The sequence below is a fragment of the Hydrogenophaga sp. genome (assembly GCF_018780385.1).
GTDB lineage: Bacteria > Pseudomonadota > Gammaproteobacteria > Burkholderiales > Burkholderiaceae_C > Hydrogenophaga.
Window position 1 is genome coordinate 56,190 of record NZ_JADMJO010000004.1, and the last position, 56,382, is coordinate 112,571.

Annotated in this window: 54 protein-coding genes (2 of these 54 running past the window's edge); 24 read left to right on the plus strand and 30 right to left on the minus strand. The window is 65.2% G+C overall.

What is annotated here, in order from left to right:
* From IV113_RS04555 to IV113_RS04585, 7 genes are all read left to right on the plus strand, one after another.
* Positions 1 to 896: the 3' portion of an SMP-30/gluconolactonase/LRE family protein gene (locus IV113_RS04555; protein WP_291081307.1), read on the plus strand. It extends 7 nt beyond the left edge of the window; 896 of the gene's 903 nt are visible here — the last part of the coding sequence; the start codon falls outside the window, past its left edge; it ends in the stop codon at positions 894 to 896.
* Positions 897 to 969: 73 nt separating this feature from the next.
* The gene (locus IV113_RS04560) at positions 970 to 1,932 is read left to right on the plus strand and encodes a TRAP transporter substrate-binding protein (RefSeq protein ID WP_291081309.1); all 963 of its coding nucleotides are present in this window, start codon (positions 970 to 972) and stop codon (positions 1,930 to 1,932) included.
* 66 nt (positions 1,933 to 1,998) lie between these two features.
* A complete protein-coding gene (locus tag IV113_RS04565; protein ID WP_291081311.1) occupies positions 1,999 to 2,487 on the plus strand; it encodes a TRAP transporter small permease in 489 nt (162 codons plus the stop codon).
* The gene (locus IV113_RS04570; protein WP_291081313.1) at positions 2,478 to 3,770 is read left to right on the plus strand and encodes a TRAP transporter large permease; all 1,293 of its coding nucleotides are present in this window, start codon (positions 2,478 to 2,480) and stop codon (positions 3,768 to 3,770) included. The genes IV113_RS04565 and IV113_RS04570 overlap by 10 nt, the downstream gene beginning before the upstream one ends.
* A gap of 18 nt (positions 3,771 to 3,788) precedes the next feature.
* Positions 3,789 to 4,766, plus strand: coding sequence for a tripartite tricarboxylate transporter substrate binding protein (locus IV113_RS04575; RefSeq protein WP_291081315.1), 978 nt, complete (start codon positions 3,789 to 3,791; stop codon positions 4,764 to 4,766).
* 36 nt (positions 4,767 to 4,802) lie between these two features.
* The gene (gene kdgD, locus IV113_RS04580) at positions 4,803 to 5,714 is read left to right on the plus strand and encodes a 5-dehydro-4-deoxyglucarate dehydratase (RefSeq protein WP_291081317.1); all 912 of its coding nucleotides are present in this window, start codon (positions 4,803 to 4,805) and stop codon (positions 5,712 to 5,714) included.
* Positions 5,715 to 5,719: 5 nt separating this feature from the next.
* Positions 5,720 to 6,796: an aldose epimerase family protein gene (locus IV113_RS04585; protein ID WP_291081319.1), complete on the plus strand. Its 1,077-nt coding sequence runs from the start codon at positions 5,720 to 5,722 to the stop codon at positions 6,794 to 6,796.
* Positions 6,797 to 6,815: 19 nt separating this feature from the next.
* Here IV113_RS04585 and IV113_RS04590 read toward each other — a convergent pair whose 3' ends face one another.
* From IV113_RS04590 to IV113_RS04605, 4 genes are all read right to left on the minus strand, one after another.
* On the minus strand, positions 6,816 to 7,304 hold the full coding sequence (locus IV113_RS04590) for a hypothetical protein (protein WP_291081321.1): 489 nt from the start codon (positions 7,302 to 7,304) through the stop codon (positions 6,816 to 6,818).
* A gap of 57 nt (positions 7,305 to 7,361) precedes the next feature.
* Entirely contained in the window at positions 7,362 to 8,618 is a 1,257-nt protein-coding gene (locus IV113_RS04595) for an Hsp70 family protein (protein WP_291081323.1), read from the minus strand.
* A gap of 105 nt (positions 8,619 to 8,723) precedes the next feature.
* A complete protein-coding gene (locus IV113_RS04600) occupies positions 8,724 to 8,990 on the minus strand; it encodes a hypothetical protein (RefSeq protein WP_291081325.1) in 267 nt (88 codons plus the stop codon).
* Entirely contained in the window at positions 8,987 to 9,514 is a 528-nt protein-coding gene (locus IV113_RS04605) for a pyridoxamine 5'-phosphate oxidase family protein (protein ID WP_291081327.1), read from the minus strand. The genes IV113_RS04600 and IV113_RS04605 overlap by 4 nt, the downstream gene beginning before the upstream one ends.
* Before the next feature lie 258 nt (positions 9,515 to 9,772).
* On the opposite strand from IV113_RS04605, the gene IV113_RS04610 reads away from it, so the two are divergent.
* The 4 genes from IV113_RS04610 (at position 9,773) to IV113_RS04625 (ending at position 13,485) form a co-directional block, all read left to right on the plus strand.
* Positions 9,773 to 10,333: an outer membrane beta-barrel protein gene (locus tag IV113_RS04610; RefSeq protein ID WP_291081329.1), complete on the plus strand. Its 561-nt coding sequence runs from the start codon at positions 9,773 to 9,775 to the stop codon at positions 10,331 to 10,333.
* 151 nt (positions 10,334 to 10,484) lie between these two features.
* On the plus strand, positions 10,485 to 11,705 hold the full coding sequence (locus tag IV113_RS04615) for a cation:proton antiporter (protein WP_291081331.1): 1,221 nt from the start codon (positions 10,485 to 10,487) through the stop codon (positions 11,703 to 11,705).
* A gap of 114 nt (positions 11,706 to 11,819) precedes the next feature.
* Entirely contained in the window at positions 11,820 to 13,097 is a 1,278-nt protein-coding gene (locus tag IV113_RS04620) for a PQQ-dependent sugar dehydrogenase (protein ID WP_291081333.1), read from the plus strand.
* A gap of 79 nt (positions 13,098 to 13,176) precedes the next feature.
* A complete protein-coding gene (locus IV113_RS04625) occupies positions 13,177 to 13,485 on the plus strand; it encodes a c-type cytochrome (RefSeq protein ID WP_291081335.1) in 309 nt (102 codons plus the stop codon).
* Between the two features lie 46 nt (positions 13,486 to 13,531).
* Here the strand turns inward: IV113_RS04625 and IV113_RS04630 are convergent, their stop codons facing one another.
* From IV113_RS04630 to IV113_RS04655, 6 genes are all read right to left on the minus strand, one after another.
* The gene (locus tag IV113_RS04630) at positions 13,532 to 13,774 is read right to left on the minus strand and encodes a DUF2789 domain-containing protein (RefSeq protein WP_291081337.1); all 243 of its coding nucleotides are present in this window, start codon (positions 13,772 to 13,774) and stop codon (positions 13,532 to 13,534) included.
* Positions 13,775 to 13,832: 58 nt separating this feature from the next.
* On the minus strand, positions 13,833 to 15,296 hold the full coding sequence (locus IV113_RS04635) for an efflux transporter outer membrane subunit (protein WP_291081339.1): 1,464 nt from the start codon (positions 15,294 to 15,296) through the stop codon (positions 13,833 to 13,835).
* Positions 15,289 to 18,531, minus strand: a complete 3,243-nt coding sequence (locus IV113_RS04640) for a multidrug efflux RND transporter permease subunit (protein ID WP_291081341.1) — start codon at positions 18,529 to 18,531, stop codon at positions 15,289 to 15,291. Before IV113_RS04640 ends, IV113_RS04635 begins: the two co-directional genes overlap by 8 nt.
* A 13-nt stretch (positions 18,532 to 18,544) precedes the next feature.
* Positions 18,545 to 19,792, minus strand: coding sequence for an efflux RND transporter periplasmic adaptor subunit (locus tag IV113_RS04645; RefSeq protein WP_291081343.1), 1,248 nt, complete (start codon positions 19,790 to 19,792; stop codon positions 18,545 to 18,547).
* A gap of 232 nt (positions 19,793 to 20,024) precedes the next feature.
* Positions 20,025 to 20,399 carry a hypothetical protein gene (locus tag IV113_RS04650; RefSeq protein ID WP_291081345.1) on the minus strand — a complete coding sequence of 125 codons (375 nt, stop codon included), beginning with the start codon at positions 20,397 to 20,399 and terminating at the stop codon, positions 20,025 to 20,027.
* On the minus strand, positions 20,396 to 20,764 hold the full coding sequence (locus IV113_RS04655) for a glutaredoxin domain-containing protein (RefSeq protein WP_291081347.1): 369 nt from the start codon (positions 20,762 to 20,764) through the stop codon (positions 20,396 to 20,398). Before IV113_RS04655 ends, IV113_RS04650 begins: the two co-directional genes overlap by 4 nt.
* A 241-nt stretch (positions 20,765 to 21,005) precedes the next feature.
* Between IV113_RS04655 and IV113_RS04660 the strand changes: the two genes are divergently transcribed.
* Entirely contained in the window at positions 21,006 to 21,974 is a 969-nt protein-coding gene (locus IV113_RS04660) for a tripartite tricarboxylate transporter substrate binding protein (RefSeq protein ID WP_291081349.1), read from the plus strand.
* Here the strand turns inward: IV113_RS04660 and IV113_RS04665 are convergent, their stop codons facing one another.
* From IV113_RS04665 to IV113_RS04700, 8 genes are all read right to left on the minus strand, one after another.
* A complete protein-coding gene (locus IV113_RS04665) occupies positions 21,975 to 23,027 on the minus strand; it encodes an AbrB family transcriptional regulator (protein ID WP_291081351.1) in 1,053 nt (350 codons plus the stop codon).
* A 12-nt stretch (positions 23,028 to 23,039) separates the two neighbouring features.
* The gene (locus IV113_RS04670) at positions 23,040 to 23,810 is read right to left on the minus strand and encodes an SDR family oxidoreductase (protein WP_291081352.1); all 771 of its coding nucleotides are present in this window, start codon (positions 23,808 to 23,810) and stop codon (positions 23,040 to 23,042) included.
* Positions 23,811 to 23,842: 32 nt separating this feature from the next.
* Positions 23,843 to 25,231, minus strand: a complete 1,389-nt coding sequence (locus tag IV113_RS04675) for an MmgE/PrpD family protein (protein WP_291081353.1) — start codon at positions 25,229 to 25,231, stop codon at positions 23,843 to 23,845.
* A complete protein-coding gene (locus IV113_RS04680; RefSeq protein WP_291081355.1) occupies positions 25,228 to 26,709 on the minus strand; it encodes a tripartite tricarboxylate transporter permease in 1,482 nt (493 codons plus the stop codon). Before IV113_RS04680 ends, IV113_RS04675 begins: the two co-directional genes overlap by 4 nt.
* Before the next feature lie 3 nt (positions 26,710 to 26,712).
* Complete coding sequence (locus IV113_RS04685) at positions 26,713 to 27,213, minus strand: tripartite tricarboxylate transporter TctB family protein (protein WP_291081357.1); 501 nt, start codon at positions 27,211 to 27,213, stop codon at positions 26,713 to 26,715.
* On the minus strand, positions 27,210 to 28,169 hold the full coding sequence (locus IV113_RS04690) for a tripartite tricarboxylate transporter substrate binding protein (protein ID WP_291081359.1): 960 nt from the start codon (positions 28,167 to 28,169) through the stop codon (positions 27,210 to 27,212). Before IV113_RS04690 ends, IV113_RS04685 begins: the two co-directional genes overlap by 4 nt.
* Before the next feature lie 30 nt (positions 28,170 to 28,199).
* The gene (locus IV113_RS04695) at positions 28,200 to 29,576 is read right to left on the minus strand and encodes an MmgE/PrpD family protein (RefSeq protein WP_291081361.1); all 1,377 of its coding nucleotides are present in this window, start codon (positions 29,574 to 29,576) and stop codon (positions 28,200 to 28,202) included.
* A 131-nt stretch (positions 29,577 to 29,707) separates the two neighbouring features.
* A complete protein-coding gene (locus IV113_RS04700; protein WP_291081363.1) occupies positions 29,708 to 30,400 on the minus strand; it encodes a GntR family transcriptional regulator in 693 nt (230 codons plus the stop codon).
* Between the two features lie 149 nt (positions 30,401 to 30,549).
* Here IV113_RS04700 and rpoH point away from each other — a divergent pair, with 149 nt between their 5' ends.
* A complete protein-coding gene (rpoH, locus tag IV113_RS04705) occupies positions 30,550 to 31,497 on the plus strand; it encodes an RNA polymerase sigma factor RpoH (protein ID WP_291081365.1) in 948 nt (315 codons plus the stop codon).
* A 165-nt stretch (positions 31,498 to 31,662) separates the two neighbouring features.
* Entirely contained in the window at positions 31,663 to 33,402 is a 1,740-nt protein-coding gene (locus IV113_RS04710) for a 7TM diverse intracellular signaling domain-containing protein (RefSeq protein ID WP_291081367.1), read from the plus strand.
* A gap of 89 nt (positions 33,403 to 33,491) precedes the next feature.
* On the opposite strand, the gene lysS is transcribed toward IV113_RS04710, so the two are convergent.
* The 9 genes from lysS to IV113_RS04755 form a co-directional block, all read right to left on the minus strand.
* Positions 33,492 to 35,045 (minus strand): lysine--tRNA ligase, encoded by a 1,554-nt coding sequence (lysS, locus tag IV113_RS04715; RefSeq protein ID WP_291081369.1) that lies wholly within the window; start codon positions 35,043 to 35,045, stop codon positions 33,492 to 33,494.
* 75 nt (positions 35,046 to 35,120) lie between these two features.
* Complete coding sequence (locus IV113_RS04720) at positions 35,121 to 35,837, minus strand: ABC transporter ATP-binding protein (protein WP_291081371.1); 717 nt, start codon at positions 35,835 to 35,837, stop codon at positions 35,121 to 35,123.
* A gap of 15 nt (positions 35,838 to 35,852) precedes the next feature.
* Positions 35,853 to 36,623 carry an ABC transporter ATP-binding protein gene (locus IV113_RS04725; protein ID WP_056269520.1) on the minus strand — a complete coding sequence of 257 codons (771 nt, stop codon included), beginning with the start codon at positions 36,621 to 36,623 and terminating at the stop codon, positions 35,853 to 35,855.
* Positions 36,624 to 36,636: 13 nt separating this feature from the next.
* Positions 36,637 to 37,722: an ABC transporter ATP-binding protein gene (locus IV113_RS04730; RefSeq protein ID WP_291081374.1), complete on the minus strand. Its 1,086-nt coding sequence runs from the start codon at positions 37,720 to 37,722 to the stop codon at positions 36,637 to 36,639.
* Between the two features lie 17 nt (positions 37,723 to 37,739).
* On the minus strand, positions 37,740 to 38,669 hold the full coding sequence (locus IV113_RS04735) for a branched-chain amino acid ABC transporter permease (RefSeq protein WP_056269525.1): 930 nt from the start codon (positions 38,667 to 38,669) through the stop codon (positions 37,740 to 37,742).
* Positions 38,670 to 38,901: 232 nt separating this feature from the next.
* Entirely contained in the window at positions 38,902 to 40,194 is a 1,293-nt protein-coding gene (locus tag IV113_RS04740) for a replication-associated recombination protein A (protein WP_291081377.1), read from the minus strand.
* A gap of 5 nt (positions 40,195 to 40,199) precedes the next feature.
* Positions 40,200 to 40,835, minus strand: coding sequence for an outer membrane lipoprotein chaperone LolA (gene lolA, locus IV113_RS04745; RefSeq protein ID WP_291081526.1), 636 nt, complete (start codon positions 40,833 to 40,835; stop codon positions 40,200 to 40,202).
* A 44-nt stretch (positions 40,836 to 40,879) separates the two neighbouring features.
* Positions 40,880 to 43,228, minus strand: a complete 2,349-nt coding sequence (locus tag IV113_RS04750) for a DNA translocase FtsK (protein ID WP_291081379.1) — start codon at positions 43,226 to 43,228, stop codon at positions 40,880 to 40,882.
* 80 nt (positions 43,229 to 43,308) lie between these two features.
* Complete coding sequence (locus tag IV113_RS04755; RefSeq protein WP_056269533.1) at positions 43,309 to 43,983, minus strand: Crp/Fnr family transcriptional regulator; 675 nt, start codon at positions 43,981 to 43,983, stop codon at positions 43,309 to 43,311.
* A 153-nt stretch (positions 43,984 to 44,136) separates the two neighbouring features.
* Between IV113_RS04755 and trxB the strand changes: the two genes are divergently transcribed.
* The 3 genes from trxB (at position 44,137) to rpmG (ending at position 45,693) form a co-directional block, all read left to right on the plus strand.
* Positions 44,137 to 45,084 carry a thioredoxin-disulfide reductase gene (gene trxB, locus IV113_RS04760; protein ID WP_291081382.1) on the plus strand — a complete coding sequence of 316 codons (948 nt, stop codon included), beginning with the start codon at positions 44,137 to 44,139 and terminating at the stop codon, positions 45,082 to 45,084.
* A gap of 192 nt (positions 45,085 to 45,276) precedes the next feature.
* A complete protein-coding gene (gene rpmB, locus IV113_RS04765; protein WP_066268082.1) occupies positions 45,277 to 45,510 on the plus strand; it encodes a 50S ribosomal protein L28 in 234 nt (77 codons plus the stop codon).
* Between the two features lie 12 nt (positions 45,511 to 45,522).
* A complete protein-coding gene (rpmG, locus tag IV113_RS04770; protein ID WP_056269543.1) occupies positions 45,523 to 45,693 on the plus strand; it encodes a 50S ribosomal protein L33 in 171 nt (56 codons plus the stop codon).
* 153 nt (positions 45,694 to 45,846) lie between these two features.
* Here the strand turns inward: rpmG and IV113_RS04775 are convergent, their stop codons facing one another.
* Positions 45,847 to 47,073: a fatty acid desaturase gene (locus IV113_RS04775; protein WP_291081388.1), complete on the minus strand. Its 1,227-nt coding sequence runs from the start codon at positions 47,071 to 47,073 to the stop codon at positions 45,847 to 45,849.
* A gap of 166 nt (positions 47,074 to 47,239) precedes the next feature.
* A complete protein-coding gene (locus tag IV113_RS04780) occupies positions 47,240 to 48,508 on the minus strand; it encodes an RsmB/NOP family class I SAM-dependent RNA methyltransferase (protein ID WP_291081390.1) in 1,269 nt (422 codons plus the stop codon).
* 34 nt (positions 48,509 to 48,542) lie between these two features.
* Here IV113_RS04780 and IV113_RS04785 point away from each other — a divergent pair, with 34 nt between their 5' ends.
* The 3 genes from IV113_RS04785 to IV113_RS04795 all read left to right on the plus strand — a co-directional run bounded on the left by IV113_RS04785 (position 48,543) and on the right by IV113_RS04795 (position 51,684).
* Positions 48,543 to 50,162: a peptide chain release factor 3 gene (locus tag IV113_RS04785; protein WP_291081392.1), complete on the plus strand. Its 1,620-nt coding sequence runs from the start codon at positions 48,543 to 48,545 to the stop codon at positions 50,160 to 50,162.
* The gene (locus IV113_RS04790; protein WP_291081394.1) at positions 50,159 to 50,983 is read left to right on the plus strand and encodes an AraC family transcriptional regulator; all 825 of its coding nucleotides are present in this window, start codon (positions 50,159 to 50,161) and stop codon (positions 50,981 to 50,983) included. The genes IV113_RS04785 and IV113_RS04790 overlap by 4 nt, the downstream gene beginning before the upstream one ends.
* Before the next feature lie 86 nt (positions 50,984 to 51,069).
* Positions 51,070 to 51,684, plus strand: coding sequence for a LysE family translocator (locus tag IV113_RS04795; protein WP_291081396.1), 615 nt, complete (start codon positions 51,070 to 51,072; stop codon positions 51,682 to 51,684).
* A gap of 8 nt (positions 51,685 to 51,692) precedes the next feature.
* Here IV113_RS04795 and purN read toward each other — a convergent pair whose 3' ends face one another.
* On the minus strand, positions 51,693 to 52,286 hold the full coding sequence (gene purN, locus IV113_RS04800) for a phosphoribosylglycinamide formyltransferase (RefSeq protein ID WP_291081398.1): 594 nt from the start codon (positions 52,284 to 52,286) through the stop codon (positions 51,693 to 51,695).
* A gap of 35 nt (positions 52,287 to 52,321) precedes the next feature.
* Here purN and IV113_RS04805 point away from each other — a divergent pair, with 35 nt between their 5' ends.
* The 4 genes from IV113_RS04805 to IV113_RS04820 all read left to right on the plus strand — a co-directional run.
* Positions 52,322 to 53,032, plus strand: coding sequence for a YceH family protein (locus tag IV113_RS04805; protein ID WP_291081400.1), 711 nt, complete (start codon positions 52,322 to 52,324; stop codon positions 53,030 to 53,032).
* A 79-nt stretch (positions 53,033 to 53,111) separates the two neighbouring features.
* Positions 53,112 to 54,293, plus strand: coding sequence for an acyl-CoA dehydrogenase family protein (locus IV113_RS04810; RefSeq protein WP_291081403.1), 1,182 nt, complete (start codon positions 53,112 to 53,114; stop codon positions 54,291 to 54,293).
* 11 nt (positions 54,294 to 54,304) lie between these two features.
* A complete protein-coding gene (locus tag IV113_RS04815; RefSeq protein WP_291081405.1) occupies positions 54,305 to 55,420 on the plus strand; it encodes an acyl-CoA dehydrogenase family protein in 1,116 nt (371 codons plus the stop codon).
* A 75-nt stretch (positions 55,421 to 55,495) separates the two neighbouring features.
* Positions 55,496 to 56,382 carry the 5' portion of an alpha/beta fold hydrolase gene (locus IV113_RS04820; RefSeq protein ID WP_291081407.1) on the plus strand. Its footprint extends 490 nt past the window's final position, so the window shows 887 of its 1,377 coding nt (coding positions 1–887); it begins with the start codon at positions 55,496 to 55,498; the stop codon falls past the right edge of the window.

The window sequence follows — 56,382 nt, forward strand, 5'->3', positions numbered from 1 at the left end:
CCACCGCTGAACTGCTGATCGACGCGCGCAACGGCGTGGGCGAAAGCCCCGTCTGGGACGTGCAGCGCCAGTGCCTGTTCTGGGTCGACATCCCGGGCCGTGCGCTCTGGTGCTGGAACGCCAGCACCGGCCAGTCGCGCCAGTGGCCCACACCCGAGATGACGGGCTGCGTCGCGCTCGCAGCGGGCAGCGAGGCCACACCCCACGGGCGCTGGGTCGCGGCGATGGAAACCGGCGTGGCCGTGTTGACACCGCATGAAGACGGCACGCTCGACCAAGAACCGCAGGCCACCGTGCAGCATCCCCAGAGCGGCATGCGCTTCAACGACGGCCGCTGCGACCGCCAGGGCCGTCTGCGCGCCGGCACCATGGTGTCCGACATGTCGCTCGCCGCGCCTGCGGGCAGCGTGTACGCCTTCGATGGCGGCTCGCTGCGCACGCTGCAGGGCGGCTTCATCACGCCCAACGGCATGGCCTTCAGCCCCGACGGCCAGACGATGTACCTCTCGGACTCGCACCCCGACGTGCAGACCGTGTGGGCCTTCGACTACGACAAGGACAGCGGCACGCCGAGCCAGCAGCGCGTGTTCATCGACATGAAGCCCCTGCCCGGCCGGCCCGATGGCGCGGCGGTGGACGAGGACGGCGGCTACTGGATCTGCGGCAACGACGCCGGCCTGGTGCACCGCTTCACACCCGATGGCCGACTCGACCGCTCACTCGCCGTGCCGGTGAAGAAGCCCGCGATGTGCGCCTTCGGCGGCAGCGGGCTCGACACCCTGTTCGTCACCTCCATCCGGCCCGGAGGCGATCTGTCCGACCAGCCCTTGGCTGGCGGCGTGTTTGCGCTGCACCCTGGCGTGCGCGGACTGCCCGAACCCCTTTGCAACACCTGATCCCCGAATTCCGACAAGAGGCCCCAGGCCCCCAACTTTTACCATCCAACCAACCGACGACACCGAGGACGACATGAACTTCAAACCCCTTCTGACCATCGTGGCCGCCTGCGCCGCCCTCACCGCGCAAGCCACCGAGTTCCGCTCGGCCGACATCCACAACGCCGACGACTACCCCACCGTGGCCGCCGTCAAGTACATGAGCGAGCTGCTCGACAAGAAGAGCGGCGGCAAACACAAGATCAAGGTCTTCAACAAAGGCGCACTGGGCACCGAGAAGGAAACCATCGACCAGGTGAAGATCGGCGCGCTGGAGATGACACGCGTGAACATCAGCCCGATGAACGCGATCTGCCAGAAGACGCAGGTGCCCACCATGCCGTTCCTGTTCGGCTCGGTCGAGCACATGCGCAAGTCGCTCGACGGCCCGGCCGGCGAGGAGATCCTGAAGTCGTGCGAAGAGCAGGGCTTCATCGGCCTGGCGTTCTACGACAGCGGCGCGCGTTCGCTGTACTCGAAGAAGCCGATCAAGACCGTGGCCGACGTCAAGGGCCTGAAGGTGCGCGTGCAGCAGTCCGAGCTGTGGGTCGCGCTGATCGGCGCCATGGGCGGCAACGCCACGCCCATGCCCTTCGGCGAGGTCTACACGGGCCTGAAGACCGGCCTGATCGACGCCGCGGAAAACAACATTCCCTCGTTCGAGTCCACCAAGCACTACGAGTCGGCCAAGTACTACTCGCGCACCGAACATTCGATGGCGCCCGAGATGCTGCTGATGTCCAAGATCGCCTGGGACAAGCTGCCCAAGGCCGAGCAGGACATGGTGCGCGCCGCGGCCAAGGAATCGGTGGCGTTCCAGCGCAAGAAGTGGGACGAGCAGGAAGCCAAGTCGCTCGCGGCGGTGAAGGCTGGCGGCGCCGAGATCGCCGAAGTGGACAAAAAGTCGTTCCAGGCGGTGATGGGCCCGGTCTACGACAAGTTCATGACCACCCCGGATCTGAAGCGCCTGGTCAAAGCGATTCAGGACACCAAGTAAACAACCCGCACCCGCCGGCCCCGTCCCACTGTGTGGACGGTGGCCGGGCACTGCCCAGGAGATTTCATGTACACCAAGCTCTGTGCCGGCCTCTCCCGGCTCAGCCTGATGCTCGCGGTGGTCGGACTGATCGCACTCGTGTTGTGCGTCCAGTACCAGGTCATCGGGCGCTACGTCTTCAACGACACCCCCACCTGGGCAGAGGCGCTCGCGCTGTTGCTGGTGTTGTACGTGACCGCGCTCGGCGTGGCCGTGGGCGTGCGCGACGCGGGGCACATCGGCCTGGAGTCCATGGTGGTGCTGCTGCCCGACCGTTGGCGCCTGCGGGTGGAACTGCTCATCCATGTGCTGGTCGGCGTGTTCGGCGCACTCATGGTCTACGGTGGCTGGATCTGGGCGAGCGCCAAGTGGGCCGAGACCAAGCCACTGCTGGGCGTGAGTGAAGCCATGGACTACATCCCGCTGATGGTCGCCGGCGTGCTGATCGTCATGTTCTCGATCGAACATTTCCTGGCCATGCTGCGCAGCGAGATCGTGGAGCCGTCATGGAACTGACCATCCTCGCCGTCAGCTTCACGCTGTTCCTGCTCATCGGCGTGCCGGTGGCCTTCGCCATCGGTCTGTCTTCGGTCGTCACCATCATCGCCGCCGGTCTGCCCGTGGCCCTGGTGTTCCAGAAGATGGTGGGAGGCATGCAGGTGTTCAGCTTCCTGGCCATCCCGTTCTTTGTGTTCGCCGGCGAGCTCATGCTGTACGGCGGCATCGCCGACCGCATCGTGCGCTTTGCCAACAGCCTGGTGGGCCACGTGCGCGGCGGCCTGGGCATGAGCAACGTGCTGGGTTGCACCATCTTCGGCGGTGTCGCCGGCTCGCCGCTGGCCGACGTATCCGCGATCGGCTCGGTGATGATTCCGCTGATGAAAAAAGAGGGTTACGACGCCGACTACGCGGTCAACGTCACCACCCACGCTTCGCTGGTCGGCGCCATCATGCCGACCTCACACAACCTGATCATCTTCACACTCGCCACCTCGGGCATCGCCTCGGTCAGCGTGCTCAGCCTGATGCTCGCCGGCCTGATGCCCGCCATCCTGTTGACGGTGTGCAACCTGGCCGCGGCCTACTGGGTGGCCGTCCGTCGGGGCTACCCGGTGCGCGCAGGTGGCTTCGTGGGCTGGACCGTGGTGCTCGCCGCCTTCCTGGCATCGCTGCCCGGCCTGATGGTGGTGGTGATCATCCTGGTGGGCATCCTCTCGGGCGCCTTCACCGCCACCGAGTCGGCTTCGATCGCCGTGGCCTGGGCGCTGCTCATCACCACCCTGGTGTACCGCTCGCTGTCATGGACCAACTTCATCAAGGCCTGCGCCAAAGCCTGCAAGACGACCGGCGTGGTGCTGCTGCTGATCGGCATCTCGGCCGCCTTCGGCTACTTCATGGCGCTGTACGAAGTCCCGCAGATCACGGGCGAGCTCATGAAGGCGGTGTCGGACAAGCCGTGGGTGATCTTCCTCATGATCAACCTGCTGCTGTTCGTGCTCGGCACCTTCCTCGACATGGCGGCCACCATCCTGATCTGCACGCCGATCTTCCTGCCGATCGCCATGCAATTCGGCATGGACCCGATCCAGTTCGGCATCGTGATCCTGATCAATTGCGCGCTCGGTCTCAACACCCCACCCGTGGGTTCGGTGCAGTTCGTGGGCTGCGCCATCGGTGGCATTTCGGTCGGCCAGGTGATGCGCACCATCGCACCGTTCTACGGCGCGTTGGGCGTGTGCCTGCTGCTGGTCACCTACATCCCCGCGTTCTCGCTCTGGCTGCCCAGCCTCGTCAAATAACCCCTCAAGGAGATCTCCATGTCATTGAACCGCAGGCAACTCATTGCCACGTCCGCTGCTTCTGCCGCCCTGGCCACCGTGGGCCTGCCAGCGTACGCGCAGAGCTTTCCCAACAAGCCGGTGCGCCTCATCGTGCCCTACCCACCCGGCGGCTCGTCCGACATCATCGCGCGCGCCATCAGCCAGCTGCTCTCGGAGAGTCTGGGTCAACCGGTGGTGGTGGAGAACCGCGCCGGTGCCAACGGCAACATCGGCGCCGACCTGGTGGCCAAGTCCGCACCCGACGGCCACACCATGCTGCTGTGCGACGTGGGCGCGCTGGCCATCAGCCCCTCGGTCTACACCAAGCTGGCGTTCAACCCCAGCAAAGACCTGCGCGGCGTGACCATGCTGGCCTACTCGCCGCACATGCTGGCCGTGCACCCCTCGGTCAAGGCGAACAACCTCAAAGAACTGGTCGAGCTGTCCAAGACCTCGGACCTGAACTTCGCCGTGACGGCCGTGGGCAGCGCTCCGCACGTGGCCGGTGTGGCCGTGCAGCGCGCCACCGGCGCGAAATGGATCTACGTGCCGTACAAGGGCGGCTCGCAGGCCGTGACCGACACCGTGGCGGGTCAGACCCAGGTCATCATGAACGGCATGCTGGCCACGCTGCCGCACGTGCAGAGCGGGCGCCTCAAGGTGCTGGGCATTTCCAAGAAAACACGCATGCCGCTGGTGGGCAACGTGCCCACGCTGGCCGAACAAGGCGTCACCGGTTTTGAGTCCGGCACCTGGCAAGGCGTGCTGGTGGCCAACGGCACACCGCCGGCCATCATCGCGCGCCTGAACAGCGAGCTGATCAAGATCATCCGCAGCCCCGATGTGCGCGCGCGCCTGACCGGTCAGGGTGCCGAGGTGGTGACCATGCAGCCCGCCGAGCAGGACGCCCTCTTCGAGCGTGAGCGCAAGCGCTGGGGTGAGGTGGTGGCCGAGGCCAACATCAAGCTTGACTGATTTTTTCAACACTATTTTCAAGAAGAGGACGCTTACGTGAATCCCCAGGATCTCAAATCCATCGTCAGCAGCGGACTGCTGTCGTTCCCCGTCACCGACTTCGACGCACAAGGTGAGTTCAACGCCAAGGGCTACGCCGCCCGGCTGGAATGGCTGGCGCCCTACGGGGCCAGCGCCCTGTTCGCGGCGGGTGGCACGGGCGAGTACTTCTCGCTCAGTGGCCCGGAATACGGCGCCGTGGTGAAGACCGCGGTGGACACCTGCCGCGGCAAGGTGCCCATCATTGCCGGAGCGGGTGGCCCCACCCGCACCGCCATTGCGCATGCACAGGAGGCCGAGCGCCTGGGCGCGCACGGCGTGCTGCTGCTGCCGCACTACCTCACCGAGGCTGGCCAGGAAGGCCTGATCGCCCACGTGGAGCAGGTCTGCAAGAGCGTGAAGTTCGGCGTGATCGTCTACAACCGCAACGTCTGCAAGCTCACACCGGAGTCGCTCGCGATCCTGGCCGACCGTTGCCCCAACCTCATCGGCTTCAAGGACGGCGTGGGCGACATCGAAATGATGATGTCGATCTACCTGAAGATGGGCGAGCGCTTCTCCTACCTGGGCGGTCTGCCCACGGCCGAGGTGTATGCCGCGGCCTACAAGGCACTGGGCACACCGGTGTATTCGTCGGCGGTGTTCAACTTCATTCCGAAGACCGCGATGGACTTTTATGAGGCCGTGCGCACCGACGACCACGCCACGCAGCACCGCTTGCTCAAGTCCTTCTTCATGCCCTACCTGGACATCCGCAACAGATGCCAGGGCTACGCGGTGAGCATCGTCAAGGCGGGTGCCCAATTGGTGGGCCACGGTGCCGGCCCGGTGCGCGCACCGTTGACCGACCTGAAGCCGGCCGAGATGGAACAGCTCGACCAGCTCATCCGCTCGCTCGGCCCACAATAAGGGCGATGAGCCAAGCACCCCAACCGTTCCCGCACCTGCTCGATCCGGCCCGTTTCACGGGCACCGTGGACGGCCGGCCCACCGCCCTCTTCCTGCTACGCAACGCGCGCGGCATGGTGGTAGCGATCACGAACCTCGGCGCCAAGGTGCTGCAGATCGTGGTGCCGGATCGGCAGGGGGTGCTGGACGATGTGGCGCTGGGCTACGACAGCCTGGATGCCGTGCTCACCGGCTCACCCTCCATGGGTGCGTTCGTGGGGCGCTACGCCGGACGCATCGGTGGCGCGCGTTTCACGCTCGCTGGCCAGGAACACCGCCTCGCGCCCAATGCCGGGGCCCACTGCATTCACGGCGGGCCGCGTGGCGCGCGGCACCGCGCCTTTGACGCCACGCAAACAGACGCGCAGACGCTGGAACTGCGCCACCGTTTTCTGACCGCGGAAGACGACTTCCCCGGCACGCTCGACCTGCAGCTCACCTACCGGCTGACCGACGACAACGCGCTGGTGATCGAGCACCTGGCCACCGCGCTGGACGATGCCGGCCCAGCCAGCTTCACCAGCCACATCTATTTCAACCTCGACGGGGTGACCGAAGGCCAGACCATCGACGGCCATGTGTTGCACGTGCCACATGCCAACGAGGTGCTGGCCACCGGGCTTGACGGCATTGCCACCGGCGAACGCGTGTCGTTGAACGGCCATGTGCACGACCTGCGCAGCGCAAAAATGCTGGGCGCGCTGCCCGACATCGACCTGAGCTATCCACTGGAGGCCCACCTGGGCAACGAAGCACGCCTGTGTGCGCAACTGCGCAGCGAAGCCAGCGGCCGCTCGCTCGATGTGTGGACCACGGAGCCCTTGCTGCAGGTGTACACCGCGGGCCAGCTGGGCGTGGCCGAGAAGCCCGATGTGGGCAAACGGGGCGTGCGGCACCGTCCGCGCTCGGCCGTGTGCCTGGAGCCGCAGTGGTTTCCCAATGCGCCCAACTGCCCGACGCTGCCGCAAAACGTGGTGGCACCGGGACGGCCTTACCGGGGCACCACGGTCTATCGCTTCGGCGTGACCTCAGCGTTGGCCTGACCGGGCCATGGCCGCTTGCTCAGGGGATGAAGACCCTGTTCCGTCGGTTGCATTCCGGTGGCTCCCCATGCCCGGCCGAACGCACCTTCCGCTCTTCGGAAATCTCGACCTGAAACCACAGGCAAAACGGATTCTCGTAGCGGTAGCTCCAGACCACGCCACGGGAACGCGCCAGCCCATGCACCTCACCCGGACGACCCAGCCTTTGGCGAACCTCGTCCTGATCCATGCCGGGGTTGATGTGCAGGAAGTTCTTTTCGGTCAGCACCTGCTCTGCGCGAATGGCACGCCCGGAGGCATCCAGGTCAACGAACCAGGTGTGGCGGCCATAGGGACCACGTGGAAACTCCAGCCGGGTGCCGCCGTCCACCTGCCGCCTCGTTTCCGGCGGCCCCATGACGGTCACGATTTGCTCGGCTGTGGCCCCGATCACGTCCTTGGGCGGCGCGTAGCCGCTGCAGGCTGACAAGAAGACGACACCGATCAGACTCCACGAGGACATGCGCATCACTCGACTCCCGCGTTCACGACGAAGCCAGGTTTGAGCGTGTTCCCGGGCGCAAGTTCACGAGCGGCTGTAGGCCAGGCCCGAGGCCACGCCCCCGAACAGATCACCCTCGACCATGGCCACGCCGGGGAACTCGGCCTGCAGCGCGCGCTGGAATGGCCGCAAGGCCGAGGAACCACCGGTGAGGTAGATCGCGTCCAGCGTGCTGTCGGTGAGGCCGGCACGTTGCACGCATTCGCGCGCGCAGGCCACGGTGCGCGCGAGCAGGTGCCCCAAGTGGTCGCGCATCGCGTCCGCGTCCATGGCCGCGCCGAGCCCGCGCTCCACTTCGGACAAATCCACCCGCGTGGCGCCGTCCTGCTCCGAGCAGCGGATCTTGGCCTGCTCCACCTCGTGCGCGATGCGGTGGCCGTCGCGGTGTTTGAGCACCTTCATCAGGCGCTCGTGCAGCGCCACGTTGGTGTAATTCACGCGCAATTGCTGCGCCTGACTCAAGGCGCGCGGCTGGTACAGCCACTGGATCAGGTGCCAGGTGGAGAGGTCAAAGAACACGCGGCTGGGCACCTCGCGCTGCTGCGGCCCCAGGTGCTTGTAGCCGAGCAGGGGCATGACCTGCTCCAGGCTGAGCTTGTGGTCGAAGTCGGTTCCGCCGATGTGCACACCGGTGGTGGCCAGCACATCGCCCGCGCGGTCAGCCAGTTTCATGCGCTGTGGGCCCAGCCGCACCACGGTGAAATCCGACGTGCCGCCACCAAGATCCACCACCAGCACCACGCTTTCGCGCTCCAGACGCCGCTCGTAGTCCAGCGCAGCGGCGATCGGCTCCAGTTGAAACGACACCTGCCTGAATCCCACGGCCTGCGCCGCCTGCAGCAGGGAGTCTTGCGCCAGCGCATCACGCTCCAGGTCGTCGTCGACAAAATGCACCGGCCGCCCCATGACCACCTTGGTGGGCGCCACGCCCAGCGACTGCGCCGCACGCTCGCGCAGCGCGGCGAGGAAGGTGGCCACGATGTCCTGGAAACTGATCTGCTGGTGGTTGACGACCGTGGTCTCCAGCAGCAGCGGGCTGCCCAGCAAGCTCTTGAGCGAGCGCATCAAACGGCCCTCGGTGCCGGCGAGGTACTGGGCCACCGCGTCGCGGCCGAAATGCGTGCTGCTGTCTTCCGAGTTGTAGAACACCGCCGTGGGCATGGAGACCAACGCCCCTTCCAGCGGAATCAAGCGCGCGGTGCCCCGCACATCGGCCCACGCCATGGCGGAGTTGGAAGTGCCGAAATCAATGCCGAGCGTGCCGTGGAGCGGAGGAGTCATGGGGGAGCGGGTGGGAAGTGACCCCCGAGACACGAACGGAAGCGCCGGCTCATGGGGAGCGCGGATTCTGCCACCGATGTGTGGCAGACCTTCTGCAAGCTCCCGCTACTTGCGCCGGACGCTCTTCTTGTCCTGGCGCGGCAGTTGCCCACCGGCACCCGGCACGTTGCGGGCGCGCTGTTCCGCGTCCTGTCCCGGCGTGGCCCGCATGTCGGTGTCGACCTGGCCTTGCTTCAGGTCTTTGTAGGCCTGCAGGATGACCGGGTCGGGCTTGTCGTCGGTCATGTCCGTGTGCTCGTCCCGCTCGTGCGGCAGCTTCAAGGGCGTCCCCTCCAGCGGTTGGGGCTCTTGGGGCTTGACGGTCTTTTTCACGGGCGACCTCCAGCGCGCATCGCACCACCCGATAGTCCCTCGTGCGAGCCGTGCTCGCCCATGCCGATGGGTTTGCCAGCCACGATGGACACGAGGTCGCTGACCGCGCGCACCATTTTGCTGTTGGGCGCGTCCCAGTAGTCGGCGGAATGCGGCACGAACTTCAGCAAAGCCAGCGAGGGCGAGTCCGGGCCCTCTGGAAACCAGGGCCGGGCAAACGGCGACCACAGGCGCTCGATATGTCCACGGTCGGTCACGATCTCGCCGTGCCCCGACAGCGATACATAGGTGCTGTCGTCCAGATCGGTGAAAGCCAGATTGGCCACACCCAGGTGCTCCACCTTGGAGGATCGCGTGTCGGTGAAAAACCAGATGGCGCCGCTGGCGTCCATCTCCAGTGCGTACATGGGCCGGCTGGCCAGTGAGCCGTCGGCCTCGATGGTGGTCAGCATCGAGGTGGCAATGTCCTTGATCAGCTCGGCGATGTGCTTGAGCTCGGCAGAGGTCTGGGTTTCGATGTTCATCGGTGCGCCTTGTCGTTGAGAGAACAGGCATACACCCTAAAAAAATGCAGTTCCCGGGTCTGTGCGCTATCGAACCCGCGAATGACAAGCCCGGATGAGCCCGAATCGCTGAGATCGGTTTTTTGAAGCAACACACATTTGGGGGACGTTTTCAGAAGATGCGTTGCTCACCCACAACTTATTGAAACGTATGGTCTTTTCATTGTTACGCTGGCCGCTCTCGCTAACTTTTTCCACCTATTTTTTACATATTTCTACATGAACCTCTCATACAAAGCCCTCGCCGCAGCCGTCCTCTCCGTCGCTGCCGCAGGTGCTCAGGCCCAAGTGCAGGCACCCACCAAGATGTACGCTGAAATTGGCTACGCCGCCATTGGCCTTGACGCCACCGATGGCACGGACACCCTGAAAGCCAGCCCCGGCGCCCTGACCGGCGTGTTCGGTTACCAGCTGCACCCCAACCTCGCCGTCGAAGGTTTCCTGGGCCTGGGCCTGACCAAGGACGAGATCGAACTCAACGGCGCTCCCTCGGGCGTCAACGCCAAGATCAACAACGCTTACGGCTTCTTCATCAAGCCGGGCTTCAAGGTGAGCGAAGGTGTTGAACTGTTTGCCCGCCTGGGCTATCTGCGCACCAAGCTCTCGGTGTCCGCTGGCGGCGTGAGCGTCAGCGATACCGACACGAGCGCGGCCTACGGCGTGGGTGTGAACTTGAATCTGACCAAGACCTCGTACCTGCAGGCCAACTGGACGAGCTACTACAAGGACGACGGCGCGAAGGCTCAGGGCGTTGCGCTCGCCTACGGCATGCGGTTCTAAGTTCCGTTGCGGGCCGTCGCAGCATCGGCCCCGTGACCGTTCAGCTGGTCGCTGGCGGTCATTCCCCCCAGGCTTTTGGCTTCTCCCCCTGAGGGCAAGGTGCGACTGAGCGACACTTGGCAGCAACCAAAACTGTCACTCAGGGACCACGATGCAGATATTGACGAGCTTGCTGACTCTGATCGTGCTCGCGCGCGTGCTTGGACATCTGTTCACACGCTGGGGCCAGCCAGCCATCGTCGGCGAAATGATGGCGGGCATACTGCTCGGGCCGGCGATTCTGGGGTTGGTCGAACCGAATCTGGCGCTGTCGGGCATCGCATCCCTGGCGATCTTCCTGGTCGTGCTCGACGCCGGCCTGGAGATGAGCTTTCAGGATGTGCAGGCTGCCATGCGCGGCCGTGGCTTCATCGTGGCGATGGTCGCATTCTTCCTGCCCTTCTGCGCGGGTGCGGCCGTGGCTTGGGCGTTCGACCAGGACCTGATGCGCATCATCTTTCTGGGTCTGTGCATTTCCATCACGGCGATGCCCGTGGCGGTGAAGATGCTCGACGAAATGGGCTTGCTGCAGACCGCCATCGGGCGCTATTCGGTGTCGACGGCGGTCATCAACGACATTCTGGCGCTGTTCATCCTTGGCGTGCTGCTGGCTCTGCCCGCCCAAACCAGCTGGGCCGCAATCCTGTCCACCGGTGGTGTGGTGACGCTCAAGCTGCTGGTGCTTGCGCTGGCTGTGCTCGGCCTGAATGCGCTGCTTGACCTGCTTCACCGGCGCGGTGTCGATGTGTCTGCAGGGCCGGAGAGGTTGGCCGCGTTGTTCGGTCCCGAGGCCGTGTTCGGCATCGTCATCGTGTTCGTGCTGGCCTTCGGTTCTCTCAGCGAGAGCCTGGGCTTCCATTTCGTCATCGGTGCGTTCTTCGGGGCCTTGCTGCTGGACAAACGCCAGTTCGTGCCTGCGCGTTACACCGACCTGCGCCGCACGCTCAGCTCGATCACCGGTGGTTTCCTCGCACCGGTGTTCTTTGCTTACCTGGGGCTGGAGTTCCAGATATCGGCGCTGGCCGATGTCGCCTTTGTCGCCGCGGTGTTGACCGCAGCCATCGCGTCGAAAGTGCTGGCCGGCTGGCTCGGCGGACGAGCCATAGGCATGTCCAACCGCGAGGCACTGGGCCTGGGTTTCATTCTCAACGGCAGAGGCGCGATGGAGTTGGTGGTCGCCAGCATCGCGCTGGAGCGCGGCTTCATCGGTCAGGGCATGTTTTCAGTGTTGGTTCTGATGGGCGTGGTGACAACGCTGCTGGCACCCATCTCGTTCAATGCCATCGTCGACCAAAAGATGCGGGAACGATACCGAGAGACCGGCCAGATGTGAACGAGGGCCTTGATGGTGCAGTGTCCCTTGACCGCCAGGATTCACACCCTTAGCATTTAATTCCTCTTTCTCCGGAGGCGGTGGAAGAGTAAATAACCACTAAGGAGACATCAGATGAATCGGCTATTGATCGCGGCGCTTCCCTGCGCACTCGCCGCTTGCGCCACCCCGTCCGGTGCCCCCCCCGCCGGCAGTCAAACCACTGCTCCCACGCTCTCGCACGCCGTTGTGCTGACCAAGCTCGACAGTCCGTGGGACATGGCATTCCTTCCCAATGGCACCATGTTCTTCACCGAGAAGTGCCTGGGTCTGTCGGTTCGCCAACCCAGTGGCACGGTGGTGAAGTTGCTCGGCATGAAAGACGCCACGGGTTACGCCTCGACTGCGAGCGATCTGTTCTGTGAAGGACAGGCCGGCATGGCCGGGGTGGCCGTTGATCCCGGCTTTGCCAGCAATCGCTTCATTTATGTCTACTCGACCTCAAGCCTGACCGCACCCGGAACCAACCGTGTGATGCGGCTCAAGGTCAACGACAACATGACCGCCGTGTCCGACCGCACGGATATCGTGGCCGACATTCAGTACAAGCCTCGTGCCAGCGACCATCCTTTTGGCGGGCCCGGTGCCCACAACGGTGGGCGGATTCGCTTCAACCCGGGTGACGGTTTTCTGTACGTGACCACCGGCGACACACACAACGGTGAGGTGCCTCAACACCCCACTCTCATTGGCGGCAAGGTCCTGCGCATTGATCGTGATGGCAAAGCCGCCCCGGGCAATGGCGCACCGGCGGGGTTTGATCCTCGGGTCTACACCTACGGCCATCGCAATCCTCAAGGGATCACATTCCGCCCGGGCACCAACCAGGCGTACACCGCGGAAAACGGACCCTGGCACACCGACGAAGTGACTGCCCTGGTGCCCGGCGGCAACGCCGGCTGGGATCCCCGCCCCAACAGGGCCGGCCGCGGCGCCTGCCCGGACAACTACTGTGGCTACAGCCCCAATCAGATGGGCGCCGTGGATCCGAAGCAAAGATCGGCATTCATGCCGATGACCGACACCAAGACCTACGCCAACGCCATGAAGCCGGCCTGGACGAACGACGGCCTGTCGCAGGGGATGTTCGGTGCCACCTTCTTGAGTGGTCCGCAATGGAAAGGGTGGAACGGCCGGATGATCGTCGGCTTCGGCGGCATCGGTATCCACGGAACGCCTGTCGGCAATCGCCTGGACGTGCTGGACATCTCGCGTGATGGTCTGACTGCAACCCGCACAACGGTGAACCTGCCCATGCCCGCGGTGCGTTTCCGTTCACTGGTGCAGGGGCCGGATGGCAACCTGTATGTGGCCAACGACGAGGGAACCATCGCGCGCCTGACGCCGAGTTGATGGCTCACCACGGGTGGTCTTTGAAATCATCGTTTGTGGGGGCCCGTTGGCCCTCACAAACTTTCAAACAATTTCCAAGATGAAACCGATCCTGCTTTTATCAGCGCTGGCCATGTGGTTGCCGGGAGGCACTGCGCACGCCGACGACGAGTTCTACAAGACCAAGAACTGTTTCGCCTGCCACAGGATAGACAGGAACACCTTGGGTCCTTCTTTCAAAAGCGTCGCAGCCAAATATGCGGATGCCCAAGGCGCCGACGTGGTGTTGGCCAGGAAGATCCGTGAAGGGGGTGTGGGCGTCTGGGGTCCGGTTCCGATGCCGCCGCAAACCCAGGTTTCGGAAGATGAATCAATGACACTGGCGCGGTGGATTCTGGGGCTCAAATGAGCCCTTCTTGACGGTCAACTCCCCACGCACGCAGGTCGCGGTCGAATCACACCACCGGCCCTCGCAGCGCCACATTCAACTGATCCACCACCTCCGCCCAATCCGCATCTTCCAGAATTTCTTCGCGCAGCAACGCGCTTTGCGCCGCTGACCAGAACGGCGCATCGGCCAGGCGCACATCGTCGGGCAGGGGCGAGTGATCGAGCAGGAAAGCTTCGATGGACTCGGGGTCGGAAGACAGGCCGAGTTGGGCGAACAGATCCGAGAAGCGGTGGAATGACTTTTCCATGGTGGGTACCTTGCAGACAGATGGATTGCGTCAAGGGTACTCCCCCGCCGCGCGACCACTACCGGTTCTGGCCCACGGTGGTGGCCGCTGCGGTGGTCGGTGTCCACCCGCCGCCCAGAGCCCGGTACACCGTCACCAGCGCAGTCGCCGTGCCCACGCGGGCCTGCACGAGTTGGTCACGCGTGTTGAGCACTTCGCGTTCGGCGTCGAGCACGGCCAGGAAGTCGGTCACGCCGGCGTCATAGCGCAGCCGGGCCAGTCCGGCGGCTTCTTCGGCGCTGCGCGCGGCCACGTCCAACCTGTCGGCGCGTTGTGCGCTGCGGCTGTAGCTGCTGAAGGCGCCTTCGGTTTCTTCCAGCGCCACGGCCACGGTCTGCTCGAAGCTGGCCAGGCTTTGCTGGGCGCGCGCTTCGGTGGCGCGAATGCGCGAGCGGATGGCGCCGAAGTCGAACGGGGTCCAGCTGATGCCCGCGCCCACCGCGTAGCGGGCCGACTGGCTGTCGTTCAAATCACCAATGCGCGCAGCGTTCAGACCCAGCAGACCCGAGAGTGAGAGGCGCGGGTACAGCGCAGCGGTGGCCACGCCGATGTTGGCAGTGGCGGCGGCCAGTTCGCGTTCGGCGGCCATCAGGTCGGGGCGGCGTTGCAGCCACTGTTCGGGGGTGCCCAGCGGCAGTGTGGCCAGGTCGGTCACGGGCAGGCCGGGCAGTGGCGCGGGTGCGCTGAGCTCGGCCAGCAGAGGGCGGGGTGCTTGCGCGGTGAGCGTGGCCAGGCGGAACACGCTTCGCTCGATGGCGGTCTGCAACGCCGGCAGCGCGGCTTCGGTGCTGGCCACCAAACCGCGGGCGCGCGCCAGATCGAGCTGGGTGCCGCGGCCGTTGTCCACGCGGGCGTTGGTGATGCCCAGCGCATCGCGCTGGTTCACCAGGCTGGCGTCGGTCACGCGCAGGCGCTCCTGCAGGCCGCGCAGTTCCAGGTAGTTGCGCGCCACCTCGGCCGCCACGGCGGTGTGGGCGGCGTTCAGGCCGGCTTCGTTGGCACTCACGAGGGCGGCCGCGGCCTCTCGGCCCCGGCGCACGCCGCCAAAGAGGTCGATCTCCCAGTTCGCCACAAAGCTGGCGTCGTACGCGGTGCCGGTGCGTGCGCTGCGGGTGGTGCCGGGCTGTTGCGTGATGGGCCGGATGGAGCGCTCGGCGCTGGCGTCCACGCCCACACCGGGCAGGCCTGCCGCGTCCGCCTCGCCCTGGTTGGCGCGCGCCTCTTGCAGACGGGCTTGCGCGATGCGCACGTCGCCGTTGGCTTGCAGGGCGCGTTCGATCAGGGCGTTCAGGCGTGCGTCGTTGAAGCCGCGCCAGAAGGTGGCAATGTCGGTCGCGGGTGCTTGTGCGTTGACGGCGGCGGCACCTGCGGCAATGAATCCGGCATCCACCGCGCTGGTGGGGCGCTGGTAGTCGGGGCCGACAGCGCTGCAACCGGCAAGCACGGCGGCGAACAGCACAGAGGGCACAAAACGCTTATTCATGGTTGGCTCCCTGTACCGCCACGTGGGGTGCGGTGGCCCTGTGGCGGGCCTGGCGGCGGCTGCGAAGCAGCGCATAAAACACCGGTGTCAGGAAGATGCCGAACAAGGTGACGCCCAACATGCCGGAGAACACGGCAATGCCCATGGCGCGGCGCATTTCGCTGCCCGCGCCGCTGCCCAGAATCAACGGAATCACGCCGGCGCAGAACGCGATGGAGGTCATCAAGATGGGGCGCAACCGCATGCGACAGGCGTGCACGATGGCGGCAAACAGCTCTTCGCCACGCTCTTCCAGCTCCTTCGCAAACTCCACGATCAGGATGGCGTTTTTGCAGGCCAGGCCGACCAGCACCACCAGCGCCACCTGCGTGAAGATGTTGAGATCACCCGGCTGCGAGAACGGTGGAAAGCTGGAGAGCCACACGCCGAACAGCGCCGAGAGAATGCCCATGGGCACGATCAGCACGATCACCATCGGCAGGCTCCAGCTTTCGTACTGCGCGGCCAGCACCAGAATCACCAGCAGCACCGAGATGGCGAGCACCGCCGCGAGGATGGGCACCTTGGTCTGTGTGCCCGGCAGGGTGATGTCGCGTGTGAGGCGGTCCTGGTAGCTCAACTCGGTCCACTCGTAGCTCATGCCGCGCGGCAGCGTGTTTTTGAGCAGGCCTTCAATCTCGGCCTCGGCCTGGCTGGACGAGAAGCCCGGGTTGGGCGCGCCGTTGATGTCGGCCGAGGGGAAGCCGTTGTAGCGCGTCACGCGCGTGGGGCCAAAGGTGGGCTCCACCGTCATGAGTGCGCCCAGTGGCACCATCTCGCCGGCGGCGTTGCGCGTCTTGAGGTTGGTGATGGCTTCGGCGTTGTTGCGGAACGGCGCGTCGGCCTGCACGACCACCTGGTAGGTCTTGCCGAACTGGGTGAAGTCGTTCACGTAGAGCGAGCCCAGGTTGACCTGCATGGTGTCGTAGATGTCGGCGAGGTTGATGCCCATCTGCTTGGCGCGTGTGCGGTCCACGTTGGCGTAGAGCTGCGGCACGTTGATGTCGTAGCCCGAGAACGGCGTGCCGATGCTCGACTTCGGGTTGCCGTACACCTGCCCCAGCGTGCCCCACACCGCGCCATACAGCGCCTGCTCACCGAGACCACCCCGGTCCTGCACCTGCAGCTTGAAGCCACCGGCGTTGCCCAGGCCGTCCACCGCGGGCGGCGGCACCACAAACATGCGTGCCCCTTGAATCTGCTGGATCGCACCGTTGACCTGCCCCAGGATCGCGCCCTTGCTGAGCTCGGGCGTGGTGCGCTCTTCAAACGGCGCCAGACCGAAGAAGACGATGCCTTCGTTGGGCGCGGCCGAGAAGCCGGCGATGGACAGGCCGGGGAAGGCCACCGAATCGATGATGCCGGGCACCTTCAAGGCGATGTCGCTCATCTCGCGGATCACCTTGTCGGTGCGGTCGATGGACGAGCCTGCTGGCAACTGCGCGATGCCGATCAGGTACTGCTTGTCGGGCGCGGGCACGAAGCCGGCGGGGATGCGCGTGAACAGCAGCGCCGTGGCGCCCAGCAGGATGGCGTAGACCGCGAGCGAGGCCGTCTTGTGCCTCACGATATAGCCCACGCGGCGGCCATAGCCTTCGCTGCCGCGGTGGAACACGCGGTCGAACCAGTGGAAGAAGGGGCCGAACACCTTGTCCATGGCGCGCGTGAGCCGGTCGGGCGACTGGTCGTGCGGGTGCAGCAGCAGCGCCGAGAGCGCCGGGCTGAGCGTGAGCGAGTTGAAGGCCGAGATCACCGTGCTGATGGCAATGGTGACGGCGAACTGTTTGTAGAACTGGCCGGTCAGGCCGGGCACAAACGCCAGCGGCACGAACACCGCGCACAGCACCAGCGCGATCGCGATGATGGGTCCCGAGACCTCGCGCATGGCCTGGATGGTGGCGTCACGCGGCGACAGGCCCTCCTCGATGTTGCGCTCCACGTTTTCCACCACCACGATGGCGTCGTCCACCACGATGCCGATGGCCAGCACCAGGCCAAACAGTGTGAGCGTGTTGATGGAATAACCGAGCAGCAACAGGAAGGCAAAGGTGCCGACGATGGACACGGGCACCGCCAGCAGCGGGATGAGCGAGGCGCGCCAGGTCTGCAGAAAGACGATGACCACCAGCACCACGAGCGCGATGGCCTCCAGCAGCGTGATCACCACCTTCTCGATGGAGGTCTGCACGAAACGCGTGGGGTCGTAGACGATGCTGTAGCTCATGCCGGGCGGGAAGTTCGCCTTCAGCCGTTCCATGGTCTCGCGCACGCTGTTGGAGAGCGCGAGTGCATTCGAGCCCGGTGCCTGGAACACCGCGATGGCCGCGGCTTCCTTGTTGTTGAGCAGGCTGCGCAGCGCATAACTGCCGGCCGACAGCTCGACCCGCCCAATGTCGCGGATGCGGATCATGCCTCCGGTGGCGGGCTCGGCGCGAATGATGATGTCGGCGAACTGCTCCTCGGTGGTCAGGCGGCCCTGCGTGTTGACGGCGAGCTGGAACTCGGTGCCGGTGGGTGCGGGCGGCGCGCCCACGGTGCCGGCGGCCACCTGTGCGTTTTGTTCGCGGATGGCGCCGATGACTTCGGCTGTGGTGAGGCCGCGCGCGGCGAGTTTGGTGGGGTCGAGCCAGACGCGCATGGCGTAGTCGCCCGCGCCAAACAGAATGACCGAGCCCATGCCCGGAATGCGCAGCAAATCGTCGCGCACATTCAGTTGGCCGTAGTTGCGCAGGTAGAGCGCGTCGCGGCTGTTGTCCGGGCTCACCAGGTGCACCACCATGGTCAGGTTGGGGCTGCTTTTTTCAGTGGTCACGCCGATCTGGCGCACGATCTCGGGCAGACGGGGCAGCGCGCGATTGATGCGGTTTTGCACCGCGGTTTCAGCGGCTTCGGGGCTGGTGCCGATCTTGAAGGTGACGGTGAGCGTCATGGCACCGTCGGCGGTGGCCTGCGAATCGAAGTACAGCAGGTTCTCGATGCCGCTGATCTGCTCCTCCAACGGCGTGGCCACGGTCTCGCTGATCACACGCGGGTTGGCGCCAGGAAACTGCGCGCGCACCACGATCTGCGGTGGCGCGACCTCGGGGTATTCGGAGAGCGGCAACTGGAAGATGGCCAGCGTGCCGATGAGGAAGATGAAGATCGACAACACGGCGGCAAAGCGCGGCCGGTCGATGAAAAAGTGTGAGATGTCCATGGTGGCGCTCCGCTCAGGCCGCGCGGGCGTCGGTGGCGCGCTGCGACGTCGGCGCAGGGCCACCGGCCGGCGCTGCGGGTGCGGCCGGAATCGGCATGCCCTGGGCATCCACCTGCAGCACCTGCGGCGCCACCGGCACACCCGGAATGATGCGCTGCAGGCCGTCCACCACCACGTTCTCGCCGGCCTTGATCTGACCGCCACCCACCACGCGCATGCCACCCTGCAATGCGCCGAGCTGCACACCTCTGAACTGCGGCTGGCCGTCGGCGCCCACCACCACCACGAACTTCTTGCTCTGATCGGTGCCGATGGCGCGCTCGGGCACCAGCACCGCCGCGTACGGCGCGCTGGTGGCCATGGTCAGGCGCGCGGCCAGACCGGGCACGAACTGGCCCTTGCTGTTGTCAAAGCTGGCGCGCAGGCGGATCGCACCCGTCTGCGAATTGAGGCGGTTGTCCACGAAATCGAGCGTGCCCACGTGAGGAAAGCCCTCTTCGTTGGCCAGACCCATGCGCACAGCGGGCTTCTTCTCGTTGGTCGCACGGATGCGCAGGAAAGTCTGCTCGCTGCCGTCAAAGTAGGCGTGCACCCGCAAGACGCCGGCGATCGAGGTGAGCACGCTCTGCTCGTTGACCAGGTTGCCGGCCGTGATATTGGCCCGCGAGGCGCGCCCGGCGATCGGTGAGCGCACGGTGGTGTAAGACAGGTTGAGTTGCGCCACCCGCAGCGCGGCCTGGGCGGCCTTGATGTCGGCGTCGGTGGTGCGCGAGCTGGAAGAGAGCTGGTCGAATTCCTGGCGCGAAACGGCCTTGGCATCGAGCAGTTTCTGCGCGCGGGCCACCTCGGTGGTGGCGAGTTCGGCGCGCGAGCGCGCGGCGGCCAGTTGCGACTCGGCACGGGCGACCTCGGCCTGGAAAGGGCGCGGATCGATGGTGAACAGTAACTGGCCTTTGGAGACCAGCGCGCCATCGGTGAAGTGGACTTTGTCCACGACCCCGCCCACCCGAGGCCGCAGTTCCACGAATTCAGCCGCCTCCAGCCGACCGCTGAAGGTCTCGCTGTCGGACACAGTGCGGGCCACCGCGGGGGCCACGCTCACCGGCGCGGCCTGGGGTGGACCGCCTTGCGCGTCGGCCGGTCCGCCGCAACCGCTCAGCCAGGACGTGGCCACCAGAAAAAGAGACCACAACGCCAGAGGGATGCCCCGGCGCGGAGCGCGCGACGAATTGTTCATGTGCAACTGCCTGAAAAGGTTCATGACCGTTCCCGAACCAGGAAGGCGCAACGGTGAAAGTGCGCCATCAAGTTCCGTGCAGCGCGTTGACGCTTCGAGAACTTTCCAATCGGGTCTCTATCGACCGCGCGAGCATACGACCACTCACCCGGTTTGGTCGACCCCCAAAAGAGGAGGCCTGCGTCGGGCAAAAGGTCTTTTAAACGGGGGCCCCGTTGCCGCCGTGTTTGTGAACAAACGTCACCAATGCCGGACGTCAGCCTCCCGGCAGTTCTTCCCGGGCTTCCACCGCCAGCTGGCGCACGACCGAGCCCGAAACCGCCGCCACCGCTCGGATGCGCAATGCCCGCCCGGGTGCCAGTTCCACGCGGCAGTGGTAGTCCAGCCCGTCGGTCTGGCCCGGGCTGTTGCTGGCAATGCGACGCGACCATTGACGCTTGCCGTCGAGTTCCACGACAAGTTCGTGCCAGGCGCCGTCCAGCGGCTGTGGCACGCGCACCACGAGTGTCGCGTCCACATCGAAGCTGCGATGCCGATCCAGCGAGCCGGGGATGTCGAGCACCGCCACCGACGCGCCGCCCACGTCGCAGCGCCAGACTTCGGGTTTCGTTGAGCGGGATCCTGGCTTCATGGGGCCAGAAGTTGTTTCAGTTCACCCGAGCTGGCGAGCCGCTGCACGTCTTGGGCGCCCCCCACCAGCACGCCGCGCACAAACACCATGGGAAAGGTGGGCCAGCCGGTCCACATCTTGAGCGCATTGCGCCGGCGCCACTGCGAGAAATAGCTGCCGATCTCCAGATAGCCATGCGCTACGTCGGCTGCAGCCAGCGTCTTGCGGACTTTGCCCACCCAGGGGTTGCCCGACATGCCGAACACCATCACGGCGTTGGAAGCCACGTCGGCCTGGACCTGGCGCAGCAAGTCGCTGTTGAGGTTGGCCACTTTCTGCTGGATGGCGGGGTGGATGGCGGCTTCGTCGAGAACGGGGCGGGGCATGGTGTGTCCTGAGGGTTGGAAGATGCGAACTGTAGTGGCATCCGCCGCTGTCGATTCGCCCTCGGCGCTGAACTGCCTACCGCAAAGCCGTCGAACCGAGATCCGTATGGGAGACGATCACTTCAATCCTGGTGGGCGGCGACACCGGACGAAAGGCGCTCAGGCTACAGAGTTTCCCTAAGACCCAAAAGAAGCCATACCGCGCAAAATTGTTAACAGTCAACATTTAAGCAAGGTTCCCATGAAACGTCGAATCCTCCTGCAGGCTGCTCCCGCTCTTCTGGCTGCTCCAGGCTTGGTGCTGGCCCAGTCGGCCTACCCGAGCCGGCCCATCCGTTACATCGTGCCGGTGTCGGCTGGCGGCGGCAGTGACATGGTGGGTCGCACCGTCACCGAGCGCTGGAGCAAGCTGCTCAACCAGAGTTTCGTGGTCGACAACCAGGGTGGTGGCGGAGGTGTGATTGCCTGCCAGGCCACGGCGCGCGCGCCGGCCGATGGCTACACCCTGCTGCAGGGCTACGTGGCCACCCACGGCACCAGCCCGGCCACCCGCAAACTGCCCTACGACGCCATCAAGGACTTCACGCCCATCGGCATGATCGGCGCCACGCCCAACGTGCTGGTGGTCAACTCGAACCTCCCGGTCAAAACGATGGAGGAGTTCAAGGCGTACATCGCCCAGAACCCCGGCAAGATCAGCTACGGCTCGGCGGGCGCAGGTTCGCTCACCCACCTCTCCATGGAGTTGCTCAAGCAGCAGGTCAATGCTTTCATGGTGCACATCCCCTACCGCGGCATCGCGCCCGCCTTCACCGACCTGATCGCTGCCCAGACGCAGGCCATGTTTCCAGGTCTGGCTGCGGCCATGCCGCACATCCGCTCGGGTCGCGTGCGCCCGCTCGCCGTCACCGGCAAGGGCCGCCACCCGCTGCTCAAGGACGTGCCCAACATGGACGAGGTGGGCTTCAAGGGTTTCGACGCCGTGCAGTGGTACGGCGTGGTGGGGCCGGCCGGCATGCCGCCGGCGGTGGTCAAGCAGCTCAACGACACGCTCAACCAGGTGCTCAACGCATCCGACATGCGCGAGAAGCTGGCGGTGGAAGCGGTGGAGCCGCAGCCCATGTCGCCCGAGCGTTTCGCTCAGTACATTCAGGCCGACATCGTGCGCTGGACCACGCTGGCGAAGGCGCGCAACATCGTCCTGGACTGATCAGGCGCGCACCCAGCCGGTGGCCAGCATCCAGCGGGCCATGGGTTGGGTGAGGAAGATCGTGGTGACGATCCGCACGATGTGAAAGGCCGTCACCGTGGGCGCGCCCAGCGCAAAGGCCTTTGCGATCAGACCCATTTCGGCCATGCCGCCGGGCACCAGCGCCACGAAGCCCGTCATGAGCGGCAGCCCGGCGCCCCGCGCGATGGCCCAGCCCAGGCCCAGGCACACCGCCAGGATGCCCAACGTCACCAGGGCTGCACTCAGCAGCACGCGCGGCGCGCGCGCGAAGAATGCGCGCGTGATGTTCAGTCCGAGTGCCCAGCCGATCAGCACCTGCGCCGCCACCAGCAGGCCATCGGGCAGGCGGGCGTTCCAGCCCTGCGCGGCACACACACCGCCCACCAACACCGGCCCGAGCAACCAGGGGTTGGGCAACCTGCATCGCTGCAACACAAGGGCGGCGGCTGCGGCGCCCGCCAGCAGCACCAGCAACTGTGGCCATGGCAGGACGCCCGCAGGCAGCACCGGGCCTGCGCTCGTCGGCACGCCCACCAGCCCCGCCAGCAGCGTGGCTGAAGTGGTCACCAGGATGATGCGTGTGGCGTGCGCCGAGGCGACCACGGCCGCATCGGCGCCGGCGCGCTGGGCCTGCAGCGCCATCTCGGCCGAGGCGCCCAGGGCCACGGCGTAGATGGCTGTGGACCCGTCGCAGTTCGCCAGCCGCTGAAACACCGGTGCCGCCAGCCATGACAGCACCAGCGCGCTCGCAGCGCCCAGCGCGATCCAGGGTGCAAGCGCGCCGGTCTGCGCCAGGATGGCTGGTGTGAAGTACAGCCCGAGCGAAGCGCCGATGGCGCCCTGGGCAAGTCGGCGAGCCAGCGGCGGCTGGCGCTGCGTGCGACCCGAGGCCAGGGCCATCAGGGCCACCGCCAGCATGGCACCCAGCACCCAAGGCAGCGGCATGCCGATCCCGCGCGCCAACCAACCGCCCAGGCCGGCCGTCAGCGCACTGATGGCCAACCACCCCAGGGATCCGACAGGGCCGGCCACGGGCGCTGAAACTCAGCTGCCCAGGTAGGTGCCGCCGTTGACGTGCAGCACCTGGCCGGTGACGAAGCGGGCTTGCGGGCCGGCCAGCCAGGCCACCGAGTCGGCCACTTCCTCGGCCGTACCGCGTCGACCCAGCAATGGTCTGTGCGTGGCGTGGTGTTGCGGCGTTGCCGCCGAACTGGTGCTGTTGCGCTGGGTCGAGATCATCCCGGGGGACACGCAATTGACGGTGATATTGGACGGCGCGAGGTCGTGCGCCAGCGCGCGCGTGAGACCCACGAGCCCGGCCTTGGCCGTGACTACGTGCACTCGCTGGGAGGCGCCGGTGTGGGCGGTGAGGCCGCCGATGTTGACAATGGCGCCTCTGCCAGAGCGCTCCAGCAGCGGCTGTGCCGCCTGGCTGCAGAAAAACGCACCGTCGAGAACGACTGACAAGGTGGCGCGCCAGTCATCGGCTGTGATCTCGGCCAACGGCGCTTCGCGGCGCACGGCGGCGTTGTTCACCAGCACATCGAGCCGTCGAAAATGCGCTCCGATCTCCGCCAGCATGCGCCGAGCGTCGGCAGGGTCGGTGATGTCGGCCACGCACAGCAGGGCTGGCACGCCCATGGCCTGCAGCTCGTGCACAACCGCCTGGCCTTCGTCCACCGACGTGCGCACATTGATCACCACGGCCATGCCGTCGCGGGCCAGTGCCAGCGCGATCGCGCGGCCGATGTTGCGGCCGGCGCCGGTCACCAGGGCCACGCGTTGGTCGGGTTGCAGGGTCGGGAGTTGCGTCATGCGGCGGGGCTTTCCATGAGGTCGCGCGCAACTCAGACGCGCAGCAGCTGGAGATCGACCACGCCACCGGTGAGCAGGTCGTCCAGCCAGGCCTGGATGGCCTCACCACGCTGCTGCGACACGCCGCCGTAGCGCAGGTTGGCCCAGAACTTGTGCGTGAGGTCGCTGTCACTCAGGGGGTGGTCGGCACCGCCCTTGAAATGGTCTTGGCGCTGCTCGATCATCGAGCCGTCTTTCAGGGTCACTCGCAGGTGGCCGGTGAACTGACGCGGATAGGGGTTTTGCAGATCGACCACGTAGTGCACGCGCGCGGCCAGGTCGCGCAGGTCGGCGCGTTGCACCATGGTTTCGGTGTAGGCCTCCAGCCCGGCGTCGTCGAGCACGAAGCCAGCGGCGATCGCGTAAGGGATGCTGAATTTGGCGGCGTAGGCGTTGGGTGGACTGGCCTTCTGCGCCAGCGGCTCCCACAGGCGGTGCACGATGCCCTCGGCGGTCTCGCACTCGATGCGTTCGATCGCGGCCGGGTCCACGCCCTGGCGGCGCAAGGCGCGCGCGCAATCGATGTATGGGTGAGCCATGGTGCCGCAGGCATAGGGCTTGAAGGCGATGGCAGGCCACAGCCAGTGTTTGCCGAAGTCTTTCAGCATGGCGGGGAAGTCGCCGCTGGTGGTGTTGGCAAAGCCGTGGAACAGGCCGTGCGTGCCCTCGAACACAGTGGCCGGCCCGACGAAGCCTGCTTGTGCCAAGCGCACCGCACGGTATCCCGATTGCGCGGCCCAGCCCGGGTGCAGGCGTTTGGTCCACGAGCCGTCTGCCAAGTATTCAATGATGCCGCCAGCCATGCTGCCGGACAGGCCGAAGGCGTTCACCAGCTCGTCTTCGCTCAGGCGCAGCGCAGCGCCGATACCGGCCACCGCGCCCACCACGCCGAAGATGGCCGTGGGGTGGAAACCTGCCTTGTGCACCTGCATGGGCGCCACCGCGCACAGGCGGCACATCACCTCCACGCCCACTGCAATCCCGCGCAACAGCGCGGCGCCGTCCAGCGCGTGGCGCTCGGCCGCGGCCAGCAAGGCCGGCACGATCACCACGCCGGCATGCACCGGGCCTCCCTCATAGGTGTCGTCGAAATCCTCACCGTGAGCGGCAATACCGTTGACGAAGGCTGCGGCTTCCACACCCATGCGCGCGGGCGAGCCGATCACGGTGCAGACCCCGCCCTGTTCCACCGCAGCCAGCGCGGCTTTCACATAGGGTTCGTGGCGCGCCGCCAGGCAGATGCCAGCCACGTCCATGAGCAGGCGGCGTGCGGTGACCAGGGCCCGGGGATCGCGCTCCGGATGGCAGTCCACGATGGCCCGCGCCAGTTGGCGCGAGACGGTGAGCGCCTGGGCAGGCGGTGTGTTCACAGCAGTCGTCATGCCTTGACCTTGGGGGTTTTCCATTCTTTCCAGCCGGTGTAGACCGTGAGCGCGGCGGCCACGGCCAGCAGGCCGGCCGACACCGGGTCGGTCACGAAGATGCTGTGCTCGCCGCTGGAGATCAGCAGGCTGCGCCGGTAGTTCGACTCCAGCAGGTAGCCGAGCACGAGGCCCAGCACCATGGGCAGCACAGGGATGCGCAGCATGCGCATGAAGTAGCCGAGCACGCCGATGGCCAGCACGAGCCCGAGTTCAAACACGCTCTGGTGGATGGCGTAGACGCCGGTCATGACCAGAGCCAGGATGGCTGCGATCAGGTAAGGCTTGGGACGGTTCACCAGCCAGATGCAGGGCGTAAGGATCACCAGGCCGATCAGCAGCATGGCGATGTTGGCGATGAAGAGGCCGCCGTACAGGCCGTACACAACCTCGGGCGCCTTCTCGAACAGCATCGGGCCGGGTTGCAGACCGTGGATCAGGAAGCCGCCCATCAGGATGGCTGCCGAGTTCGAGCCGGGAATGCCCAGGCTGAGCAGCGGCACCAGCGCGGTGGCGGTCACCACGTTGTTGGCGGCTTCGGGCGCGGCCACACCTTCGGGTGAACCCTTGCCGTATTCCTCGGGGTACTTCGACCAGCGCTTGGACTCGGAATAGGCCATGAAGGCCGCGACCGTGCCACCTGCACCAGGCGTGACACCTTCAAACGTACCCACCGCCGCGCCGATGGCCTGCGGGCGGAACAGCCGTTTCCACATCGCCCAGTTGGGCAGCTTCAGGCGCGAGGTGGCCTTGTCGGCCTTGGCCCATGCCGGCTCACCGATCTGCACCAGCATCTCGGTGACGGCAAACAGGCCCACCATCACCAGGATCGGCTTGACGCCATCCAGCAGGTCGGCCGAGCCGAAGTTGAAGCGGGCCACGCCCGAGACCGGGTCGCTGCCGATGAAGGCGATCATCAGGCCGATGCAGGCGGCGACCAAGCCCTTGAGCAGCGAGCCGCCCGAGAGACCGGCGATCACCGACAGGCCGAGCACGCCGAGCGAGAAGTACGCCGCTGGCGTGAAGGCCAGTGCCACCTTGGCCAGGCTTTCGGTAGCCAGCACCAGCACCAGCAGACCGAACAGGCCGCCCACCAGGCCCGAGACCAGTGAAATGCCGAGCGCTTCACCCGCCTTGCCCTGGCGCGCCATCTCGAAGCCGTCGATCACGGTGGCCGCGGCCGAGTTGGTGCCCGGCGTGCGGATCAGGATGGCCGGTATCGAGCCGCCGTACTCGGCACCCACATACACGCTGGCCAGCAGCACGATGGCGGTGGTCGGGTCCATGCCCACGGTAAAGGGCAACAGCAAGGCCATAGCGATGGAGGGCGAGATGCCCGGCAACGCGCCGCCAAAAATACCCCACATGACACCCGCGAAAGCAGCCACCACCACCCACACCGACGCCAGTTGGCTCAGCGACTGAATAAAACTGTCCATGGATCAACCCGAAAAGATTTGCGGCCAGAAGCCCGCAGGCATGCGCACCTTGAGTGCCATGTCGAACATCAACCACAGCACCGGGCCGGTCACCAGCAACATGCCACCCACAGCCACTTTGTTGCGGCCGCCGGCGAACATCGCCACGGCCGCCACCAGCAGGCCGATGGACACCACATAACCCAGCATGGGCAGCAGGAACACATAGCCCAGCAGGATGGCCAGCAGGCCTGCCGCCAGCAGGTGCGAGCGGTTGCTGGAGGCGGCGTCGCCGTCGTCCTCCACGTCACCGGTGGCGCGCGTCACGGCGCCCTTGATGAGCAAGCCGACCGAGGCCAGCCCCATGAGCATGCCGACCATCACCGGAACGCCCGAGGCGCCCACGCTGTCGGCCAGCAGGCTGTCCTCGATGTTGCGCGCGTACATGACATAGGCGCCCGAAAACACCAGGGCCACGCCGCCAGTGATGAAGGATGCGGCGCGGTCGCTGATGGCCTCGCTCATTTCAGCAGGCCCAGTTCCTTGAAGGACTCGGTCGTCTCGGCGGCCACTTCGGCGGTGAACTTGCGCGCGGCGTCACGTCCCATCACGATGGGCGTGAGGTGTTCCTTGGTGTACTCGGCCTTGTAGGCCGGGATCTCCACCACCTTGCGCACCGCGTCTTCCCATGCCTTGGCGACGCTGTCAGGCAGACCCTTGGGGCCGGCGAGGCCGCGGAACTTGCGCACAACCACGTTGTATCCCTGCTCCTTGGCCGTGGGCAACTGCGGCAGGCCCTGGAGACGGGCTTCGGACAGCGTGGCCAGCAGGCGAATCTTGCCGGCTTCGAGCTGGCCGTTGATCTCCTGCATCTCGCCGACGCCGATGTCATAGGTGCCGTTGAGCACGCCGATCATCTGGTCGCCGCCACCTTCGTGGCTGATGATCGGCACCTTCACGCCGGCCGCGCGCGCCAGGCGCTCCATGGCGATACGCTCCAGCGATGCCGGGTTGGAGGCGCCCCAGCGCGACTTGCCGGGGTTGGCCTTGGCGAAGTTCACCACGTCGGTGAGGCTCTTGTAGGGCGACTCGGTGCGGGTGAAGATCACTTCGGGGTCGGCGAACACGATCACGATCGGGTCCAGGCCGTCGTAACCCACCGTGGGCTTGGACAGCAGGGTGGTCTGGATGTAGGTCGGCGTGGTGCCGTAGAAGATGGAGCCATCGGGGGCGCCCTTGGCCACGGCAGCCACGGCGGTGGCGCCGCTGCCGCCGCGGATGTTTTCCACGCCGAAAGTGGTCTTCATCACCGTGCTGAGCTGTTTGCTGAGATCGCGCAGGAACACGTCGGTACCGCCACCGGGGCTGGAGTGGGTGACCAGCGTCACCCGGCTCACCGGGTACTCGATCTGCTGCGCCATCGCGGCGCCCAAGCCAGCCAGCGAGAGGCCGGCCACGGTGATCAGGGTCTTGAAGTTCATGTCGTGTCTCCTGGGGTGGATGGGTAGCGTTCAACCGAGAGTGAGGTGGGGCAGGATGTCGCGCACGCTCGCGTGCGCAGCCAGGTCCATGCAGGCGTCAAACGCCTGACTGGATTTCGCCGCGCCCAGCACAGGGGTGCTCTGGTCGACGAATTTGGCCTTGAGCTGTTCGGGCGACATCGGCCGCTCCAGGCTGCCCACGGCGTGTTCAACGAAGATGTGCAGCTCGCGGCCGTCGGTGGTCTTGAGCGTCACGTCGACTGAGGCTTCGTGGATGGAGCGGTCCACCACCAGTTCTACCTTGGCGCGCAGCGCGAGCACCTCAGGGCTGTTGACCACGTTGTCGGCGTACTCGTGTTCACCAGCGCGGCCGAAGATGACGGCCACAGCGCAAGAGTGGTAAACGCTGAATTTGCTCTGCAGGCCGTCACTGGGCGTCTTCTTGCCGGTGAGCTCCTGCACCAGCGGATGGGCGCGCAAGGTGATAGAGGCGACGTCGGAGGCTTTCAGGCCGTGGGCGTTGCGCAACTGCACACAGGCGTCGATGGCCGGGTGGATCACGATGCCGCAGGCAAACGGCTTGTAGGTGTTGAGCGCGATCTCCCACGTCTGGCCCAGACGCTCGGTGATCTCGCTCCAGTCGGTCTTGTCCGAATACACCTGCAGCAATCCACGCGGCGCCTCGAGAGCGCGGCGCGAGGCGGTGAAGCCCTTGCTGGCCATCAGCGCCGACATCAGGCCCACCTTGGCGGCACCACCGGGATGAAAAGGTTTGGTCATGGTGCCGAACTGTTCGCGCAGGCCCACCGGCTGCGAGGCCGCGATACCCAGCGCCATCTGTGTCTGCGCGGCGCTCAGGCCCAGCAGGCGCGAGCAGGCCGCAGCACTCCCCAGCATGCCGGTGGAGCCGGTGATGTGCCAGCCTCGGTCGTAGTGGTCGGGGTAGACCGCGTTGCCCACGCGGCACGACACCTCCACGCCCACCACCAGCGCGTCGATGGCCTGACGGCCCGAAATATTGAGGTATTCACCCAACGCCAGCACGGCCGAGGCCACGGGACCGGCGGGGTGGATGATGGTCTTGAGGTGGGTGTCATCGAAGTCGAAGGTGTGCGAACTGATGCCGTTGAGCAGCGCCGCGTTGGCCATGTCGACCTTCTCGGCGCGGCCCAGCACGCTGGCCTGGCGTGAGGGCTCGAGCATCTGCACGGCGGCCAGCGCCGAGCCGACGGTCTCGTGCTGCGAAGGTCCCACCGCGCAGCCAGCCCAGTTGGCAAAGGTGCGGTGCGCCTGTGCTTCCACCGCGTCGTCCCAACCTCTGGACGGGTGGGTGGCCACGAAACTCGCCAGCAACTCGGTGATGGCGGGGGCGTGTGCGTCGGCTTGCACGGTGGTATTGCGGGACATGAGCATGGGTCGGCTTCGTTCAAAGTGGATCGATGACCACGATTGTCCGAAGCGAATTGCCAACTGTCAACAGTTTGCAGGGGGTGTTTACCCTTACCACGGGCCGGCTGCCCGGCTGGCTCGTCAGCTTGTCAGCCGGTGGATTCGCCCGACTGCACGAGGCGCTGCCAGCCCTGCTTCACGTGGTTGGCGAGCAGGCGCTCGGCCGCGTCGGCGTCGCGCCGCGCCAGCGCATCCACGATGTCCCGGTGCTCTTCGTTGGAGACCTTCAAGCTGCCCGACTGGATCAAGCCGCGGCGGCGAAACAGGTGGGTCTGGTTGACGATGGAGAGGTACATCACCTCCAGCGGCTTGTTGTTTGCGATCTGCATCAAGCATTCGTGAAAGCGCAGGTTCAGCGGGTAATACGCCGCCACATCACCCGACATGGCCGCCGACTCCATGGCTTTGAGCTGGGCGTTGAGCGCCTTTACGTCCTTGTCACCGATGCGCTCGGCCGCCAGTCGGCCCATGAGGCCGGAGAGCGCACCGCGCACCTCGTAGAGCTGGCGCGCGTCGTCCAGCGTCATCTCGCGCACGAACACACCCTGATTGACCGCTCCCACCAACAGGCCGGCCTCCTCGAGGCTGCGGCAGGCCTCACGCACCGGGCCGCGGCTCACGCCCAGGCGGGCCGCCAAATCGCTCTCGTTGATGCGATCACCCCCCTTGAGCTCCCCGGCGGCGATCAGATTGCCGATTTCCTCGCGGACGATTGAAGTAAGCGTGCGCGAGCGCCGCTGGCTGATTTGCGCGAGGGCGGTGGTGGGGGGCGTGGTGCTCATGGCTGCGGCATTCTAGGCCCGCAGCCCCGAACAACTGAAAAGCGACAAATGGCCAAGGCCATACAGCAGCAGAGGAAGTGGAACTTCGTCCTTAGCACTCGATCACAGAGAGTGCTAATATTCTTGGAACAGTCCTGAGGAGGTTCTGCATGTCCCACTCTCTTGCCCCCGTTTCCGCCGTTTCCAGTGGCCAGATCGCTGTTGCGAATCCATGGGCGCTGGTGCCGCCCCTGGGCAACCTGGACGCCTATATTTCCGCGGTCAACCGCCTGCCGCTGCTCACGCTGGACGAAGAGCAGAAGGCCGCGCGCCGCCTGCGCGACGACAACGACCTGGAGGCCGCGGGCCAGCTGGTCATGTCGCACCTGCGCCTGGTGGTGTCGATCGCCCGCCAGTACCTGGGCTACGGCCTGCCCCACGGCGACCTCATTCAAGAGGGCAATGTCGGCCTGATGAAGGCGGTGAAGCGCTTTGACCCCGACCAGGGTGTTCGTCTCGTGAGCTACGCCATGCACTGGATCAAGGCGGAAATCCACGAATACGTGTTGAAGAACTGCCGCATGGTCAAGCTGGCCACGACCAAGGCACAGCGCAAGCTGTTCTTCAACCTGCGCTCGCGCAAGCAGGGTTTTCGTTCCGACGCTCTGGACGGTGACACCCACCGCGAGGTGCTGAGCGACCATGAAGTGGGCGTGATGGCCAAAGAGCTCAACGTGAAGCCGGAAGAAGTGCGCGAAATGGAAACGCGGCTTTCCGGTGGCGACGTGGTGCTGGACCCGAGCCCGGGCGATGACGGCGAAGACGCGTTCGGCCCCATCGCCTACCTGGCCGACGCCACCCACGAGCCCACTGCGGTGCTGGAATCGGCCGAGCGCGACGCACTGGCCACCGAAGGCGTGGCGCTGGCCATGAGTGAACTCGACGACCGCTCGCGCCGCATCGTGAGCGAGCGCTGGCTCAAGGTGAACGACGACGGCTCCGGCGGCATGACGCTGCACGAGCTGGCGGCCGAATACGGTGTGAGCGCCGAGCGGGTGCGCCAGATCGAAGTGGCGGCCATGAAGAAGATGCGCAAGGCGCTGGCCGCCTACGCTTGAGCGCGGACGCCACCGTCTGCGCACACCCCGGCTGCCGCCCTGGCACCCGGGGTTTTTTTTGCCCGCCATGCACCGGCGTGGTGCCCTGGCGGAGACCGACTGTCAACTCGCCAAGACACAATGGGGGCCTTTCAGCTTTCGCGCGTCTGGCGCACCGCCCCGCTTGTGACCCCACTCCTCCGTCTGTGCGCCCTCCTTGGCTTGGTGCTGCTCGCACTCAACACGGCCTGGGCCCAACCCGTACCACCGCCTCGCACCTTGGTGCTGGACGGTAGCCAGAACACCCTGCCTCTGGCCGGTCGCAGCACATTCTGGGTGGACGACAGTGGCGCGTTGACACCCCAACAACTGGAAGCTCGGTACCCCGACCTGCCCTTTGGCGTAAGGGCGCCGGGCAGCCGAGTGCAACTGGCCCCAGGTGCGGTGCTGTGGGTGCGTTTTGACGCCGAGGTCAAAGACAACAGCGCGCACTGGGAGCTGGAGCTCACCCACTCGGGCACCGACCGGGTGAGCCTGTTCCACCGCCAGGCCAACGGCAGTTGGCATGCGCAACACGCCGGCGACCACATTGCCGTGCGCGACTGGGCCTATCCAGACCGCTATCCGGTGTTCGCGCTGGATCCACGGGTCGATCAGGCTGTCACGTACTGGGTGCGCATCGAACACGCCCGCGTGCCGTTCTCTGGTGCGCTGCTGGTCCACAACCACAACACCCTGCGCGAACTGCGCATTCACCAGCAGTTCTTGCTGGGTGCGTATTTCGGCATGGCGGCGCTGCTGGTCGCCACGGCCATCGCCAACGCACTGGTGTTTCGTGACACCAGTTTTGCCGCCTACGCCATCTACGTCACCGTGCTGGGTCTGGCGCTGGCCGCGTCGCTGGGGGTCGGTGGCCAGTTCCTGTGGCCCGCCTGGCCACGCTGGAACAGCCTCGCCGAGTTCGTGTTGCTGCCGCTCACGGCCGTCTCGGGCCTGCTGTTTGTGCGGCATGTGGTGCAGCCACGCCGCATCGGCCGCGGGCTGGACCGGCTGGCTTTGAGCCTGGCGGGCGTTTTCATGGTGCTGACCGCCTGGGACGTGGTGCACCCCACCACCACCAGCCTGCAAGCCGTGACCGCCGCCGGTGCACTCACCATGGTTCTGGTGTACGCAATGCTGTGGGCGGCCTGGCGCACCGGAGACCGCTGGGTGCGCTGGATCGCGCTGGGCGTTCTGCCCGTGCTCATCGCCGGCACCTTGCCCGTGCTGCGCAACTTCGGCCTGTTGTCCTCGGGTGTGCTCTCGCAATACGGGATGGTGATGGCTGCGGCCATCGAGGCACCGTTGCTCATCTATGGCCTGCTGCAACGATCGTCCATGCAGCACGAGGCACAGACCCGCGCCCGCGCGCTGGCGCTGACCGAGCCGCTCACGGGCCTGACCAACCGCCACAACTTCATGCTGCGCCTGCACGAGAGCCTGGTGCGCGCCCAGCGCTACCAGCACCGCAGTGCCCTGCTGCTGATCGACCTGGACAACCACGGCTGGTTTGCCGGAACACACGGGCGGGAAGTGGCCGACCGGGCACTGGTGCTCACGGGTTCGTTGCTGAGATCGGTGGCGCGCGACGTGGACACCGCTGGCCGGGTCAACGACAGCACACTGGCCTTGCTGATGGAAGGCCCGGTGCGCGAAGCCCAGGTGGTGGCCGCGGCCACCAGCATCGTGGCAGGTGGCCTGCGCCCTTCAAGCCAGTTGCCGGTGGGGACCACCTTGAAGTTCAAGGTGGTGCTGGCGCTGCTGCCTGACGCGGTCAGCGGCTCCGATCTGGAGAGCAACGCGCAGGCCCATCTGGACTGGTTGCGCAGCGGACTGGATGCCCTGCGTCAGGACAACCGCAGGACCATCCTGAAGCTCAACTTCTGATCAGTTCGACGATTCGCCGCCGGGCCGCCCCAAGGCGAATCAGCCCCCCAGGGGGGCAGCGAACCTCGCGCAGCGGGGAGCGTGGGGGCTCAGTTTTCGCGTCTGAGGGCAGGAAACAGGATCACGTCGCGGATGCTGGCGCTGTCGGTCAGCAGCATCATGAGGCGGTCGATGCCGATGCCGCAGCCACCGGCCGGCGGCATGCCGTATTCGAGCGCGCGGATGTAGTCGGCGTCGTAATGCATGGCCTCGTCGTCGCCGCTGTCCTTGGCCGACACTTGCGCCTGGAAGCGCGCGGCCTGATCTTCGGCGTCGTTGAGTTCCGAGAACGCGTTGCCAAACTCACGGCCGGTGATGTAGAGCTCGAAGCGCTCCGTCACTTCGGGCTTCAAATCGTTGGCGCGCGCCAGCGGCGAGATCTCGGTCGGGTGGTCCATGATGAAGGTTGGATTCCAGAGCTTGTCCTCGACCTTCTCCTCGAAGTACATCACCTGCAGGCTGGCCAGGCTGCGCGTGGAGAGATGGTGCTTGGCCTCGCTCATGCCGAGCTTCTTCAGCTGGCCCAGCAGCCATTCCACGCTGTCCACGTTCTCGCCTGCCTCGGTGTGCTTGAGGATCGCCTCGCGGATGGTGAGTCGCTCGAACGGTGAGGTCACGTCCACCGGCTGGCCCTGGTAGGTCAGCGGCACATCGCCCCGCACCTCGCGCACCACGTGGCGGATGAGCTCCTCGGTGAAGCTCATCAGGTCCTGGTAGTTCCAGTACGCCGCGTAGAACTCCATCATGGTGAACTCGGGGTTGTGACGAACGCTGATGCCTTCGTTGCGGAAGTTGCGGTTGATTTCGAACACACGGTCGAAACCACCCACCAGCAAACGCTTCAAGTACAGCTCGGGCGCGATGCGCAGGAACATCTCCTGGTCGAGCGCGTTGTGGTGGGTCTTGAACGGTTTGGCATTCGCGCCGCCCGGTATCGGGTGCAGCATCGGCGTCTCGACCTCGAGGAAACCGTGGCTGACCATGAAGCCGCGCAGGCTGGAGATGCCGCGGCTGCGGTTGACGAAGCGCTGGCGCGCGCTCTCGTCGGTCATCAGGTCCACATAGCGCTGGCGGTACTTGATCTCCTGGTCGTGGATGCCGTGGAATTTGTCGGGCAGCGGGCGCAGGCTCTTGGTGATCAGGCGGATGCTGTCCGCGTGGATGGTGAGCTCGCCGGTGCGTGTACGGAACATCACGCCTTCGGCCGCCACGATGTCGCCCAGGTCCCAGTGCTTGAACGCGTTGTGCAGGGCTTCGCCCACGCTCTCGTTGTTCAGGTAGATCTGGATGCGGCCGCCGCTGGGGCCGAACGAGGCGTCCTGCAGTGTGGCGAAGCTGGCCTTGCCCATCACGCGCTTGAGCATCATGCGCCCGGCCACGCAGGCACGCACCGGGTTGGCCTCGAGCACTTCCTTGGTGCTCTCGCCATGCACCGCGAACAGCTCGGCCGCCTTGTCCGAGGGTTTGAAGTCGTTCGGGAAGGCCACGCCCTCGCCCCGTTGCTGCGCCTCGCGCATCGCCTTGAGCTTCTCACGGCGCTCCGCGATCAGCTGGTTGTCGTCGTGCGCGGGGGCGCTGGTGTCGGGGGTTTGGACTTGGGTCATGAATGAAAAATGGGTTGGGCACCGAAGTGCGCAACCCATGATTGTAGTTTTGGGCCGACCCCGGCCTTGCAAGTGCTATTCGCCGAGGTAAGCGGCACGCACCTTTGGATCATCCAGCATGTCGCGACCCTTGCCGGTCATGATGATTTCGCCGGAATCCATCACGTAGCCGCGATCGGCGATCTGGAGTGCGCGGCGGGCGTTCTGCTCCACCAGCAGGATGGTCACGCCCTGTTTGGACACGTCTCGCACCACTTCGAAGATCTTGTCGACCATGATGGGCGACAGGCCCATGGACGGTTCGTCGAGCAGCAGCACCTTGGGCTGGCTCATGAGCGCGCGCGCCATGGCCAGCATCTGCTGCTCACCGCCGCTCATGGTGCCGGCCAGTTGGTCCTTGCGCTCACGCAGGCGCGGGAAGATTCCGAACATCTTCTCGATGTCCTGCGCAATGCCGGCCTTGTCGTTGCGGATGTAGGCGCCCATCTGCAGGTTTTCGGTGATGGTCATGCGGGTGAACACGCCACGGCCTTCCGGCACCATGGCCAGACCCTGTTTCACCAGGTCCCAGGCGCCCTTGCCTTTGATGCTATGGCCCATGTACTCGATGTCGCCAGCCTCAAAGGCCAGCGAGCCGGTGACGGCCTTCATGGTGGTGGTCTTGCCCGCGCCGTTGGAACCGATCAGCGAGATCAACTCGCCTTCGTTCACTTCGAGGTCGATGCCCTTGACAGCCTTGATGCCGCCGTAGGCGACCTTCAGGCCGCTGATTTTGAGGAGTGTGTTTGCCATGGGGTCAATCCTTGATCAGTGGCCACCGGTGCCGAGGTATGCCTCGATCACCTTGGGGTCGCGTTGCACATCGGCGGGCGTGCCCGACGAGAGCTGTTTGCCGTAGTCGAGCACGGTCACGCGGTCACACAGGCCCATGACCAGCTTCACGTCGTGCTCGATCAGCAGGATGGTGCGGTCGTCCTTGCGAATCCGGTCGATCAGCTCGCGCAACTGGATCTTTTCGGTCGCGTTCATGCCGGCGGCGGGCTCGTCCAGCGCGATGAGCTGCGGGTCGGTGGCCAGGGCACGTGCGATTTCCAACCGGCGCTGGTCGCCGTAGCTCAGCGTGCGTGACTTGTAGTCGGCGAATTTTTCGATGCCCACATAGGCCAGCAATTCGCGCGCGCGCGCCGTGATCTCGGCCTCTTCACGCTTGAACCCGGGCGTGCGGAACACGGCGCCGATCAGGCCCGAATGGGTGCGCACATGGCGCCCGACCATCACGTTTTCCAGAGCCGTCATTTCGGCGAACAGGCGGATGTTCTGGAAGGTGCGGGCGATGCCGGCCTTGGCCACTTCGTGCACCGCGCTGGGCGTGTACGGTTTGCCCGCGAGCTCGAAGGAGCCGCTGTCGGGCGAATACAGGCCGGTCAGCACGTTGAAGAAAGTCGTCTTGCCGGCGCCGTTGGGGCCGATCAGGCCGTAGACCTGGCCGCGTTTGATTTCAATGCCCACATCGCTCAGGGCCTGCAGGCCACCGAAGCGCTTGGAAACATTCGCTACTTTGAGAATCGTGTCAGTCATCTGGATTCTCCGCTCACTTGGACAAGGACTTGCCATGCTCGGGCGAGGGCCACAAGCCTTTGGGTCGTATCAGCATGACGACCACCATGGCCAATGCGATCAGCAACTGGCGCAGGACCTCGGGCGCCAGGCGACCGTCGGTCATGGCCGTGAGCGGGTGCGCCACGTGGCGCAGCAGCTCGGGCAGGCCGGCCAGCAGCAAGGCGCCGAGCACCACGCCGGGGATGTGACCGATGCCACCCAGCACCACCATGGCCACCACCATCACCGACTCCATGAGCGAGAACGACTCGGGCGAGACAAAGCGTTGAAATGACGCGAACAACACGCCGGACACACCACCGAAAGAAGCGCCCATGCCGAAGGCCAGCAGCTTGAGGTTGCGGGTGTTCAGGCCCATGGCCTTGGCAGCGATCTCGTCTTCGCGGATCGCCATCCAGGCCCGGCCGATGCGCGAGTCCTGCAGGCGGTACGAAATGATGATGGCCAGAATCACGAAGAAGAGGAACAGGTAGTAGTAGAGCGTGACCGGCTGGAAGGTGTAGTCACCGATGGTCAGGCGCTTGCCGAGATCAAGGCCGAAGACCGAGATGGTGTCGATCTGGCTGATGCCCTTGGGCCCGTTGGTGATGTTCACCGGGCGGTCCATGTTGAGCAGGAAGATGCGGATGATCTCGCCGAAGCCCAGCGTGATGATGGCCAGGTAGTCGCCGCGCAGCTTGAGCGTGGGCGCACCCAGGATCACGCCGACCACGCCCGCGATCGCCGCCGCGAGGATCATCACCAGCCAGATGTTGTAGTGCAGGCCGTTGGGGAACATCGCCTTGATGGCGGGGAAGGTATCGGCGAGGTGGGGCGAACCCAGCAACGCAAACACGTAGGCGCCGACCGCGAAGAACGCGATATAGCCCAGATCCAGCAGGCCGGCGTAGCCCACCACGATGTTCAGGCCCAGGGCCAGCAGCACATACATGAGCGCGATATCGACAATGCGCACCCAGGAGTTGCTGCCGGTGGCCTGCAGGACGATGGGCAGCAGCAGCAGGGCCGCTCCCGCGATCAGGAAGACGATCAGCTTGCCGGTTTTGGTGTTCATCATGTGAGTTCTCCTACCGGTCAGGCTCGGTCCGCCACACGTTCACCCAGCAGACCCGAGGGACGCAGCGTGAGCACGATGGCCAGCACGATGAAGGCAAAGATGTCGGTGTACTGGCTGCCCAGCACACCCCCGGTGAGCTTGCCGAGGTAACCTGCGCCCAGGGATTCGATCAGGCCCAGGGCAATGCCCCCGACCACCGCACCGGCGAGGTTGCCGATGCCGCCCATGACCGCGGCCACGAAGGCCTTGAGACCGGGCATGAAGCCCATGGCGTGTTGCACGGTGCCGTAGTTGGACGCCCACATGATGCCGGCGATGGCGGCCAGCATGGCGCCGATGATGAAGGTGGCAGAGATGACCACGTCGGGTTTGATGCCCATGAGCGCTGCCACGCGCGGGTTCTCGGCGGTGGCGCGCATGGCGCGACCCAGATTGGTGCGGTTGACCAGCCACATCAGGAAGGCGAGCGTGATGGCGGTGGTGGCCAGGATGGTGATCTGCGTGATCGAGATCACCGCGCCCGCGAACTCCACCGGCTCAGTGGGCAGCATGTTCGGATAGGACTTGGGGTTGGGCTTCCAGATGATCATGGCGAAGGTCTGCAAGAGCAGCGACATGCCGATGGCAGTGATCAAGGGGGCCAATCGGTTCGAGTTGCGCAGCGGCCGGTAGGCCAGCTTCTCGATCGTGAAGTTCAGCGTGGCGCAGACCACCATCGCTATCACCGTGGCCAGCAGCAGCACCAGCCAGCCCGGCAGATCGGGGGAGGCCTCCCTCATCCAGCCGATCAGGGTCCAGCTGGTCAGCGCCCCCACCATCAGCACGTCGCCGTGTGCAAAGTTGATCAAGCCGATGATGCCGTAGACCATGGTGTACCCCAGGGCCACGAGCGCATACATGCTGCCCAGCACCAGACCGTTGATGATCTGCTGTAGCAAAACTTCCATAAAAGATTCTCCGTGTGTGTGACAGGCCGAGAGGTGCTTGTGGCGCCGGCCTGTTTCAACCTAGCAAAAAACCCGCCAGACATGACCTTGAGACAGGACAGACTGCGGGTTGGTGGACGGATTGTAATGACGCGCTTTTGGGGGCCACATGCGTGTATGCCCTTAGCGCACAAGGGTTTACCCGATATTTGGGTGGCGCACCCTCGCTTGCATCAGTGCGAATGGGAACGCATTAGTTATTTTGATTGTTGCGATTTTTGAGCTCGCGCAGCTTATCGGCGATGCGCAGCTCCAGGCCCCGGTCCACCGGTTGGTAGAAGCCGGGCTCGGCCATGCCCTCAGGCAGGTAGCTCTCACCCGCGGCAAAACCGCCTTCTTCATCGTGCGCGTACCGGTAGCCCTTGCCGTAGTCGAGCTCCTTCATGAGCTTGGTGGGCGCGTTGCGCAAATGCATGGGCACTGGGCGTGTGCCGTCTTTCTTCACGAAAGCCTTGGCGGCGTTGAAGGCCTTGTAGACCGCGTTGGACTTGGGCGCCACGGCGAGATAGATCACGCACTCGGCCAACGCGAGCTCACCTTCGGGCGTGCCCAGGCGTTCGTAAACCTCGGCGGCGTCCAGCGCCAGGCGCAGCGCGCGTGGATCGGCCAGACCGATGTCTTCACTGGCCATGCGGATGAAGCGCCGCGCCATGTAGCGCGGGTCGGCACCGCCGTCGAGCATGCGCACGAACCAGTACAGCGCCGCGTCCGGGTCGGAGCCTCGCACGCTTTTGTGCAAAGCGCTGATGGTGTCGTAGAACTGCTCACCGCCCTTGTCGTAACGGCGCATGCGCTCGCCCAGCACCTTGAGCAGCCAGGCGTCGGTGATCACGGTGAGCTTTTCGCGCTCGGCTGCCACAGCCAGCGTTTCCAGCGTGTTGAGCAAGCGACGGGCATCACCATCGGCGTAGGCAATCAGCCGGTCGATTGCTGCGGACTCGATGGCGGGTACCGCATCGATGCTCTGCGCCTTGGCAACGATCTGCTTCAGGTCGTCTTCCGACAGCGGCTGCAGCACGTACACCGCGGCACGCGACAGCAAGGCGGAGTTGACCTCGAACGAGGGGTTTTCGGTGGTGGCACCGATGAAGGTGAACAGGCCGCTTTCCACATGCGGCAAAAAGGCGTCCTGCTGGCTCTTGTTGAAGCGGTGAACTTCGTCCACAAACAGGATGGTGCGCTGGGCCGTGAGTCCGCTGCGCGCAAGCTCGGCCCGTTCCACCGCCTCGCGGATGTCCTTCACGCCGCCGAGCACTGCGCTGATGGTGAGGAACTGCGCGTCGAACGCGTCGGCCATGAGCCGCGCGATGGTGGTCTTGCCCACACCGGGCGGGCCCCAGAGGATGCAACTGTGCGGCTGACCCGACTCAAAGGCCAGGCGCAGCGCCATGCCCTCGCCCAGCATGTGCTGCTGGCCGATGACCTCGCCCAAGGTGCGTGGGCGAAGCCGCTCGGCCAGGGGCGCGTGAGGGCTGGGGGCGGCCACGGACGTCAGGGCCGCATGACAGACGCGCCTGCCGGTGGCTGAAACTTGAAGTCGGTCGCTTTCAATGTCGCGTTGGCCTGCCAGTCGTTGAAGGTGAGAACCGAACGCTGACCCAGGCTGTCCTCGATGTCGAGCACCGACAGCTGGCCTTGCTTGAAGCCCACGCGCACCATCTGCAACTGCCCGTTGCGGTCCTTCGGCTTCGCTTCCAGCCACTCCAGGCCGTCCTTGGCCGCTGCGGGTTTGAGATCAAACGCGTCCGACAGGCCCTTTAGGTCGGTGCCCGCTGCAATCAAGGCCGCTGGCGTGCTGCCCAGCACCTCCTTCTGGCTGCGCGCGGTCACCTGGTTCAAGTCAACGTCGTGGAGCCAGAGCGTCTGGCCATCGGCCACGATGGTCTGCTCGAACGGCTTGGTGTATTCGAACCGGAAACGGTTGGGGCGCAAGAACTCGAACGTGCCGGTCGAGGTCTTGCTGCGTGCAACGGTCTCGGTGGAGCGTTTGGGCGAAGTCACCACCTGGGTGAAGCTGGACCTGCCGCTGCCCACCTCGCGCAGAAATTTCTCAAGGTCCTGAAGGCCATCGGCCCAGGCGCCCAGGGCAGCAAGGCTCAGCGCAGTGGCGATCATCAATTTTTTCATCATGGGGGTCTGATCCGGTTGGGCCGGCTGGGTTCAAGCCGGCGTCATTCTCCGCGTGCCGGCACCAGGATGTCCCGCTGCCCGCTCGATGTGAGGGCGCTCACGAGGCCAGCGTTTTCCATGTCTTCGAGCAAGCGGGCGGCGCGGTTGTAGCCGATCTTGAGCTTGCGCTGCACATAGGAAATGCTGGCCTTGCGGTCCTTGATGACGATCTCCACCGCCTGGTCGTAGAGAGCATCTTTTTCACCGTTGCTCTCACCGCCACCTTCACCAAACAGATCACCGCCCTCGCCATCGGCCACGCCGCCTTCCAGCACGCCGTCGATGTAGTTGGGCTCGCCACCCTGTTCCTTGAGGTAGGCCACCACGCGGTGCACTTCGTCATCGCTCACAAACGCACCATGCACCCGGATCGGAAATCCTGTACCCGACGGCATGTAAAGCATGTCACCCATGCCGAGCAGACTCTCCGCGCCCATCTGGTCGAGGATGGTGCGGCTGTCGATCTTGCTGCTGACCTGGAACGACAGGCGCGTGGGGATGTTGGCCTTGATCAGGCCGGTGATCACGTCCACGCTGGGGCGCTGCGTGGCGAGAATCAAATGGATGCCGGCCGCGCGCGCTTTCTGCGCCAGGCGGGCGATGAGCTCCTCGATCTTCTTGCCCACCACCATCATGAGATCGGCCAGTTCGTCGATCACCACCACGATGTAAGGCAGGCGCTCCAGCGGTTCGGGCTGCTCGGGCGTGAGGCTGAACGGGTTGCCGATGAACTCGCCGCGCGCTGCGGCCTCGTCGATCTTCACGTTGTAACCCGCAAGGTTGCGCACGCCCAGCTTGCTCATCAGCTTGTAGCGCTTCTCCATCTCGGCCACGCACCAGTTCAGGCCGTTGGCGGCGTGCTTCATGTCGGTGACCACCGGCGCGAGCAGGTGCGGGATGCCTTCGTAGACGCTCATCTCCAGCATCTTGGGATCGATCAGCAGCAGGCGCACATCGCGCGCGTCGGCCTTGTAGAGCAGCGACAGGATCATCGCGTTGATGCCAACCGACTTGCCCGAACCGGTGGTGCCGGCCACCAGGCAGTGGGGCATCTTGGCCAGGTCGGCCACGATGGGCTGGCCACCGATGTCCTTGCCCAGGCCCATGGTCAGCATCGACTTGGCGTCGTTGTAGACGGCCGATCCCAGGATCTCGCTGAGCTTGATGGTCTGGCGTTTGGCGTTGGGCAACTCCAGCGCCATCAGGTTCTTGCCCGGGATGGTCTCGATCACACGGATGGAGACCAGCGAAAGCGAACGCGCCAGGTCGCGCCCGAGGTTGACGATCTGCGAACCCTTCACACCGGTGGCGGGCTCGATCTCGTACCGCGTGATCACGGGGCCAGGCGCAGCGGCAACAACGCGCACGTCGACGCCAAAATCCTTGAGTTTCTTCTCGATCAGGCGGCTGGTCATCTCCAGCGTCTGGCTGTCCACGCCCGCCTGGTGCACCGGCGCGCTGTCAAGCAGGTCCACCTGCGGCAGCTTGCTGTCGGGCAGTTCGGTGAACAGCGGTTTCTGGCGCTCCTTGGCCACGCGCTCGCTCTTGGGCACATCGACCAGCGTGGGTTCGATCACCACCGGCGTGGGGTGGTGCTCTTCGATCTCCACCCGTTCGACCTTCACCACCTCTTCGCGTTCGCGCGCCGCCTTCTCACCGATGCGCTGGTCTTCTACCGCTTCGCGTTTCTCGCGGCGGGCCTCGAACCAGCCGTCCAGCGTGTGCCCGACCTCCTCCGCCCAGTGGCCCCAGGAAAAACGGAACACACGGGGCAGGCACACCAGCAGCAGCGCCAGCATGGTCAGCGCCGCGCCGGTGAACCCCAGCCAGCGCATGGAAAACGCGCCGAGGCCATGGCCGAGCACACCGCCCGCATGGCCCGGCAACAGTGCTTCAAGACGGTACAGGCGGCTCCATTCCAGCACGGTGCTGGCAGCCATCAGGGTCACGAGCGCCAGCCAGAACAGGCTGCGGCGCGCCCAAGGGCGGCGCCAGATGCGTGGATCCTGTCCATCATTGCCTTCATCCCGTGTGCCGCGAATCCAACCCGCCAGGGCGGACAACCAGGCCCTCACACCGACCAGAAAACACCACCAGACCGAGAAGCCGAACAGGTAGTAACTCCAGTCAGACAACAGCGCGCCCAACCGGCCACCCCAATTGCCCACCTCGGTGGCAGTGCCGGTGGTGCTCCAGGCCGGGTCGGCCAGCGAGTGGCTCAGCAAGGCCAGCAGCCAGAAGGCCAGCGCAGCCGCACCCAGCACCAAACCGATTTCCTGGGCAAAACGGGAAACGCCGACCTGCGGCTGGCCCGCACGGTCGGCGTTGAGGGTGTTCAGTGAGTAGGTCATGGGCTGTTCAAATGTCCAGCAGCTAGCTTACCCCAAGCCCATGCCCGGTAGCCCCGACCGCCCGAAGGCGGCCGCCGGGTTCAACCGAGGGAATTCAGCCGTTCCTTGATGACGGTGCTGCCGTCCTCGGCCATCTCGATGAAGCCCCGGTCTTCGAGATCTTTCATCACGCGGCTGACCATCTCACGCGAGGCGCCGATCATCTTGGCCACGTCCTGGCGCGACACCCGGTCCTTGATCGTGAGCTGGCCGTCCTTGTCGGGCTGGGCAAACTCCAACAGCGCGCGCGCCACCCGGCCGTACACATCCATCAGTGCGAGCGATTCGATCTTGCGGTCGGCGTGGCGCAAGCGCTGCACCAGGCCCTTCATGACCGCGTAGGCCATGGAACTGTTCTCGGGAAGGCAGCGGGCGAATTCGGCACGACCCAGGATCAGCACATCGGTCTGCACCTCGGCCTTCACCGTGGCCGAATGCGGCTGGTTGTCGATCAGGCTCATCTCACCCACGTAGTCGCCGGGGTTCATGGTGGCCAGGATCACCTCCCGCCCGCGTGTGTCGGTGGTAACCACACGAGCCCGCCCGGTCAACACGATGGCCAGGCAATTGGACTTTTTTCCCTGCTCGACGATGCACTCTCCGCGCTTGAAGCGCCGCTTGATCACCGAGTCGGCCACGGACTCGGCCTGGGCCTGGGTCAGGGTGGAAAACAAGGGAACCCGGCGGATCAGATCGAGATTAGACAGGAGAGACATGCGTGTATTCCTTGTTCTGGGAAGCGCTTGCAGCGCCGTTTCATACAATGACCTGAAGTCAAGGCCCCCTGCACCGCAGGCTTCTGACCTGACGCACCAATATAACCGCCGACTCTAAACCACTTGCCCCTGAATGCGATGGGGACTTGCACCATGAAACACGCCAAAGTACTGATCCTCGGCTCCGGACCGGCCGGCTACAGCGCCGCCGTCTACGCGGCTCGCGCCAACCTCAACCCTGTGCTCATCACCGGCATTGCGCAAGGCGGCCAGCTCATGACCACGACCGATGTGGACAACTGGCCGGCCGATGCCGAAGGCGTGCAGGGGCCCGACCTCATGCAGCGTTTCCTGGCACATGCGGAGCGCTTCAAGACCGAAATCATCTTCGACCACATCAACGCCGTCGACTTCAGCAAGCGCCCCTTCGTGCTCAAAGGCGACAGCGGTGAGTACAGCTGCGACGCACTCATCATCGCCACTGGCGCCTCGGCCAAATACCTCGGCCTGCCATCCGAAGAAGCCTTCATGGGCAGGGGCGTGTCGGGCTGCGCCACCTGCGACGGCTTCTTCTACCGCGGAGAGGAAGTCAGCGTGGTCGGTGGCGGCAACACCGCTGTGGAAGAAGCGCTGTACCTGTCCAACATTGCCAGCAAGGTCACGCTCGTGCACCGCCGCGACACCTTCAAGGCCGAAGCCATTCTGATCGACAAATTGATGGACAAGGTCGCCACCGGCAAGATCGAACTCAAGCTGCACAGCACGCTCGACGAAGTGCTGGGCGACAAGACCGGTGTGACCGGCGTGCGCCTCAAGAGCGTGAAGACGGGTGCCACCGAGGACTTGACATTGAAGGGCTGCTTCATCGCCATCGGCCACCAGCCCAACACCGACATCTTCCAGGGCCAGCTCGACATGAAGGACGGCTACATCACCACCCGCTCGGGTCTGCAGGGCATGGCCACCATGACCAGCGTGCCGGGCGTGTTTGCCGCCGGCGACGTGCAGGACCACGTGTACCGCCAGGCCATCACCAGCGCGGGTACGGGCTGCATGGCCGCGCTGGACGCCCAGCGCTTTCTGGAACAGAACGCCTCCTGAGCGCGTACGCATTCCCCGCCAGATTGCCAATTGGCTATAATCGCGGGCTTTGCTGAGATTGACCGGTTCGTCCGGGACCAAAGCAGATTCGGGTTACCGCCACCCTTTCCTGGCGAGGTGAGGCTGCAGGGGCCAGACACGGAATGTCTTCCGGTCGTGGCCAGCAGCTGTTTGAATGATCGGAGTGTCCTCATGGCACGCGTCTGCGAAGTCACGGGCAAGAAGCCCATGGTCGGGAACAATGTTTCCCACGCCAACAACAAAACCAAGCGCCGGTTCCTGCCGAACCTGCAATACCGCCGTTTCTGGGTCGAGAGCGAAAACCGCTGGGTGCGTCTGCGCGTCTCCGGTGCCGCCTTGCGCCTGATCGACAAAAACGGCATTGACGCCGTGCTCGCCGACCTGCGCGCACGCGGTCAAGCTTAAGGAGAACCGAACATGGCAACCAAAGGCGCACGCGAGAAGATCAAGCTGGAATCCACCGCTGGAACCGGCCACTTCTACACCACCACCAAAAACAAGAAGACCACGCCCGAGAAGATGCTGATCAAGAAATTTGATCCCAAAGCTCGCAAGCATGTGGACTACAAAGAAATCAAGCTCAAGTAATCGAGCGATTTCAACAAAAAGCCCGCTGTGAAAACAGCGGGCTTTTTTGTGGTCGTTCACCAAGGTCATCGCGGAGCCGCCATTGCGGGGCCGCAGATGACGCCCCCCTTGAGGGGGCGACGCGCCGCAGGCGCGGCGCGGGGGGAGCGTATCTCAGGCGTGGGCCGAGCGAAGGCGGATGGAGAAATCGCGCAAGGCAGCGATGCCGCTTTCTTCCGCACGGCGGCACCAGGCCTGCAGGTCAGTGGCCAGTTGCTCGCGGGTGGCGGTGGTGCTGGACCACAAGGCGCGCAGCTCTTCACGCATGGTGACCATCTTGTCGAGCACCGGGTGCTCGGCGCGGACCTGGGCCAGCTGAGGCTTGACGTTGGCCGGCACCTTGTCTTCGTCGCGGTGCAGCCACTGGCGGGCGGATTGCAACACGGTCGCGTCACCGCGGCGATGTTGCAGCGCTTCGATCTCGCGCTTGCAAGCCGCGCGCATTTCGCGAGCGTAACCGGCCATCACTTCGTAGCGGTTGGCGATGATCGCCTCCAGGGTCTTCTCGTCCGCCACGGGCTTGACATCGCCAAACGCCATCTTGGGAGGCAGCTTCTTGACCGAGGCCAGACCTACCGAACGCAGCATGCTGATGTACATCCAGCCGATGTCGAACTCGTAGGGCTTGACTGACAGCTTGGCCGACGTGGGGTAAGTGTGGTGGTTGTTGTGGAGTTCTTCACCGCCAATGATGATGCCCCAGGGCGACACGTTGGTGCTGGCGTCGGTCGCTTCGAAGTTGCGGTAGCCCCACCAGTGACCGATGCCGTTGATGATGCCGGCGGCCGTGATCGGGATCCAGATCATCTGGATGGCCCAGACAGTCACGCCCAGCACGCCGAACAGTGCAACGTTCAGGATGAGCATAAGACTCACACCCAGGCGTGAGCGGCCGGTGTAGACCACGCGCTCGATCCAGTCGTTGGGGGTGTTGTGGCCGTAGCGGTCCAGGGTTTCCTGGTTCTTGGCCTCGGCGCGATACAGCTCGCTGCCTTCAAAGAACACTTTCTTGATGCCGAACACCACCGGGCTGTGCGGGTCACCTTCGTGTTCGCACTTGGCGTGGTGTTTGCGGTGAATGGCAGTCCATTCCTTGGTGACCATGCCGGTGGTCATCCAGAGCCAGAAGCGGAAAAAGTGCGAAGCGATCGGGTGCAGGTCCAGCGAGCGGTGCGCTTGGTGGCGGTGCAGATAGATGGTGACGCTGGCGATGGTGATGTGGGTAAACACCAGAGCCACGATCATGGTTTGCCACCAGGTCGCACCGATCACGCCATGTGCGAGGAACTGAATGAGGCCGTCCCAGATGGACGAGAAGATGCCGAAGTCGGAAGAAGACATTGATTTCCCAATAGACCGCCCATGGGAGCGGATGGATACCGAGTGGGCTCCAGGGCACCCGGAGCAGTAACGCCCACGATTTTAAGGGCGGGGGTGACAATCACCAACCCATATCAAGCCTCGAATGTGGAAACTACTGCTCCAGATCAAGTGAATTGGCTGCTTTTCAAGGCTTTTTCCGCCAGACGGCTGCAAAAAAGCCATCCGTTGCGTGCCGATGCGGCCACAAGCGCAACCAACGCCCTTCGTCACCTTGACACAAGGATGCCGCGTTCTGGACTTGAGCGGTGTCCAGCAAACCAGCCGCGGGCACCACTTCGAATTCGGCATGGGCCGCCTCGAACGCCGCGCAGACCTCCTCGTTTTCCTGCTTCAGCAAGCTGCAGGTGGCATACACCAGGCGCCCACCCGGCTTGAGCAGGCGGGCCGCGCTGTTGAGGATGGCAACTTGCAGTTCAGCCTGGGCCGCCACGGTCTGGGGGTTCTGGCGCCACTTCAGGTCGGGGCTGCGCCGCAGCGTGCCCAGACCCGAGCACGGCGCATCGACCAGCACCCGGTCAATCTTGCCTGCGAGGCGTTTGATGCGGTCGTCGCGCTCGTGTGCAATCGCCACTGGATGCACGTTGGACAGGCCACTGCGTGCCAGGCGCGGTTTGAGCGCGTCGAGGCGGTGGCCGGAGGTGTCGAACGCGTAGAGCCGGCCGCTGTTGCGCATGGCGGCACCGATGGCGAGCGTCTTGCCCCCAGCGCCGGCGCAGAAGTCCACCACCATTTCGCCGCGTTTGGCGTCCAGCAACAGGGCGAGCAATTGCGAGCCTTCATCCTGTACTTCGACCTCGCCCTCGGTGAACGCGGGCAGCTTGGCCAGTGACGGTTTGCCCTGCAGGCGGATGCCCAGCGGCGAATAGGGCGTGGCAACGCCTGTCAAACCGAGCTTTTGCAGCGAGGCCAGCACCGCTTCGCGCTTGGCCTTGAGCAGGTTCACCCGCAGGTCCAGCGGCGCGGGCTGGTTGAGGCTGGCCACCAGCTCATCGAACTCGTTGCCCACCTGCTCGCGCAGGGCAGTGGCCAACCACTCGGGCAGGTTGTGGCGGTGCGGCGCCATCAGGTCGGCGTCGGTCACGGCATCGCAGTGGTCCAGCCAGGTTTTTTCGGGCTCGGTCAGCGCACTCTTGATGAAATCGCGGTCACCGGGAAAGGCCAGGATCGCCAGCCGGCGCCACTTGGAGCCACTGCCCGAGCGAGCAAGCCATTCGAGTTTCAGGCGCTCACGAAGGATGGCGTAGACGGTGTCGGACAGGGTGGCGCGCTCGCGAGACCCCAGCGATCGGTTCTCGCGGAAATGGCGGGCGACGACGGCGTCGGTGGGGTGTTCGAACTTGAAGACTTGTTCGATCAGGCTGGCGCATTCGTCCAGGAGGGCTTTTGGATGCATAGCCCGTATTGTCCTCCGTCGATAATCCTGGGCTATGTCCGAACTTTCCCAACAGGTGCGTCGCCGCCGCACCTTCGCCATCATTTCCCACCCCGACGCCGGTAAGACCACCCTCACCGAGAAGCTGCTGCTGTTTTCCGGCGCGATCAACATTGCCGGCAGCGTGAAGGCGCGCAAGGCCGCGCGCCACGCCACCAGCGACTGGATGGAGATCGAAAAGCAGCGCGGCATTTCGGTCGCCTCCTCGGTGATGCAGATGGAATACCGCGACTGCGTGATCAACCTGCTGGACACCCCGGGCCACCAGGACTTCTCGGAAGACACCTACCGCGTGCTCACCGCCGTGGACGCCGCGCTGATGGTGATCGACGCCGGCAACGGCGTGGAGCCGCAGACGCGCCGCCTGCTGCAGGTCTGCCGCGCACGCAACACACCCATCCTGACCTTCGTGAACAAGATGGACCGCGAGGTGCAGGCGCCGCTGGACCTGATGGACGAGATCGAGCGCGAGCTGGGCATGACGGTGGTGCCCTTCACCTGGCCGGTTGGCATGGGCAAGACCTTCCGCGGCGTGTTCGACCGCCGCACCGACCAGATGCGTGTGTTCGCGGCCGGTGAAGACCGCCGCGGCGGCGACGAGGACGTGCTGGTCGGTCTGAACAACCCCGAGAGCGTGAAACGCTTCGGCTCGGAATTCGAGCAGGCGCGCGACGAGCTGGAACTGGTGGCCGGCGCTTCACCGGCCTTCGACGAAGCGCAATTCCTCGCCGGCAAACAAACGCCCATGCTGTTCGGCTCGGCGGTCAACAACTTCGGCGTGCGTGAGGTGCTCGATGCGCTGGTGGATCTGGCGCCGCCGCCCGGCGACCGCCCGGCGATCCAGCGCACGGTGCGCCCCGACGAGCCCAAGTTCAGCGGCGTGGTGTTCAAGATCCAGGCCAACATGGACCCGGCGCACCGCGACCGCATCGCCTTCGTGCGCGTGGCCAGTGGTCATTTCGAGCGCGGCATGAAGCTCAAGGTGGTGCGCTCGGGCAAGGACCTGCGACCCAACACGGTGGTGAGCTTCCTGTCGCAGCGGCGCGAACTGCTCGACGAGGCTTTTGCCGGCGACATCATCGGCATCCCGAACCACGGAGTGCTGCAACTGGGTGACACGCTCACCGAGGGCGAGAGCCTGCAGTTCACCGGCCTGCCCTTCTTCGCGCCGGAAATCATCCGCAGCGTGGAAGTGGCCGACCCGCTGCGCAGCAAGCAGCTGCGCTCGGGCCTGACGCAGCTCGGCGAAGAGGGCGCGATCCAGGTGTTCCGCCCGGTGGCCGGCTCGGTGCTGCTGCTCGGCGCCGTGGGTCAGCTGCAGTTCGAGGTGGTGGCGCACCGGCTGGAGCACGAGTACGGCGTGAAGGCCCGCATCATGAACAGCCCCTACCAGGTGGCACGCTGGGTGACCTGCGCGCCCGAGGACGGCGGCGAGAACGAACTCAAGCGATTCATCGACGCCAACAGCCACCGTGTTGCTCTGGATGCGGTGGACGCGCCCACGTTGCTGGTCGATCACTCGGCCACGTTGCGCGCGGTGGAGGCCAACTGGCCGAAGATCAAGTTCCATGCGATGCGGGAACACGCGGGACTTGTTTTCCAGAAATCCATGTGAACGCGCCCGTCCACCAGGTCGAGCTGTGGCTGGGGCCACTGGCAGGTGTTCATGCTGAAATCTTGAACAGTGACAGACCTTTCGGTAAACACTGGCACGACAGCTACGGCTTTGGTGTGATGGACGAGGGTGGACACCGGTCGGCGAGTGGACGCGGACCGGTAGAAGCGATGCCTGGCAACCTTGTCACATCCAACCCAGGCGAAGTGCACGACGGCACACCGCTGAATGGCGCGTCACGGCGCTGGCGCATGGTGCACATCGCGCCCGCTGCCATGGCGCGCCTGACCGAGCTTGATGAGCGGGAGTTCACCCGCCCGGTGCTGGAAGACCGTCGATTGGGGGCAGCCATCGACCGCGTCTTCGGCCGGTGGGAGGCGCTTCGAACCGTCGACGATTCGGCGAACGCCCGGGCTCTGTGGGAGGAGTCCCTCACCCAGGCCTGCGGTTTGCTCATGCAGCAGCACAGCAACCGCAAAGCGGACAGGGCGCCAAGGGCTTGCCTGGACCCGGTGCGGGACTGCCTGCTGGACCAGATGGATGCACCCCCGAGCCTGGATCAACTTGCCCGGCTGGTCGGACTTTCGCGCTACCAGCTGGTGCGACAGTTTTCCATCGACCATGGTCTGCCCCCATTTGCATGGCTGCAGCAGCAGCGCCTGCGCCAGGCCAGCGCCCTGATCGCGACCGGCACCTCACTGGCCGAAACCGCAACCGCCTGCGGGTTCGCCGACCAGAGCCACCTGCACCGCCATTTCACGCGGTGCTACGGCTTCACCCCGGGGCTGTGGCAACGCGCGCAGCTGAACAAGCCGCAATAACGTACAAGACACGGCGCTTCGGGAACTTCAGGATACGCACCAGGGCCCGCCATGCGCGGCATGTCCTGGACATACTGGAGTGCAAATTGGTCGATCCTGAATTTCTCCTCACATCGGCGGTGGTCGTTGTCACCCCGGGTGCAGGTGTTCTTTTCACCGTGTCCACCGGCTTGTCCCAAGGACGGCTGGCGAGCGCGTACGCAGCGCTCGGCTGCACCCTGGGCATCGTGCCGCACATGGCAGCCACCGCCCTGGGACTGGCGGCGGCGATGAACGCTGGCGCTCTGGTTTTTCAAGCACTGAAGGTGGCCGGGGTCATCTACCTCATGTACCTCGCGGTAGCCACATGGCGTGACCGCACCGGCTTCAACGTCGACCAGCCGCCGCAGCGTCTCGCACCGCTGCCCTTGATCGGCAAGGCGGTGCTGCTCAACTTGCTCAACCCCAAGCTGACGCTGTTTTTCCTGGCCTTCCTGCCCCAGTTCATCGACCCAGGGGATCACGCGCCCATGCTGCGCTTCGGTGTGCTCAGTCTGGTCTTCATGGCCATGACGCTGGGCGTGTTCGTGCTGTATGGCGCGTTGGCCCACGCGTTTCGGCAGAGGGTCATGGCGTCCGCGGCCATTCAGGACAACCTGCGCCGGGGTTTTGCAGCGGCCTTCGCCTTGATGGCCGCCAGATTGGCGCTGAGCGAGCACTGAGCAACCGGTCAGGTGCGGGCCAGCAACTTCTCGACAGCACGGGGGTACATGAGATGCTCCTGCGTCAGCACCCGCGCGGCCAGCACCTCGGCCGTATCGCCCGGCAGCACCGGCACCACGGCCTGGTCGAGGATCTCGCCGTGGTCCAGTTCAGCCGTGACCCGGTGCACCGTGGCCCCGGCAAAGCGGCAACCCATCTCGATCGCGCGCTGGTGTGTCTTCAGGCCGGTGAAGGCCGGTAGCAGGCTGGGGTGGATATTCACGAGGCGACCCTCGTAGTGCTGCACGAAACCCGGCGTGAGAATGCGCATGAAGCCCGCCAGCACCACCAGCGCAGGTTCAAAGCGGTCGATGTCGACCATCAGGGCACCGTCGAACGCCTCGCGGCTGCCGAAACGGCTATGGTCGAGAGCGACCACCTCGATGCCTTGTTCGCGCGCCCAAACCAGGCCCTGCGCACTGGCTTTATTGCTGATGACCGCCGCCACCCGGGCACCGAGGCGATCAGCCCAGCGCCGCTGGCGGGCTGCCGAGACGATGGCTGCCATGTTGGAGCCGCTCCCGGAGATCAGAATCACGATGTTTTTGTTCACGCCAGACATGGCCGAGAAGTGTAATGACCCAAGACCCCACCCCCATGGCTCCCAGCCGCCCGCGCGGCCACGATTTCACCCAGCGCCCGCTCTCCACGGCCGAATGCCGCGTGCTCGGCACGCTCATGGAGAAGGCGCGCACCGTGCCCGACAGCTATCCGCTCACGCTCAACACGCTGGTGTCGGGTTGCAACCAGAAGTCCAGCCGCGAGCCGGTGATGAACCTGACCGACGCCGCCGTGCTCGAAGCGCTGGACGCCTTGCGCGCCCTGCACCTGGTGCTGGAGAGCAGCGGCAGCCGCGTGACGCGCTACGAACACAACTTCATGCGCGCCGTGGCCGTGCCCGAGCAATCGGCCGTGCTGCTGGGGACGCTGGTGCTGCGCGGACCGCAAACCGCCGGTGAACTGCGCCTGAACACCGAGCGCTGGTACAAGTTTCTCGACATCGCCTCGGTCGACGCCTTCCTGGAAGAACTGCAGGACCGCAGCGACGAGAAAGGTGGCGCTCTGGTGGTCAAGCTGCCGCGGGCACCCGGTGCGCGCGAGCAGCGCTGGGCCCATCTGCTGTGTGGGCCGGTGGACGCCTCCCTGCTGGCTCAAAGCTCAAACACCAGCAACAGCGCGGCCACCGAAGACGAGTTGATCGCCCTCACCCGCCGACTGGCCACACTGGAAAACACCGTGGCAGCCCTGCAAGACCAACTCCAGAATCTGAACGAACAGCTCGGCTTGTCGCAGCCCGGACAGCCATAAAACGAACGGTCGTGCGAAACTGGCCGGCGTTGTTCAATTTGCCGGCACACACCCTGTGGCGGCCACCAGGAGACATCCCATGGATTTGGCATTCACGCCCGAAGAACAGGCGTTTCGCGAGGAGATCCGCGGCTGGGTCAAGACCAACCTGCCCGCCGAGATCGCCCACAAGGTTCACAACGCCCTGCGCCTGACGCGCGACGACATGCAGCGCTGGGCCAAGATCCTCGGCAAGAAGGGCTGGCTCGGCTGGGGCTGGCCCAAGGAGTTCGGTGGCCCGGGCTGGAACGCGGTGCAGAAACACCTGTTCGAAGAAGAATGCGCCCTGGCCGGCGCGCCGCGCGTGATCCCGTTCGGCCCGGTGATGGTGGCGCCTGTGATCATGACCTTTGGCAACAAGGCGCAGCAGGAGCGTTTTCTGCCCGGCATTGCCAGTGGCGAGGTGTGGTGGAGCCAGGGCTACAGCGAACCCGGCTCCGGATCGGACCTCGCCTCGGTGAAATGCCGCGCCGAGCGCCAAGGTGACAAGTACATCGTCAACGGCCAGAAGACCTGGACCACGCTGGGCCAGTACGGCGAATGGATCTTCTGCCTGGTGCGCACCAGCAACGAGGGCAAGCCGCAGACCGGCATCTCCTTCCTGCTGATCGACATGAAGTCGCCGGGCGTCTCGGTGCGCCCCATCAAGCTGCTCGATGGCGAGAGTGAGGTCAACGAAGTCTGGTTCGACAACGTGGAAGTGCCGGCGGAAAACCTGATTGGCGAAGAGAACAAGGGCTGGACCTACGCCAAGCACCTGCTCAGCCACGAGCGCACCAACATCGCCGACGTGAACCGCGCCAAGCGCGAGCTCGAGCGCCTGAAGCGCATCGCCAAGGCCGAAGGCGTGTGGGACGACACCCGCTTCCGCGACCAGATCGCGCTGCTCGAAGTCGACGTGGTGGCGCTGGAAATGCTGGTCCTGCGCGTGCTCTCGGCCGAGAAATCGGGCAAGAACTCGCTCGACATCGCCGGCCTGCTCAAGATCAAGGGCAGCGAGATCCAGCAGCGCTACAGCGAACTCATGATGCTCGCGGCCGGCCCCTACAGCCTGCCATTCATCGAAGAGGCCATGGAAGCCGGCTGGCAAGGCAACTTCCCCGGTGGCGTCAGCAACAACGCGCCGCTCGCATCGACCTACTTCAACCTGCGCAAGACCACCATCTACGGTGGCAGCAATGAAGTGCAACGCAACATCGTCGCGCAGACGGTTCTGGGCTGAGGAGAAAACAGATGGACTTCGATTTCAGTGACGACCAGGAACAACTGCGCGACGCGGTGCGCAAATGGGTCGACAAGGCTTACACCTTCGAGCGCCGCACCGGCATCGTGGCCGCGGGCGGCTTTGACCGTTCGGTCTATGGCGAACTCGCCGAGCTCGGGCTGGCCAGCCTCTACGTGAGCGAGGACGACGGCGGCATGGGCATGGGCCCCATCGAGGGCATGGTGGTGATGGAAGAGCTGGGCCGCGGCATCGTGCTCGAACCACTTGCCCAGACCCTGGTCACCTCAGGCGTGCTCGGCGGCTATGCCTCGACCGAACTGAAGGCCGCCTGGCTTCCACGCATGGCTTCGGGTGAAGCGCTGGTGGTGCTCGCGCACCAGGAGCGCAAGGCCCGCTACAAGCTCGACGTGTGCGCCACCACCGCCACCCAGGCCGGCAGCGGGTGGACGATCTCCGGCGCCAAGAACGTGGTGCCCGCCGCCGACCAGGCCGATGCCTTCGTCGTGCCCGCCATGGCCGCGGGCAAACTGGCGCTGTTCCTCGTGGAGCGCTCCGCCTCGGGCGTGAGCACCAGCGGCCACCACACGCAAGACGGCGGACGCGCCGGTGACGTGACGCTCAAGGACGCGCCGGCCCAGCTCATCACCTCCGATGGCCTGACCGCTCTGGAGCACGGCGTGGACATCGGCATCGCGGCCACCTGCGCCGAAGCCGTGGGCGTGATGGACAAGACCCTGGCCATCACGGTTGAGTACATGAACACGCGCAAGCAGTTCGGCGTGGCGATTGCCACCTTCCAGGCGCTGCGCCACCGCGTCGCCGACATGAAGATGCAGCTGGAACTCATGCGCTCCATGAGCTACTACGCCAGTCTCAAGCTCAACGCACCGGCAGCCGAGCGCCGCGCGGCCATGGCGCGCGCCAAGGTGCAACTCGGCACGTCCATGCGCTTCGTGGGCCAGCAGGCGGTGCAGCTGCATGGTGGCATCGGGGTGACCGACGAGTACATCGTGAGCCACTACTTCAAGAAGCTCACCCAGATGGAAATGACCTTCGGCGACACCTTGCACCACCTGGGCGAGGTGTCCAGCCGGATGCAGGACACGGCTGGCGTGTTCGCCTGATCATCCTCACCCCAACGGCCCGCTCCCTGCGGGCCGTTTTGTTTTCGCCATCCCAAGAACAATCAGGAGACACGCATGACCACCCGCCGCCACCTCTTTGCGCTGGCCGTCAGCAGCCTGCTGCTGGGCGCCTGCGCCACCGGGCCGCAAGGCGCCAGCCAGCCCCCCATCGTCTTCGTGCACGGCAATGGCGACTCCGCCTCCATCTGGCAGAGCACGGTGTGGCGCTTCGAGTCCAACGGCTGGCCGCGCGAGCGCCTGCACGCCATCGACCTGCCCTACCCGCTGGCGCGCGACGAGGACGGCAAAGCCCAGCCCGGACGCACCTCCACCGCCGAGCACATGGCCTACCTCAAGGCCGAGGTCGACAAGGTGCTGAAGGCCACCGGCGCGAAGCATGTGGTTCTGGTGGCCAACTCGCGCGGCGGCAATGCGGTGCGCAACTACATCCAGAACGGCGGCGGCGACAAGACCGTGAGCCACGCGGTGCTGGGTGGCACGCCCAACCACGGCGTGTGGGCCACCAAAGGCTTTCGTGAAGCCAACGAGTTCTCGGGCACCGGGCCTTTCCTCACAGGCCTGAATGCGCCCAAAAACGCTGCGGGCGACGAGGTGACCGGCCCGGTGAAGTGGATGACCATCCGATCGGACAACAACGACAAGTTCGCCCAACCCGACGGTCTGTGGATCGGTGCCAAGGGAACGCCGACCAACGTGACGTTCGACGGCCCGGCGCTCAAGGGTGCGACCAACGCCGTGCTGCCGCGCGTGGACCACCGCGAGACCTCGTTTTCGCCCGCCGCCTTCGACACCACCTACCGCTTCATCACCGGCCAGGGACCCAAGACCTTGAACGTGGTCATGCAAGCCCCGGTGGTGCTCAACGGCAAGGTCACCGGCCTCGGCCTGGCGCCCACCGACCCGGCCAGCGGCAGCTACGCGAACAACCTGCCCCTGCCGGG

Excerpts from the sequence above, each read along its gene's own strand:
- IV113_RS04690 (WP_291081359.1), bottom strand. The coding sequence starts at position 28,169 with ATGAACTTCAAGACCCTGATCACCGTGGCCGGCCTCTCGCTGGCTGGC.
- rpmG (WP_056269543.1), top strand. The coding sequence starts at position 45,523 with ATGGCAACCAAAGGCGCACGCGAGAAGATCAAGCTGGAATCCACCGCT.
- IV113_RS04775 (WP_291081388.1), bottom strand. The coding sequence starts at position 47,073 with ATGTCTTCTTCCGACTTCGGCATCTTCTCGTCCATCTGGGACGGCCTC.
- IV113_RS04675 (WP_291081353.1), bottom strand. The coding sequence starts at position 25,231 with ATGACGACTGCTGTGAACACACCGCCTGCCCAGGCGCTCACCGTCTCG.
- IV113_RS04660 (WP_291081349.1), top strand. The coding sequence starts at position 21,006 with ATGAAACGTCGAATCCTCCTGCAGGCTGCTCCCGCTCTTCTGGCTGCT.
- IV113_RS04595 (WP_291081323.1), bottom strand. The coding sequence starts at position 8,618 with ATGACTCCTCCGCTCCACGGCACGCTCGGCATTGATTTCGGCACTTCC.
- IV113_RS04605 (WP_291081327.1), bottom strand. The coding sequence starts at position 9,514 with ATGAACATCGAAACCCAGACCTCTGCCGAGCTCAAGCACATCGCCGAG.
- IV113_RS04810 (WP_291081403.1), top strand. The coding sequence starts at position 53,112 with ATGGATTTGGCATTCACGCCCGAAGAACAGGCGTTTCGCGAGGAGATC.
- IV113_RS04725 (WP_056269520.1), bottom strand. The coding sequence starts at position 36,623 with ATGACTGACACGATTCTCAAAGTAGCGAATGTTTCCAAGCGCTTCGGT.
- trxB (WP_291081382.1), top strand. The coding sequence starts at position 44,137 with ATGAAACACGCCAAAGTACTGATCCTCGGCTCCGGACCGGCCGGCTAC.
- IV113_RS04780 (WP_291081390.1), bottom strand. The coding sequence starts at position 48,508 with ATGCATCCAAAAGCCCTCCTGGACGAATGCGCCAGCCTGATCGAACAA.
- IV113_RS04570 (WP_291081313.1), top strand. The coding sequence starts at position 2,478 with ATGGAACTGACCATCCTCGCCGTCAGCTTCACGCTGTTCCTGCTCATC.
- IV113_RS04615 (WP_291081331.1), top strand. The coding sequence starts at position 10,485 with ATGCAGATATTGACGAGCTTGCTGACTCTGATCGTGCTCGCGCGCGTG.
- lolA (WP_291081526.1), bottom strand. The coding sequence starts at position 40,835 with ATGAAAAAATTGATGATCGCCACTGCGCTGAGCCTTGCTGCCCTGGGC.
- IV113_RS04655 (WP_291081347.1), bottom strand. The coding sequence starts at position 20,764 with ATGCCCCGCCCCGTTCTCGACGAAGCCGCCATCCACCCCGCCATCCAG.
- purN (WP_291081398.1), bottom strand. The coding sequence starts at position 52,286 with ATGTCTGGCGTGAACAAAAACATCGTGATTCTGATCTCCGGGAGCGGC.
- IV113_RS04720 (WP_291081371.1), bottom strand. The coding sequence starts at position 35,837 with ATGGCAAACACACTCCTCAAAATCAGCGGCCTGAAGGTCGCCTACGGC.
- IV113_RS04640 (WP_291081341.1), bottom strand. The coding sequence starts at position 18,531 with ATGGACATCTCACACTTTTTCATCGACCGGCCGCGCTTTGCCGCCGTG.
- IV113_RS04650 (WP_291081345.1), bottom strand. The coding sequence starts at position 20,399 with ATGAAGCCAGGATCCCGCTCAACGAAACCCGAAGTCTGGCGCTGCGAC.
- IV113_RS04560 (WP_291081309.1), top strand. The coding sequence starts at position 970 with ATGAACTTCAAACCCCTTCTGACCATCGTGGCCGCCTGCGCCGCCCTC.
- IV113_RS04815 (WP_291081405.1), top strand. The coding sequence starts at position 54,305 with ATGGACTTCGATTTCAGTGACGACCAGGAACAACTGCGCGACGCGGTG.
- lysS (WP_291081369.1), bottom strand. The coding sequence starts at position 35,045 with ATGACCCAAGTCCAAACCCCCGACACCAGCGCCCCCGCGCACGACGAC.
- IV113_RS04695 (WP_291081361.1), bottom strand. The coding sequence starts at position 29,576 with ATGTCCCGCAATACCACCGTGCAAGCCGACGCACACGCCCCCGCCATC.
- IV113_RS04735 (WP_056269525.1), bottom strand. The coding sequence starts at position 38,669 with ATGGAAGTTTTGCTACAGCAGATCATCAACGGTCTGGTGCTGGGCAGC.
- IV113_RS04670 (WP_291081352.1), bottom strand. The coding sequence starts at position 23,810 with ATGACGCAACTCCCGACCCTGCAACCCGACCAACGCGTGGCCCTGGTG.
- IV113_RS04610 (WP_291081329.1), top strand. The coding sequence starts at position 9,773 with ATGAACCTCTCATACAAAGCCCTCGCCGCAGCCGTCCTCTCCGTCGCT.
- IV113_RS04620 (WP_291081333.1), top strand. The coding sequence starts at position 11,820 with ATGAATCGGCTATTGATCGCGGCGCTTCCCTGCGCACTCGCCGCTTGC.
- IV113_RS04635 (WP_291081339.1), bottom strand. The coding sequence starts at position 15,296 with ATGAATAAGCGTTTTGTGCCCTCTGTGCTGTTCGCCGCCGTGCTTGCC.
- IV113_RS04805 (WP_291081400.1), top strand. The coding sequence starts at position 52,322 with ATGGCTCCCAGCCGCCCGCGCGGCCACGATTTCACCCAGCGCCCGCTC.
- IV113_RS04730 (WP_291081374.1), bottom strand. The coding sequence starts at position 37,722 with ATGATGAACACCAAAACCGGCAAGCTGATCGTCTTCCTGATCGCGGGA.
- IV113_RS04625 (WP_291081335.1), top strand. The coding sequence starts at position 13,177 with ATGAAACCGATCCTGCTTTTATCAGCGCTGGCCATGTGGTTGCCGGGA.
- rpoH (WP_291081365.1), top strand. The coding sequence starts at position 30,550 with ATGTCCCACTCTCTTGCCCCCGTTTCCGCCGTTTCCAGTGGCCAGATC.
- IV113_RS04590 (WP_291081321.1), bottom strand. The coding sequence starts at position 7,304 with ATGCGCATGTCCTCGTGGAGTCTGATCGGTGTCGTCTTCTTGTCAGCC.
- IV113_RS04750 (WP_291081379.1), bottom strand. The coding sequence starts at position 43,228 with ATGACCTACTCACTGAACACCCTCAACGCCGACCGTGCGGGCCAGCCG.
- IV113_RS04585 (WP_291081319.1), top strand. The coding sequence starts at position 5,720 with ATGAGCCAAGCACCCCAACCGTTCCCGCACCTGCTCGATCCGGCCCGT.
- IV113_RS04755 (WP_056269533.1), bottom strand. The coding sequence starts at position 43,983 with ATGTCTCTCCTGTCTAATCTCGATCTGATCCGCCGGGTTCCCTTGTTT.
- IV113_RS04700 (WP_291081363.1), bottom strand. The coding sequence starts at position 30,400 with ATGAGCACCACGCCCCCCACCACCGCCCTCGCGCAAATCAGCCAGCGG.
- IV113_RS04785 (WP_291081392.1), top strand. The coding sequence starts at position 48,543 with ATGTCCGAACTTTCCCAACAGGTGCGTCGCCGCCGCACCTTCGCCATC.
- IV113_RS04565 (WP_291081311.1), top strand. The coding sequence starts at position 1,999 with ATGTACACCAAGCTCTGTGCCGGCCTCTCCCGGCTCAGCCTGATGCTC.
- IV113_RS04630 (WP_291081337.1), bottom strand. The coding sequence starts at position 13,774 with ATGGAAAAGTCATTCCACCGCTTCTCGGATCTGTTCGCCCAACTCGGC.
- IV113_RS04680 (WP_291081355.1), bottom strand. The coding sequence starts at position 26,709 with ATGGACAGTTTTATTCAGTCGCTGAGCCAACTGGCGTCGGTGTGGGTG.
- rpmB (WP_066268082.1), top strand. The coding sequence starts at position 45,277 with ATGGCACGCGTCTGCGAAGTCACGGGCAAGAAGCCCATGGTCGGGAAC.
- IV113_RS04575 (WP_291081315.1), top strand. The coding sequence starts at position 3,789 with ATGTCATTGAACCGCAGGCAACTCATTGCCACGTCCGCTGCTTCTGCC.
- IV113_RS04685 (WP_291081357.1), bottom strand. The coding sequence starts at position 27,213 with ATGAGCGAGGCCATCAGCGACCGCGCCGCATCCTTCATCACTGGCGGC.
- IV113_RS04645 (WP_291081343.1), bottom strand. The coding sequence starts at position 19,792 with ATGAACCTTTTCAGGCAGTTGCACATGAACAATTCGTCGCGCGCTCCG.